The sequence below is a fragment of the Paraburkholderia sp. J94 genome (assembly GCF_905220285.1).
GTDB lineage: Bacteria > Pseudomonadota > Gammaproteobacteria > Burkholderiales > Burkholderiaceae > Paraburkholderia > Paraburkholderia tropica_A.
Map to the genome: position 1 here is coordinate 170,920 of NZ_CAJMZH010000005.1, position 57,671 is coordinate 228,590.

A 57,671-nucleotide genomic window follows, 5' to 3' on the forward strand; every position below is an offset into this window, starting at 1 on the left:
TCTCGAAAGTTCGTTCTTCGCGCCGTGGCTCAGCGCGCCGAGTCTGTTCTGGTCGATCGGGCCGCAACTCGTCGGTACGTTGTTCGATGGCGGCAAGCGCACGGCCACGTTGCATGGCGCGACCGCGCAATACGACGGCACGGTGGCCGATTATCGGCAAGCCGTGCTCGTCGCGTTCGAACAGGTGGAGAACAATCTCTCCGCGCTGCAAGCGCTCGCCGACGAATCGCTGACGCAGCAACGCGCCGCACAAGCCGCACAGCAGGCCTTGCAACTGACGACGAATCGCTTCAATGCGGGCGCGGTCAGTTATCTCGACGTGGTCACGTCCCAGACGATTGCACTCACGAACGAACGCGACGCGGTGGTGATCGAAGGACGAAGAATGGATGCCTGCGTGCGATTGATTCAGGCGCTGGGCGGCACGTGGAGCGCTGCGGAATAAAGCGCGGCTGTTCAGACAGCGTCGCGCGTGAAGCGGAGAATGAAGCGCGTGCTGCGCGCGTCGCTTTCCGCGCGCACGCTGCCGCCGTGCAACTCCATCACCGTGCGCACGATGGCGAGCCCGAGTCCGGCGGACGCGCCCGCGCCCATCGCTTCGGGCGCGCTCGTGCGCGAAGGATCGGCGCGATAGAAGCGCTCGAAAATACGTTCGAGATGTTCAGGCGGAATCGGCGTGCCGGGATTCTCGACCACGACTTCGAGCGCGTCCGCGGACGGCGTGGCCGTCAACGCGATTGTGCCGCCCGTCGGCGTATAGCGCAGCGCGTTCGCAATCAGATTGCTCAAGGCGCGGCGAAACAGTTCGACGTCGGCGTTCAAGGTGCCGCTGCCGTCGACGCGAATCGCCAGCCCCGCCTCTTCCGCCAGCCCTTCGAAATAGCCCGCAATACGTTCGAGTTCGTCGTACACGTCGAAAGTACGGCGGCGCGTTTCGAAGCGCGGATGCTCCGCGCGCGCGAGAAAAATCACGTTCTCGATCATGCGCGAAAGTCGTTCGCATTCCTCCAGATTCGAAGCGAGCACCGTTTGATACTCCTCTTCGGGACGCGGCCGCGCGAGCGCGATTTCCGTCGCGCCGCGAATATTGCTCAGCGGCGTGCGCATGTCGTGCGCGAGATCGGCGGTGAATTGCGAAAGACGCTGAAACCCCGCGTGCAAACGTTCGAGCATGGCGTTCAGCGACGCCACCAGCGTCGCCAGTTCACCAGGCAGGTGCTTCACGCGGATTGGCTGATCGAGCCGGTACGCGTTGACCTCGCGCGCCTGATCGGCGATCTGGCGCAGCGGCCGCAACGCGAGGCGAATCCACGCGTAGCTGCCGAGCAGCACGACGAGCGTGCCGACGCTGCCCGCGAAGCCGAGCGTGTCGCGATATGAATCGAGCAGGCTAAGCGGTCCGCGCATATCGCGCGCGATCGCCACGCGCACGGTCGCGCCGTCGCGCAACGTCACGTCGAAGGCGACGCTGCGCAGCGGCACGCCGCGCGCGCTGCGCCATTCGCGAATCGCGCTATCGGTGATGCGCGCGTCGGGCGCGAGCACGAGCGCGCCCGCATGGGCGGGCGACAGATCGACATCGGCGGCGGTGACGGCGTTGTGGAGCGGCGTGGGCGGTTCGTCGAAGGTCTCGCCTTCGTCGTGCGCGGCGAGTTGACGGCCTTGCGCATCGACGACCTGCATGGCGAGCGCGGGATTGCCGAGCACGGCGCTGGAGAGCCGCTGCGCGTGCGTGAGCGCGTCCTGCGCGGTGCCGAGTTCGACCGCGAGGCGGCGCACGTGGCGCGCGGCGAGCACCACGTCCTGATCGTCGTGTTTGCGCACCTGCTGCGCGAGCGCGAGATAGAGATACCAGCCCACGCAGACGAACACCGCGAGCGTGGTGGCGCTGAACGCCACTGCGAGCGTGACCGCGAGCGAGCGGCGCGCCATCAGTCGGCGTCCTTTTCTTCCATCACGTAGCCCACGCCGCGCACCGTGTGGATCAGCTTGTTCGGATACCCTTCGTCGATTTTCGCGCGCAAGCGGCGAATGGCGACTTCGACCACGTTGGTGTCGCTGTCGAAGTTCATGTCCCAGACGAACGAGGCAATTTGCGTGCGGCTCAGCACTTCGCCCTGGCGGCGTGCGAGCAGTTGCAGCAAGGAGAATTCGCGCGGCGTGAGATCGATGCGTGTGGTGCCGCGCTTCACGCGGCGGCGAATCACGTCGATTTCCAGGTCGGCGATGCGCATGCTTTCCGCTTCGCGTGGCGGCCCTCGGCGCGCCAGCGTGCGCACGCGCGCGAGCAATTCCACGAAGGCGAAGGGCTTGACGAGGTAATCGTCGCCGCCGAGTTCGAGGCCTTGCACGCGGTCGGCCACATCGTCGCGCGCGGTGAGAAACAGCACCGGCGTGGGCTTGCTCGCGCGCAGGCGCTTGAGCACGGCCCAGCCGTCGAGCACCGGCAGCATCACGTCGAGCACGATCACGTCGTACTCCTCCTCCTGCGCGAGCAGCAGCCCCTGAGCGCCGTCGGTCGCGAGGTCCACGCTGCAGCCCGATTCCTCCAGGCCTTTTTTGACGTAGGCGCCCGTCTTGGGCTCGTCTTCGATAACGAGGACTCGCATAGCTTTTCTCCGGCTTTATTCCGCCTCCCTGATGGCGCGATTCTACCGGGTTCGCGCGCGCATGGCGGTCAAGCGGATAACGGCCGCATTACATTTTCGACATATTCGCCCGCCCGCGGATAAAGACCGCGAATGGCGAATTATCGTGGCGCTTCAATGGTGTTCGTAAATCGCTTTGACGGCCATCGGCGCGGCGGAGGCGCCCGACTCCGAATAGCTCGCGGACGTCATGCCATATCCGCTGTCGTTTTGCGTAGGCGCCTGAGCGCGGATTGCCGGGTCGGGATAGCGCGTATTGGACGGATGCAGCGTGCCGTCATGTTCGGCCTGAACGATTTGCGCCTTGACCTCGGCACGCGAGACCGGGTCGTGGGATTGGGCGAACACCACGCTCGGCAGCATGGCGGCGGCAACGATCATCGAAACAAAGAATTTGGCTTTCATGGATTCATCCTCGAATAAGAGCAATCGAATTGACTGCGGGGTAATGACGAGTCCATTTTGTGATTGGCTGCCTTAAGAGAACATGAAAACGCGCAGAGATAACGAATTGGTAATCCAGCGGTTATGTGCGTGCAATTTCGCTTATTCCGCACTCAATGCCCATCCAACTCTCCAAATAAAGGGTCAGGTAAAGAGCCAATGCAAATCGAGTTTTCGAGAACAATTCTCATTTACTTTTGCGAAGCCGGCGTGTAAGCTACGCGACAGAATTGGTCACCCAAACCCTTACTCGCCCGCCACGCGAATCGCCCGTGTAAAGACGCATGAACGCCCTTCCGCCCACCGTGCACCTCGAAATCGAAGCGCTCTATCGGGCGCATCACGGGTGGCTGCACGGCTGGCTGCGGCGCAAGCTCGGTTGCGCGCATCGCGCGAGCGATCTCGCGCACGACACGTTCACGCGCCTGCTCGATCGCGAGGAGCCGATCGAGGCGCGCGAGCCGCGCGCGTTTCTCACCACCGTCGCGCAGCGTGTGCTTTATAACCACTGGCGTCGCGAGCAGGTCGAACGCGCGTATCTCGACGCGCTCGCGCACGTGCCCGAAGCGCTCGCGCCCTCGCCCGAAGAACAGGCGCTGCTGCTCGAAACGCTCTGCGAAATCGACAAGCTGCTCGACGGCCTGCCCGTCATCGTCAAGCGTGCGTTTTTGCTCGCGCAACTCGATGGCGCGACGCATGCGGAAATCGCCGAGTCGCTCGATATTTCGCTGGCCACCGTGAAGCGCTATCTGGCGAAGGCCGCCGCGCAGTGCTTTTTCGCGCTCTGAGCGGAGCGCGCCGTGAATGTCACTCCGCCCAATGTGGCGCCCGAAGTCGCGCATCGCGCCGTGGAATGGTGGCTCGATCTGAGCAGCGGCAGCGTGACGCCGTCACAGCGCGCCGACTTCGACGCGTGGCGCGCGGCGCATGCCGATCACGAACGCGCCTGGCAGCATATCGAAGCTGTCTCCCGACGCTTTCAATCGATCGGCGATAGCGGCTCCGCGAATGCCGCGCGCGCGGCGCTCACGCGCGCCAAGGCGACGACGCGCAATGGCGCCGGACCGGCCTCGCGTCATCGTCGTGCGGGCATCAAGGCGCTCGCCGTGCTGCTGTTCGCGGGCGGCGCGACGTGGAGCGCGCGCCATCGCTCGGCGTGGCCCGGCTGGACCGCCGATCTGCACACGGCCACCGGCGAAGTGCGCACGCTCACGCTCGCCGACGGCACCACACTCACGCTAGATACCGCCACGGCCGTCGACCTGCGCTTCACGCCGGACGAACGGCGCATCGTGCTTCGGCGCGGCGCGATCATGGTCGCGACCGGCCATCGCGATGGCCCCGCGCCCCGGCCCTTCGTGGTGGAAACCGCACAAGGCACGGCCACGCCCATCGGCACGCGCTTTTCGGTGCGCCAGGCGCGCGACGCCACGCAACTCGCCGTGTTCGAAGGCGCCGTGCGCGTGGTGCCGAACGCCGCGCCGTCGGCCGCGCAAACGCTCAACGCGGGCGAACGCGTGCAATTCACGGCCGATGCCGTGCTCGCGAAAGAAGCCGTTTCGAATGCGGCGGCCGCGTGGACGAAAGGCATGCTCGTCGCGAGCAATCAGCGTCTGGACGATCTGCTCGACGAACTCGCGCGTTATCGCGAAGGCATCGTGCGTTGCGATCCGCGCGTGGCATCGCTGCGTGTTTCCGGCACCTATCTGCTCGCCGACACCGACCTCGTCCTCGAAACGCTCACACGTGCGTTGCCGCTGCGCGTGGATTACCTGACGCGCTTCTGGGTCACCGTGGGCCCCGCTCGCGCGTGACGATGCGCACCGCGCGCTCATTTCCCCACGCTATTTCAGCACGATAAAAAATTTCGAAAAAAGCTGAGCTGTTTTCGAATCTCGCGGGACAAGCCCAATGAGAGCACTTCTTCATCGGACTTTTTCCAGGCTTCACGACCATGCATTCACCTCATCACGCCGAGGCGGCACCCGCCTTGCGTCAGCGCCACTGGATCGGCATCGCGGCGCTCGCCCTCTTTGCGATCAGCGCGACGACGCCCGCACTCGCCGCCGCGAATGCAAACGACACCGCACAACAGGCCTCGACGCGGCAAACCTATGACATCGCCGCGGGTCCGCTCGACGCGGCGTTGAATCAGTTCGGCCAGCAGGCCGGCGTGATGATTGCGTATCCGGGCGCACTCGCGGCGAATCGCACGAGCGCGGGACTGCATGGCGAATATGGCGTGGCGGAAGGCCTCGCGCGCATTCTGCGCAACACGGGTCTCTCGGCGAACGCGCAAGCGAACGGCAGCTTCACGCTGACCGAAGACCCCACGAATGCCGATCTCGACGATCGCGCGGTGCTGCCCGCAGTGAAAGTGGGCGCGTCGACGATCAAGGCCGGCAGTTATCGCGCGCCCGCCGAAGCGAATATCACGCGCTCGGACACGCCCGTGCTCGACACGGCGCAGGCGATCAACGTCGTGCCCGCGCAGGTGCTGCGCGATCAGCGTCCGCGCAATCTCGACGACGCGCTCGCGAACGTGAGCGGCATCGTGCAAGGCAACACGCTCGCGGGCACGCAGGACACGCTGCTCAAGCGCGGCTTCGGCGGCAATCGCGATGGCTCGATCATGGAAAACGGCATGCCGCTCGTGCAGGGCCGCGCGCTGAACGACGCCGTGGACAGCGTGGAAGTGCTCAAGGGGCCGACGTCGCTGCTCTACGGCATCATGGACCCGGGCGGCGTGGTCAACGTGGTCAGCAAGCAGCCCATGCTCACGCCGTATCACGCGATTTCGGTGCTCGGCTCCACGTATGGACATGGCCGCAACGGCGGCGGCGCGACGCTCGACACCACCGGTCCGATCGGCGATACGGGTCTCGCTTATCGCCTCGTGCTCGATCAGGTTAACGAACAATACTGGCGAAATTTCGGCGAGCATCGCGAGACGCTGGTCGCGCCTTCGGTCGCGTGGTATGGCCGCGATACGCAGGTCGTGCTTTCGTATCAGTACCGCAAATTCCTCTACCCGTTCGATCGCGGCACGGCGCTCGATCCGAAGACCAATGCGCCGCTGGCGATCTCCGCGCGCGAGCGTCTCGACGAACCGTTCAACGAAATGCGCGGCGAGTCGCATCTCGCGCAATTGCTCGTCGATCACCAGATCGATCCGAACTGGAAGGTTCATTTCGGCTATAGCTATAACCGCGAAACCTACGATGCAAACCAGTTGCGCGTGCAGGGCGTGAACAGCACGACGGGCGTGCTGTCGCGCAGCAACGACGCAACCCACGGCGCGGTCAGCACCGACAGTTACGGCATCGCTTACGTCGACGGCCACTTCGATATCGCGGGTCTGCGTAACGATCTTCAGGTCGGCGTCGACGACGAATATCGGCGTATTTATCGCGCGGATCTGCTGCGCCAGGCCACGCAATATACGTTCAATTATTTCAATCCGGTTTATGGGCGCGAGAGCCCGTCGAGCACGGTGTCGGCAAGTGACAGCGATCAGACCGACACGCTGCACGATACCTCCGTGTTTCTGCAAGACAGCCTGCATCTGACCAGCAAGTGGATACTCGTGGGCGGCGCGCGATTTATTTCGTATAACCAGGTAGCGGGCAAAGGTCGTCCGTTCAAGGCGAATACCGATCTGAGCGGCACCAAATGGCTGCCGCGCGCGGGCGTGATCTACAAGTGGACCGAGAATTTCTCGCTCTACGGCAGCTATACGCAGTCGCTCAAGCCGACTTCGACGATCGCGCCGCTGAGCACGGGCGTGGTGATCGATTCGTCGGTTCGGCCCGAGGAAGCCACGTCGTGGGAACTCGGCGCGAAGATCGCCATGCCAGCCGGTCTCACCGGCACGCTCGCGCTGTTCAACATCGACAAATCGAATGTGCTGGTCTCGCAGTACAACGACACGACCAAGGAAACCGACTGGCGCACCTCGGGCAAGGCGCGTTCGCGCGGCGTGGAGCTCGACGTGTCCGGGCAGATTGGCGAGCACTGGAGCGTGATCGCGAGCTACGCGTATATCGACGCGAAAACCACCGAAGACCCCGAATATGCGGGCAACCGGCTCTGGAACGTCGCGCAGAATACGGCGTCGCTCGCGGCGGTCTACGACTTTGGCGCGCTGTTCGGCGGCGACCAGTTGCGCGTGGGCGCAGGCGCGCATTACGTGGGCGCGCGCCCCGGCGACTCCGCCAACAGCTTCACGCTGCCTGCCTACACGGTCGCCGACGCGTTCGCGACCTACGACACGAAATGGGGCGGCCATCGCGTCTCGTTTCAGTTGAACGTGAAGAACCTCTTCAACAAGACCTATTACCCGTCGAGCGCGAACCGCTATTTCGTCGCGGTCGGCGACGCACGCCAGGTCTCGCTGCTCTCCACTTTCGAATTCTGATGCGCACACGAACCCTCATGAAATCGCGTCCTTCGTCATTCAAAACCGACACGCCCAACACACGTTCACGGCGCAACGCGCTGCTCACGCTCGGCGCCCTCGCCACTTCTTTAACCACAGCGTTCGCCTCGCCCGGCGCACGCGCACAACGGCCCGACACGTCCGGCACCGTGCTGATGGTGGTGCAGCTCAAGGGACCGAATCTCGCCGTCGATCAGGCGATCGCGGCGCGTCTGCAAGCGCGCGGCTATACGGTTCGGCTCGTCGATCAGGATGTCGATCCCGCACTCGCACACGACGCGCGGCTCGTCGTCATTTCGTCGACGGTCTCGGCCAAGGACGTGTCTGCGGGCTGGCGCAACGCACCCGTGCCGCTGCTCACGTGGGAAAACGACCTGCTCGACGATCTCGCGATGAGCGGCAAACGGCACGACACCGACTTCGGCGAAGTGGCGAAGGAGCGCTATCTGTGGCTCGTGAACGCGCCGCACGCCGCCTCGGGCGGCTTGAGCGCGGGCGTGTCCAACGTCTTCCGCAAGCAGGCGCCGATGAGTTGGGGCAAGCCGGGGCTCGGCGCGTCGATCATCGCGACGATTTACGGTCAGCCGGAGAAGGCCGCGATTTTCACCTACGAAAAAGGCGCGACGATGGACTACGAAGCGCTCGCGCCCGCGCGGCGCACGATGTTCTTCATGGACAACGATTCGTTTCCTAACCTCTCGGAAGCGGGCCTGCGCCTGTTCGACGCCGCCATTGACTGGACCGCGTCGCGCGAGCGCACATAAACCCAAGGCCCGATCCGGCACGCAAAAAAAGCGCTGCACGCGCCGCCGGATCGCTGGTCATGTCACGATGTGAAATACCTTCACTTCGTAAGAAACGTATAATGCACGCTGATTTCCCGCGCATGCGGGCGTTCGGCGTTGCACGCGCAACGGGGAACGCGCCGCGCCGAGCGCAGTCTTGATTCAGCAGAGGATGCCCATGAAGCGACTTTTTCTGGCCGCGTTGGCCGGCGTCTGGACCGCGAGTGCGTTCGCGCACACCTGCACCGAAGGTTCGCAAGTGCGAATCGAGGGCGATGCGCCGGGCGCGATCAGCTACGACATCTACACCCATCTCTACCCGCTCAGCGCGCACAAGCTCGCGCGGCTCGCGAACGCGCAGCAGGTCACGATGATCCCCGACGGCACCATTGCGTGCACCATCGCCGACGACGGCGTCGACGATCCGCACGCGGTGCTCATCAACGGTCCGCACGGCCAGATGAGCTACTGGCTTTCGGAAGATTACGTCAAGCCGCTGAGCTGACCGGGCAGGCAAGCTGTCATGGCATCGCCACGCCGCAAGGCCACGGAACCCATTTCTCGCGCCGATCTGGAGGAGCTTTCCGAGTTCCGCTATCGCCTGCGCCGCTTCCTGCGTTTTTCCGAAGAGATCGTGCACGCCGAAGGCGTGACGCCGCTGCAGTACATGCTGATGCTGCACACGCGCGCCTTTCCCGACCGCGACTGGGCCACGGTGGGCGAACTCGCGGAACGCCTGCAGGCGTCGTCGCATGGCACCGTGGCGCTGGTCACGCGCTGCGAGGCGGCCGGTCTGGTCGAGCGCGTGCCGAGCGCGCACGACCGGCGCCAGGTGCAGGTGCATCTCACGGCCGCTGGCGAAAGCTGTCTGATGAAGCTGGCCGCCCTGCACAAGTCGGAAGTGCAGTCGTTCGGCTGGGCGTTCCGTGAAGAAAACATCTAAGGCAGGCGGCGCAAGCGATCCGCGCCGTTTAAGTTTTTTTAAGTTTCCTTTAAGTATCCCGGCTTAAATTGGCACATATGTCATATCATGATCGTTTTTCGCGGCGCGCCTGCAGCGGGTGCGGCGCTCGATCGCGTGACATGGTGGTGTCCTCAGCTTGCCGGACTGCACGTCCAGTTGCCACCTGCGCCAACTGGTGGCGGCTTCCCCTGACCCAGCGTGATCGCTGGGTTTTTTTTCGATCGTCGAAAACGACGCTCGCGAAGGCGCCACCCATAGAATATTGTTCGACCACAGGAGAGACCGCACCGTGCGCATTTTTGGGCTGATCGACCGGCGCGCGCTGCAGCGCGCCAACCGGCTGTGGCTGCACTACGGCGTGTTCTGGCTCGGCGCGGTGGCCGTCGGTCTCGTCGCCGTGCTCTACGCGAAGCTCATCGATTTCGGCTACGCGCTCTTTCTGCGCTACGCCGCGGAACACTTCTGGCTGCCGCTTTTCGTTGCGCCCGCGATGGGCGCGTTGACGGTCTGGCTCACGCGGCGTTTCTTCAACGGCGCGGAAGGCAGCGGCATTCCGCAAGTGATCGCCATGCTGCACGGCCCCGATACGCTCGGCCCGAAGCTGCTCACGCTGCGCATTCTCGTCGGCAAGATCTTCGTGTCGTTTCTCGCGATTCTCGGCGGCTTCACGATCGGACGCGAAGGACCGACCATTCACGTGGGCGCGGCGCTCATGTTCAGCTTGCGCGGCTTTTATCCGCAGCGCTTTCGCGCGATCAGCCACGGCGTGCTCGAACGGCGGCTCGCACTCGCGGGCGCGGCGGCGGGCTTGTCGGCGGCGTTCAATGCGCCGCTCGCGGGCGTGGTGTTCGCCATCGAGGAACTCATGCGCAGTTTCTCGGAGCGCACCAGCGGCGTGCTCATCACGGCCATTATTTTCGCGGGTATCGTCTCGCTCGGCCTGCAAGGCAATTACGTGTATTTCGGCACCATCGACATCGGTTCGGGTTTGCCGAAGTGGCTCATGCTGGCCGTCGTGCTGATCGGCGTGATCGCGGGCGTGCTGGGCGGCTGCTTCTGCTGGCTGCTGCTCAACACGCAGCGCTGGATGCCCGCGAAACTGCTCGATATGCGCGCGAATCGGCCCGTGCTGTTCGGCGCCGTGTGCGGGCTGATCATCGCGATCATCGGCGTGATCTCGCACGGCCACGCGTTCGGCAGCGGTTATGCCGAGGCACGCAGCATGCTCGAAGGCAATGCGCAGGTGAGCGCGGCGTATCCGCTGTTCAAGATCGTGTCGATGGTCGGATCGTATCTGCCGGGCTCGCCGGGCGGCCTGTTCGCGCCGTCGCTCGCGATTGGCGCAGGCATCGGCAATACGCTGCACATGATGTTTTCGCAGATGCAGCTCTCGATGCTGATCGCGCTCGGCATGGTCGGTTATCTCGCGGCGGTCACGCAGAGTCCGATCACGGCGTTCGTGATCGTCATCGAAATGATCAACGGTCATGCGCTTGTGCTCTCGCTCATGGCGACCGCGCTGATCGCGAGCCGCGTCTCGCGCATCTTCGCGCCGCCGCTTTATGACGCGCTTTCGCAACGCTATTTGCGCGAGCCTTAACGTACGCTATCGCGCACAATCGCGCACAATCGTCGGGGATGAAATGAGGATCGCGGACAATATGGAACGGCGCCTGCTCGGCACGGCGCGTGTGTTGTGCATCGTGGCGCTGGTCGGCGCGGTGCTGGCGATGATGGCGGTGATCGCCGCGCTGGCCGCGTCCGGCAACGCCAACGTGAGCGCCGATCCGCCCGTGAGCGCGAGCGTCGTGCTCGCCTCGATTCCGGGCACGGAATCGGCCAACGACGCGATCTCCAGCAACGGTGCGAATGATACGAATGGCGCATACGGCGACGAAGCCGCGCTCGAGTTGCCCGCCGCCGCCGGACTCGTGCTGCCCGCGCCGTTGCGCGCCGTGCTCTATCAGCACAATGCGAGTCAGCCGATGCTCGACGCGTGGCTCGACAACGTGCCGCTCGCCGACCGCCAGCAATTCGTCGATGAACTCGGCCAGGTGATCGCGCACGCGACGCACCATGCATCGGCATGGGAATGGGACGATCGCGACCGTTATGTGGCGACGGCGATGAATCAATACGCGCGCTTCAAGATCGAACGCATCGCGTCGGCGCAATCGCTGATCGAGGCGGCGCAGGCGCGTAGCGCGCAATTCCGCTCGTCGCTCGGCACCCTGCTCGCTCTGGCGGGCTTTCTCACCGTGCTCCTGCTGCTCCTCGCGATCGAACGCAATACGCGCGCGCTGCGCGTGCAGAAGCCCGGCTGATGGCGATAACAAGGCGCTCGCCGGGCAAGCCCGCACGCGCGACGCGCCAACAGCACCAATTGCGCCCACCGCGCCCGCCACGTCGATCACGCTAACCAGGCAGTTCATCGCCACGAAACGTTCTTCGTCCCGTCCATGAACACGACCTCACTCGATCTTTCAGCGTTTCCCCGGTACGCGCTGCTCGAAGGCCCGACGCCCATTCAACATTTATCGCGGCTGAGCGCGCGGCTGGGCGGCGCGAACCTCTACGTGAAGCGCGACGATCTGAACGGACTCGGCGGCGGCGGCAACAAACTGCGCAAGCTCGAATTCCTGATGGGCGAAGCGCTCGCGCGCGGCGCCGATACCATCATCACCGTCGGCGCGCGCCAGTCGAATCATGCGCGGCTGACGGCGGCTGCCGCCGCGCGCGCGGGGCTTCAGTGCGAGCTGGTGCTCACCCGCGCGGTGCCGCGTTTCGACGCGGAGTACCTTGAAAACGGCAATATTCTGCTCGACGACCTGCTAGCGGCGCACGTGCACGATCTGCCCGCGGGTTCCGATTCGCTTCAATTCGCCGAAGCGCGCGCCGATACGCTGCGCGCGCAAGGCCGCAAGGTTTATGTGTGTCCGCTCGGCGGATCGAGTCCGGTCGGCTGCCTCGGTTATGCGGACTGCGCGGCGGAGATCGCCGCGCAGTCGCGCGCGAGCGGCGTCGCGTTCGACCATATCGTCATGCCCAACGGCAGCGGCGGCATGCACGCGGGCTTCGTGGCGGGCATGACGGCGCTCGGGCTGAATGCGGCCAGCGTGACGGCGTTCGCGGTGTACGCGAGCGCCGACAAAGCCCATGCCGCAACGTTCGAAAAAGCGAATCAGACCGCGCAAATCATTCACGCCGGTTTGCAGATTGACGCCAACGCGATCGTGATCGACGAATCGCAACTCGGCGACGGTTACGGCGTGCCCACCGACGCCATGCGCGACGCCGTGCGTCTGCTTGCGTCGACCGAAGGTCTGCTGATCGATCCGGTTTATGGCGGCAAGGCGTTCGCGGGCCTGCTGGCGAACGTCACGAGCGGGCGCTATCGCGCGAATGAAAACGTGCTGTTCGTGATGACGGGCGGCTTGCCCGGTTTGTACGCCTATCGCAGCGCGTTTCAGCGCGAATCGTGACGTCACGCGACGTGACGCGACATCACCCATCGTCGATAGCGGAAAGCGGCGTGGCCACGTGTTCGAGCGACTTGCGTTCGGCGTCCACGCCCCAGATTGCGGCGATCAGCGCCGCGCCCAGCATCAACGCGGAACCGACGAGATAGCCGGTGAACACCTCGCTGCGCTGATGCGTATCGATCAGTCGTCCGAAGAATGCGGGACCGACGATGCCGCCGAGGCCTGTTCCAAAGGCATAAAACACCGCAATCGCGAGCGCGCGAATTTCGAGCGGAAACGATTCGCTCACGGTCAGATACGCCGAACTCGCCGCCGCCGAGGCGAAAGAGAAAATCACCATCCACGCGATCGTCTGCTGCACGACAGTGAGCCAGCCCTGCGCGAACAGATAGCCGCTCACGCTTAGCAGCACGCCCGATAGCGCGTAGGTGGCCGCGATCATCTTGCGGCGGCCCAGCACGTCGAACAATCGTCCGAGCACGAGCGGCCCGAGGAAATTGCCGAGCGCGAACGGCAACAGATAAAGGCCGACCTCGCTGCCCGGCACGCGATAAAACTCGGTGAGCACCAGCGCGTAGGTGAAGAAAATCGCGTTATAGAAAAAGGCCTGCGCCGTCATCAGCGACAAACCGACGAACGCACGGCGGCGATGACGCACGAAGATCGCGTGCAGCACTTCGCGCAATGGCGTGTGTCGACGCGCGCGCAGGCGCAGCGGTTTTTGCGCGCTGTTATCGAGCGTGTGCCCGGCTTCGCGAAAGCGCGTTTCGATGCCTTCGACAATCGAGCGCGCATCGTCGTGATCGCCGTGCGTGAGCAGCCAGCGCGGGCTTTCGGGAATCCAGCGGCGCATCGGCAGAATGATGAGCGCGAGCACCGCGCCGATAAAAAAGCACGCGCGCCAGCCCCAATCCGGCGGCAGCCAATGCGGATCGAGCAGCGCGTAAGAGCCTAGCGCGCCGATGCCCGCGCCCACCCAGAAGGTGCCGTTGATGCTCAGGTCGGTCCAGCCGCGCACCCGCGCGGGCGTGAATTCCTGGATCGTCGAATTGATGGCCGCGTATTCGCCGCCGATGCCCGCGCCGGTCAGCGCGCGAAACACCACGAAGCTCGCGAAGCTCCACGAGCACGCCGTGGCGGCCGTCGCGAGCAGATAGACCGCGAGCGTGATGAAGAACAGCTTGCGGCGGCCGAGCCTATCGGTGAGCCAGCCGAACCCGAGCGCGCCCAGCACTGCGCCCGCAATATATGCGCTGCCCGCGAGCCCGACTTGCGCGTTGTCGACGTGCAGCACCGGGCTGGCCTTCAACGCGCTCGCGACCGCGCCCGCGAGCGTCACTTCGAGCCCGTCGAGCAGCCAGGTCACACCGAGCGCGACCACGATCAGCACGTGAAAGCGGCCCCACGGCAGGCGGTCGAGGCGTGCCGGTAGATCGGTTTCCACAACGGCGGGTTGATCGCCGATCTCGGCGGTGGCGCGGGTTGGGGTCTCGCTGGGCATGGGCGCGGCTCGCATTGCACGAAAAGGTGCTGGATCGCGACATCGGCAGCAGGTTGCGTACCTGGCGTGTGTTGCTCGCCGTGTTCGTTTAGCGCCTGTATATCGTGCGTGTATATCGCACGTGTTTAAACGTGTTTAAGTCGCTTGTTTAACTCGCGGCGCGCATGCGCGAGCGGTTCGCCTCTACGGCCTCCACGATTTCCGCGACCGTGGCCGCCGCAATCGGAAACGCCGAAGCACGCACCGCCAATTCGCCCGCGAGGTCCGACGTGCGCTCGATGATGCGCGCCGCGCTCGCCTCCTTCACGCCGCTATCCTTCGCGAGTTTCAGCAGATGGGCGCGCGCGGGCGCACGCGCCTCGCCGCCGATATCCATCTGATGCTGGCCCGCCGGCCCGCGATTGAACGTGATGTCGTACGCGGGCGCGATGCGCCAGTGATCGTCGCGATCGAGGCGGAAAGAAAAGTTCTTCGCGTGATCGTCGCGATTATTGAAGATCACGTTGAAGACGCAGCGCGCGTAGAGCGCCTCGACTTCGCGCACGTCGCGCGTGACGAAGCTCGCGAGGCGCAGCAGATTCGTGTAGTCCAGCGACGGCAGACGGAAATCGACGTGCGCGACGCCCGCCGCCGTATGCACGGGCACGCGCAGACCGTCCTCGCGATCGAAGCGCGCAATGCCGAACGCCGCGCCCTGCGCGCCAAGATCGAAATGCGCCGTAGGCGGCATCTCGATCCCGCACGCACGCGCGAGATCCGAATAGAGCATTTCGATCGCACAGACTTCCGGCGCTTCGTTTTGCGCCGGAAACTTCACGAGCCACGGCTCGCCGGGCGCGTCCTCCGAATTCCACATGCGATTGGCGTCGCGGTCCACGTTGACCAGCACCTTCGGACGCGCGCCATGCGGCGAGCCGCCCATCAGCACGAGTTCGCGCAGCACCGCTTCGCTCGCGCCCGCCATGGCCTGCTGCACTTCGTCGGCGATGGTGTGGAGATTCACATCGGCGACGACGATGGGCGCCTCGCTCTCGGGCGCGTAACTCAGCGCGCCCATGCCGCGACGGCCGACCACGGCGAGGCGGTCGAGCGGCGAAACCGCATACGGATCGATGCCGCGCACGCGGAACAGGCGGTCCATCAGCAGCATGCCCCAGCCGTCGGGCAGGCTGTCGGCGACGAGGCCGGGCAAGCGTTGCTGATGCGCGGGGAAATCGCCGAACGCGGCGCTTTGCAGGGGCAGTTTGAAACGCGACAGTTCGAGGCCGCGATCGCGTGCCGCCTGCGTGTATTCGAACAGAAGATGCTGGCCGTCGTCCGCGAGCACGCCGAGGTCGAAATGTTCGCCCCAGCCTTCGTAGATCACGCGCAGGCGTTTCATCGGCTGGATCTCCTGGACGCGGATTTGGCGGCGGATTTGGCGACTGGTTGGTTCGCCGATACGCGGCGCGGCGCACGCTGACGGGTCTCGCTCGCCTGCTCCATCGCGCGGATCGAACGGACCTTGAGTTCGAACAGCGCCTCCAGATCGGCCGCCCGCCCGAGCGCCTGCGCCACGCGCAGGAACGTCTCCAGCGTCGCCTGGCCGCTGCGCTCGAAATTGCGTAACGCGCGCTCGGACACGCCCGCGCGCGCCGCCAGTTCGGCCTGCGTGAGCGCCTGCTGAAGCCGCAAGGCGCGCAGTTTCTGCGCGAGCGCGCCCGCGATTTCCTCGACCGTCGCGAGATCGAACAGCACGGCCTGCTCCTCGGTGGATAACAGGCACAATTATACCGTTTATCGCGAAAATTCACTGATAATCGGTAGAAATATGCCGATTAATGTGGATCAATCGTCAGCGATCCTTAACCGGCGCAAATCTACCGTTTATCTGGAAAATCATGGCTTAATCGGCATCTTTCTTCCGATTACACACCACAAGCGCACACTCAATCCCGATCGGGCGCGCCCAGCGGAAATAAGGGCCGATACGGCCTCGCCTCCTCCACCGCGCGCGCAAACGAGGACCGCGCGAGCAGCCGCGCACGATACGCGCGCAGCACGGCGAAATGCTCGGGAATGCGGTGCGCCCAGTCGGCGTAAAAGAGCGACGGCGCGGCCGCGCAGTCCGCGAGCGTGAAGTCCTCGCCCGCCGCCCAGGTCCGCCCCGCGAGCCGCTCGTCGAGCCACGCGTAGGCCAGATCGAGCTTGCTCGCCGCATACGCGCGCGCGTCGTCACGCTGCGCGGGATCGCCCGTCAACGCGCCCTCGACGGCGCGCTGCACCGGCGTCATCACATGCAGATCGAAGAAGCGATCGAGAAAGCGCACATCGAGCGCGGCCATCGGGTCATGCGGCAAAAACCGCTGCGCGCCGCCATGCGCGAGCTGAAGATATTCGATGATGATGCTGGTCTCCGCCACGCTGCGCTCGCCGTCAACGAGCACCGGAAATTTGCGCAGCGGCCACAGCGTCAGCCACGCCTGCGTGTGCTGCGGCGTGTCGGGCCCGATCGCACGCAACTCGAACGGCGTGCCGTTCTCGTACAGCGCGATGAGCACCTTCTGCGTATAGGAAGAAAACGGATGACCATAAAGCGCGAGCGACATCGTGAGACCTCCCGGTTCGAAGCGGACAGCGCAGGCGGGTGGAAGATGCGTTGAACGACGGCTTGAACGATGCGCCAGGCGCGCGCGCATTGCAAGCGTTCGCGTGCGGCGATAGTCGTGCGGTTCGGCGTGGGAGGGAGGTTCGATCGTGACACGATCGAGAAGGAGTCCGCGATGGCGGAGCGCCACCGCGCTGGCGCAGGGGCAAGCACCAAGCCTGCCCCACGCCTTCTACACAACGCGCATCAGTCGAGCGATGCGCCGCCGCAATTGCATCCGCGTTCGAGCGACGAAGCCGCCGCCGAACGCGGCCGCTCCATCGCGGCCAGGCGCTGCAACGTGATGAGGCCCAGCACGGCGAGCCCGCAGCCGAGCACGAAATCGGCGCGCACGCCCGCATGATCGACGATCGTGCCGCCCACTGACGAACCCAGCGCAATCGCCACCTGAATCACGCTGACGAACATCGCCGAGCCGGCTTCAGGACGATCGGCCGTGCCGCGCTGAATCCACACGCTGAAGCACAGCGGCAGCGCGCCGAACGCGACACCCCACATCAGCATCGCAGCGATTTCGCCGATGCGCACGTGATCGAGCAACAGCATCGACGACAGCGCGCAGAGCAGCAGCGCTGTCATGGCCGCAACCGATGTTTTCAAACGATTCGCGATCACCATCGACAGCAGCGCATTCGAGAAAAAGCCGATCACGCCGAATGCGAGCAACAGCAGCGTAATGGCGTTCAAGGAAAAGTCCTGCTGCAACAGCGGCGCGATAAAGGTGTACGTCGAAAAATGCGCGCCGAAAACCAGCGCGACCATCAGCATGCTCAGGCGCGTATGCGGACGACGCATCAATTCGACGAAATCGGCGATACGCAGCGCGGTGGCCGACGGCAGCGACGGCACGAGCAACGCCTGCGCGATCAGCGCGACCGCGACGAGGCCGCCCGTCGCGAGAAACGACGCGCGCCACGATGCGAAGCCCGCAATAAAGGTGCCGAGCGGCACGCCGATCACGGTCGCGCAGGTGACGCCCGTGAGAATGATGGCGGTTGCACGCGCGGCGTCGCTGAGTTGCACGAGACGTCCGGCGGCGGCGGTCGCGAGCGTCCAGAAGCCGCCGAGCGCCGCGCCGAGCATCGCGCGACCGATCAGCATGACAACGAAATTCGACGACATCGCCGAAACGATATTCGACGCGAGCAGCATCGCGGTGAGCAGCAGAAACACGCGGCGCCGGTCCATGCGGCCCGCGAGAATCAGCATGCCGGGCGCGAAGATCGCGGCCAGCACGCCGGGCGTGGTGACCATCAGACCCGCTGTGCCCGGTGTTACGCCGAGGTCGCGCGCAATCTGGGGCAGGAGCCCGACCGGAAGAAATTCGGAGGTGACGAAAGCGAATGCGCTAATGGCGACGGCAAACACCGCGAGCCATTGGCGCAATGTCGTTTCGGCGCCGGGGCGTAGCGACGCCGCATCGACGGGTTGTTCGTTGATGTGCATGGAACTGTTTTAGAGAGGCGAATAATAAAAGCGATTGTTCGGTCAAACTGCGCTAAAACGCGGGAGAAAATGCGGATAACCGAATTCGCTGCGGGGTTCTTTCTAACTTAACATCGCAGAAAGAAAATTGTGTGAGTGTTTTAAAAAACGCGTTCGTCAGTAGGGTCTTGATGCGCGCAAAAAAACGTACGCGAAACGAATGCCGCGCCTGATATCTGCGTCAAAAGGACGCAAATGTCAGGCGCAAAGTGCGGCGATCGGTAAAAAAGATACGGCGAAAAAAATAAATACGTGGCGTGGCCGATCAGAAGGCATTCATCAGCCGGAAGCGGTATGCGCGTATTTTACCAACGGTAGCCCACGCCCGCAAAAATGATGTCGGTGTCGCGGTTATAGCGCGTGACCACGCGATTCCATTCGAGCCGTCCGTCCCAATGCCGGGCGAAGCGATACGAACCCGCAATCGTCACGAGCCCCGAGAATTTGCCCGCGCCCGGCCCTGGCGATTCGCTGTTCTCGTTTTCGTTGATGGCGTAATACGCACCCGCGCCCACGGCCAGCGTGACCTTGTCATTGAGAAAGGCGCGCGTGGCCCATAACTGGCTCGTGATGCCGTCGCGCCGCGCGGTTTTGCTGCTGCCTTCGTGCAGATAGCCGAGCGTGATGTCCATATACTTCATGAGTCCGCGCCGATATTCGATCGCGCCGCCCAACGCGTTCGGCGAACGAGTCGAATTCACGATGGTCTCGCCCAGATAAACCGCGACTTCGTTATTCGTGACCTTCGACGGTGAACCCGACGCCCACTCGCGCGGCCCAGGACTATCCGGCGCGTCGAGTTGATAACCGATACCCAGCATCACGCTCGTGGCGTCCGGGCCGCGCTGCACGTGAACGCGATTGAGTTGAAGCTGCGTGATCCAGCGGCTGGATGCGTAATACGCCGCGCGCACGCTATAGACGACGCCCCAGCCATGCACGTCGGAATAGCTGCCGCCCTGCTCCGCCGTCGTCGTGTCGAAATAGCGATACGGTCCGATACCCGCTTGCAGCACGAACTTCGGATTGCCGAGCGGCGCCCTGGCCCAAAGCTGAATTAACTGGCCGTCACGGTGATGATCGGGAATATGCCCTTCGTTGAGCCATGAAAAGCTCGCGGCGAAATATGGCCCAAGCCCCTCCTGATAATTGAACGCCCATGTGTAGGTATTGGTGCTTCCCGCGCGCGAACCGCCGCCAAACAGCGAAAACTCCTGTGCGTGCGCGGCGCTCGCGTGAAGCAGCACGAACGCAATCGACCACTGCAGATATCGCTTGATCGCCTTGAAGCGGACACATCGTTCTTTCATGCGGAAGCTCCTGGCGTGCGCAATGCACTCGACGGTCACCAGCTTGCGTCGGCGCAACCTGATCGACGCTAGATGAAATGAGCCGCCTCTTGACGCATAAACGGTAATTCCCGACAAAGAAGGGGGCAACGTGCAATGGCGCCTGCCCCGCATTCGCATCAATAAATGGGCAACGCGCCACGCTGTTGATCGCCTGTCACATGCGCAAGCGCAATCTGCCCCAAATAGTGCGTCCCGGCTCCATCACCGCTACGCCGCCTGGGTAGCCGAAACCCGCATTGCCCGCGAGATTCAGATGTTCGCTATAAGCCTTGTTAAACAGATTATCGACACCGATCGACAATTGCGTGCGCTTATCCAGATCGTATTGCGCATGCAACGACACTACGCCAAATCCCGCACTCGGACCGAAGTCCTGCCCCACGACATTGCCCTCGTGCATCGCATAGCGGCGCTGCGGCGCCACGATGCGCCAGAGCGCGCCGACCGACCAGGCACGCCACGCATAGTCGGCATTCAAACGCAGGTCGAGCGGCGGAATTTGCGGCAACGGTTCGCCGCTGCTCGCGTTGCGCCCCCACGCATAAGCCGCCGACATGCCGAATTTCCATCCCACGCTCATGCGCCATGTCGCGCCCAATTCGCCGCCCAGAATTTGCGCATTCACGTTAGTGGCTTGCGAAACATTTGCGTTGGCGCCCGTGCCGTAGGTGAACAAAATGAAATCGTCGACATAGCCCGCATAAGCCGAAATCCATGCATCGACAGCGTCATTCCGATAATGCGCGCCGATATCGAATTGCGTGGTTTTCTCCGGCTCGATGCCCGCGAATGCGTTGGCGGAATTCGCGGGTCCGTTTGACGGCGAAAACAGTTCCCAGTAATCGGGAAAACGTTCGGTATGGCCTACGCCTGCGTACCACGTCAGCGGCACGGCACGCGCGGTTTGCTCATAGCGGATGAAGCCGCCAGGCAGCACGCGCGTGCGGGTCTCGTTCGCGGTCGGGTTCGGCATCGACATCGCCGCCATGGCCGCACGCGTGGACGTGCGTTCGTCGGTGGCCGCCGCGCGATCGAGACGCAGGCCGGCAACGACGCGCTGCGTTTCGCTCGCATCCCACGTCAATTCGGAAAAGAGGCCGTAATTCGTCATGTGCGCCGAGGGCGTCCACGGCAAACCGGACGGACTTTGCAGCCCCATTGCCGAACGCGCATCGAGGCAGTTCGACTGCGCGTCGAAACCGGCGATCCCCTGCAGGTTGTCGCCCAGATCGAGCGTCGCCGCTACGCGCGCGCCTGCCGTGCGGCGGCGCACATCCGACGCCATCGCCATGCTGCCGGACGGCGTCTCGCGCAATGTGTAGTTATCCATACGATGTTCGAAGGCGTTGTAATAAACCTGTGCCTCGATCTTGCGGATCACACTGTTCAGATGCTGTTTTTCGAAGCGCAACGCGACGCTGTCGCGCTTGAAACGCACGCCATCCATGCTGCGCCCGGCGTAGCGCGCGTGACCGTCGCCAGTACCCGCATCGAGTTCGATTTTCGTATCGGCGTCGGGCGTCATGCCGAGCGCGATATCGGCATTCCATTTATCCCAGGCGGAGGGCACGGATTGACCGTTGCCGTCACGATAATCCTGCGCGTGCGATTTATTCGCGTTCACGCGCGCATAGACATCGGGATTGCCCGCTGCGAGTTCGAGATTCTCGTCGTTGCGGCCGTTCGTGGCGCCCATCACACTCGCGTCGACGTGTGCGCCGGCCGTATCGAAGCGCGGCGTCTCGCGCTCGAACAACACGGTGCCCGCCGACGCGCCGGGACCATACAACACGGTTTGCGGGCCTTTGATGACCGTGACCTTGTCGTAGCTCTCCGGCGCGACATACGACGAAGGCGCGTCCATGCGCCCCGGACACGCGCCCTGCGTGGGCGCGCCATTCGCAAGGAGGTTCAGACGCGAACCGAACATGCCGCGCAATACGGCATCGCCGTTGGTGCCGCCGCTGCGAATCGCCGTAAAGCCCGGCACGGTCTTCAGGTAATCCGCTCCGTCGCTTGCAGGCAGCGGCTGACGCGGTGTTTTCGGATCGGTGACGGAAACGAAGGGATTCTTGAGCGGATGCGCCACGACTTCGACACGCGGCAGCATGGCTTCGGTCTCCGATACCTGGCCGCCTGACGCATCGTCTGGAGACTCGGTGCGTGCATCAACCGATCGGCAAAAAATCGAAGCCGCGAGCAACGCCACTTTTGCGGCGACCTGAATTCTGGAAGCAGTAATTGAAATGAACATTCGATAAACCCGATTCGACAAACCTGATTCGACAAACGCAATAGCGCCCGCCGCGCGACGCAGGGCAATCGCACGGTGAAGCAAGGACTGGTTATGGAAATCGCGAAGCGCGATCAGGCGTCGAAGGGAGGTGCGCGCAATGGGCGGTGCAGATAGCGCACGCGCGGGAGATCGATACCGACATGTCCTGGCGCGGACAAACGCGCGCCGGGATCGGCCCCCACGATCGCTGTCGAAGCGGTATTTAAAGCGGGGGAATGTGCAAGCAGACTGCAATAGCCGCACGCGTCGAGATGCACGGCCAACTGCTTGCCGGAATGCGAAGCGGCGCTGCCCGGCGATTCATCGTGGCTGGCAGCGCTGCAAAGCACATCGGTGGGCACTTGCTCGCGCTCGATCAGTTGCGAGCCAAGCGGCGCGAGCACGGCGAGCAGGATCGCGAGGATCCCGAGCCAGGCAGTAACGCGAATCGATCGGCGGAACATCAGGAGCAAGAGGGCTTCGTGGCGCGGGCGGACGTTCAGGTGTGAACCGCAGCGCGATCAGCCATCGGCATTCGCGCTACGGGCGCGGCCATTTTGTTGTCCGCGGGCACGAAAAGAAACCCGATGCTCAGTGCGAATTGATGTGTATCACGGCGAGGAGCAATGTAGCGTGCAGCACCGCGACGTGTTGTCCGCGCTGACGTTCATGCGCGAATAGACGAGCGAATTCACGCACGACTAGCGGCAATCGCTGAAAGCGCAGCATCGCACCAACGAATATCGAAACCAATCGAGATGAAAATGAAAAAGCCGAAGCATCGTTTGCGCCGAAAAAAACGACGTGAATGCTGGCAGATCGAATAAGAAATGGAAAAGACCCACTGGGTCTTTTACCTTTTCGATCATCAGTATCCTTAGAGAAAAGGATACTCTCTGGTGCTCAGGGCGGGACTCGAACCCGCATGCCTCGCGGCGCTACCCCCTCAAGATAGTGCGTCTACCAATTTCGCCACCTGAGCAAGAGGGTCGCCATTGTATCGACAAATTTTCGATTTGCGAAGCCCTTTTTTCATCGCGTGTTTCAAGACGCGATAAACGCATCACGCGCGCGCCGCTTCGGGCACGCGCAACGACTTCGATTACGGCGTCCAGGGCCCAAACGGTGTGAACTGATAACGCGGACCGTCGTCGGCCGAGCCGCATAGATGGCCGCGAAAACGCGCCGTCAACGCGCCCTGTCCAATGCGAAGCCGCAAATAAGCAGGATCGATGCAATGCGTGTTGTCGAACACTTCGCCGGAAACCCAGCGCACACTGCCTCTCGCCGCGCCCTTCGCGGCGAGCGTGACGGGCCTCAGCGCCGGACCGGGATGCATGCCGGGCATCGATTGCATCGATGCGCGCAGCACGCGCTGACGTTTATCCAGAAACGAGAGCGGTACGCGCGCGGGCAGCAGACAGGCCGTGTTGCTGCGATTGCGCAGCACGATATACGTGCCGCTATGCGACATGCCGTTGAAATCGCCACCGCCGTCGTCCAGTTGCAATACGAGTTGATCCGCGCGGCACGCCGGAAGATTGGCAGAAGCCTGCGTGGAAGAATTGGCGGCGCCCGCGCCTCCTGCATAAGCCGCACCGCACGCGAATAGCAGCGCGAAACCGCCAGCCATCATCGCGCGTAAGTGAATGCATATGGTCATTGTGCCGCTCGCCTCCATGGAATTGGCCCCAGTAAATAAGGGGGCCAGGAAGCCAAAAAGTTCCAGCCGGATGCGCGCCGCGCGCGCGAGTCGCGGACGCCGTCGGCCATGGCCCGCGCCAACCCGGTAAAATCCCGCCTTTTCCTTTCCACCCGCCATTTCCGTCTCGCCGATGCAACCCGCTTCCTCCGCTCCGCGCGCCACTCAGGGCGCCGACGACGCCGATCCCACGCACGACCTCGTCTACGGCCCCGACGACCGCCCCGCCCCGACCATCGCTTTCGTGGCGGCGCTGCAGCATCTGCTGGCCATTCTCGTGCCCATCGTCACGCCCGGCCTGCTGATCTGCCAGGCGCTCAACGTGTCCAGCCGCGACACCACGCTGATCGTGTCGATGTCGCTCGTGATTTCCGGCATCGCCACCTTCCTGCAATGCAAACGCTTCGGCCCGCTGGGCGCGGGGCTGCTCATCGTGCAGGGCACCAGCTTCAATTTCGTCGGGCCGCTGATCGCGGGCGGCAGTCTGATGGTCAAGCAAGGCACGCCCGTCGAAACGGTCATGTCGGCCATTTTCGGCGTCGTGATCGCAGGATCGTTCGTGGAAATGGGCGTCTCGCGCATCCTGCCTTTCGTGAAGCGCCTCATCACGCCGCTCGTCACGGGCATCGTGGTGCTGCTTATCGGCCTCACGCTCATCAAGGTCGGCCTCATCAGCATGGGCGGCGGCTATAGCGCGATTGCGAAGGGCAATTTCGCGAGCCCGCAGAATCTCGCGCTGTCGTGCACCGTGCTCGGCACGATCATCCTGCTCAATCGCGTGCCCGTCGTGTGGGTGCGTAGCACGGCGCTCGTGATCGCGCTGGCGATCGGTTATCTCGTGGCGGGCGCGCTCGGCCGTCTCGACTTCACTGGCGCGCGTGAAGCCGCGCTGTTTCAGATTCCGACCCCGTTGCATTTCGGCATGGGTTTTTCGTGGTCGCTTTTCGTGCCGATGCTAATCATTTATCTCGTCACCTCGCTCGAAGCGATTGGCGACGTCACAGCCACCAGCAAGATTTCGAAGCAGCCCGTCGAAGGTCCGGTCTGGATGCAGCGCATCAAGGGCGGCGTGCTCGTCAACGGTTTCAATTCGCTGCTGGCCGGCGTGTTCAACACGTTCCCGAGTTCGGTGTTCGCGCAGAACAATGGCGTGATTCAACTCACGGGTATTGCGAGCCGCCATGTGGGCCTCTGGATCGCGGGCATGCTCGTGGTGCTCGGTCTGTTTCCGCCGGTCGCGGGCGTGCTGCAAGCGGTGCCGGAACCGGTGCTGGGCGGCGCGGCCATGGTGATGTTCGGCGCGGTGGCCGCATCGGGCATCAACATTCTCTCGGGCATCACGCTCGATCGCCGCGCGCTGCTGATCATCGCGGTGTCGCTGGCGCTGGGACTCGGCGTCTCGCAGGTGCCGGAAATTCTCACGAGCCTGCCGCACGCGCTCAAGAACGTGCTGGAGTCGGGTGTCGCCACGGGCGGCATTTGCGCGCTCGTGATGAACTGGTTCCTGCCCGAGCGGAAATAAGCGACGGCAATAAGGCAAAAGCAATAAGCCTCAGCGGAAGGCGGCGCATCCATCACGCCGCTTTCCGGCAACGACGTTAGCGTTCGTCCGCAGCGTCGTTACAAATACGCGGGAATAGCGTGCGGCCCGCGACGGTATAACCGGTGCAGTCTCCTTTGCACCGGCCGGACATCTTCTTCCTGCCGAATTCCCCATCATCCTCAGGAGTTCGAAATGAAGCCCTACCGCACACTCATCGTTTCGCTGTCCGCGCTCGCCTGTGTCGGCGTATCGGCCAGCGCCTCCGCTCAAGCCCTCACGCGCGAACAGGTTCGCGAACAACTGATCGAAGCGCAGGCCAACGGCTCGCGCTTCGTCACCGACGCTTCGTATCCCGATGTGAGCCCGGTCTTCGCTCAACAGGTCGCACATAGCCCGACCGCGAGCCCGGCCGCGCAACCGAGCGGCATGGGCGCGCCCATGCAAGGCACAAGCGACACCGGCGCGCCGCAGACCGTCTGCGTCGGGCCGATGAGCTTCTGCAATCTCTATACGGGCGGTTGATTGCCGATCAGGGCGGCGCGCTTATTGCGCAATCGGCACGGTCACATCGCTGCCGAACCAATGCATCGAGATTTTCTTGAGCGTGCCGTCCTGCTTCAATTGCGTCAGCGCGTCGTTAATTGCTTTCTCGAACTTCGGATTGTTCTTGCGGAACGGAATGCCCATTTCCTGATTCGCGCCCTTGAGCACCGCGCCGGGACGCAGCGGCAAATGCGAAGTCTTGATCATGTACGGCAACATCAAACGGTCGTCGATCGTAGCGTCGATCCGTTTGGCCGCCAGATCGCGCAATTTCTCCGGCGCGCCGGGATAAGTCTGCACGTTGATGCCGGGCACGGCGCGCGCCATCTGATCGTAATTCGTGCCGAGCGTCACGCCGAGTTTCTTGTCGCCCTTGAATTCGTCGAGCGCTTTGAAGTCGCGTTTATCGTCGGCGCGTTGAATCAATTGCGCCGCCGAATAGGTATAGGGCTGACTGAAATCCACCGCCTGCTGACGTTGCGGCGTGATGGTCACCTGATTGACGATCACGTCGAATTTACCCGCCTGCAGCGCCGCGATAATGCCGCTCCATTCGGTGGGAACGAATTCCGGTTTGACGCCGAGTTTCGCCGCCACCGCCTTTGCGATATCGACGTCGAAGCCTTCGAGCTGCCCTTCGCTGTTACGCGAATCGAATGGCGGATAGGTGCCTTCGAGCCCGACCTTGAGCACGCCCGACTGCTTCACGCTATCGAGCAGATCTTCCGCATGCGCGGACACCGACACCGCGCCCCATGCCGAGGCGGCCAGCACACCCGTGAACAGCAGCTTCGCGATCTTCATTCGACGTCTCCTCGTTACCGGCTGATTCGTTATACGAAAATCGAATGCACCATGATTCACGACGAACATCTACGACTCAAATCAGGCACGCGATGGCGATGCGGCCCGGTTTCGCCCAAGCATACTACGAACCCGAACACGCGTCGGCGCGATTGAGCGAAGCGCGATTTTTTAGTATTCGCCGTATGCGGCCATCACGATCCACATGGCGCGGTCGTCGTTGCAGACTTCGACGGCCAATGCATACGGATCCTCCGGGCTGCACGCGACCTGAAGCGCCTTGCGCGCCTTCTCCGCGTTGTCGTAACACTGATCCGACAACGCGCGGACTTCGTCACGGCCCTCAAACATCTTCTGATTCATGCGATAGACAAGCGGTTCGCTTTTCCATGCAACGAAGCATTCGCGCACGTGACGAAAATCGCCGCGGCAAATATTGACCTGGTAATGCGGGCGGTTGGAATGGGCGTTCATGATTCACTTCCTCCTTGCAACTGGCGCTGTGCCTGCATGAATTCCCTGACGCTTCGACGCACGCCTGCACAGTTCGATCAATACGATGCATACACCATGCCCGCTCCTGCGAACGCGCAAAACGTCGAAAAGAACGGGCGCAGCAAGGCACCGGAATTGCGCGCACTGTGCGCAATCCCCCCAAGTTCATGGTGATTCTCTATGGCAACCCGCCCTCATTCCTCGACGCGCCGCAAAGGCAACCGCCCGGCCCGCCAACGCCACGCGCGCGCCGCCAATCGCACTGGCAATGCTACGCAGCGCTGGTCGAAACACGTCAACGAAACCAGCGACGCCATGGATATCGAATCGGGCGTGTTTAAAAGCGGCAATGCCGAAGAAATCGCCCAGTCGCTCAAGGCGTCGTCACTGCATAGCCGCCGGCGCAAAGGAACGCCTTATCAATCCGCGATGTCGATGCTGAACTTCTACATCAATCGCGCAGGCCGCAATTTGCCGAAAACGCGCAAGGAAACGCTGCAAAAAGCGAAGGGTAAATTGCGCGAGGCTTTTGGGCGCAAACCGTAATCGGCAACGGGGAATTGCCGCGTCTGCACCCAGATATCAATCAGCAAGATTAAACGCGATTCAAACCGCAAACACCCCAACCGCGCCCTGCAAGCGCACCGCCTGCTCATCGAGCGCGTGCGCGGCGGCGGCCGCCTCTTCCACGAGCGCGGCGTTTTGCTGCGTGACCTGATCCATCTGCGCGATGGCCTGATTGACCTGTTCGAGTCCGCGGCTTTGTTCGTTCGATGCCTGCGCGATGGTCTCGAACACGTCTTTCGCGGTCGCGATATCGGCGCGCAAACGCGTCATCGTCGCGCCGACATCATGCGCGCGCGTCACGCCGCCCGAGATCGACGTCGTCGATTGCTCGATCAACTCCTTGATCTCTTTCGCGGCCGTCGACGAGCGCTGCGCGAGCGAGCGCACTTCCGATGCAACCACCGCGAAGCCGCGCCCTTCCGTGCCCGCGCGCGCCGCCTCGACTGCCGCGTTGAGCGCGAGAATATTGGTCTGGAATGCAATGCCTTCGATGATCGCGGTAATCGACGCGATCTTTTCCGCGCTGCCCGACGCCTCGTTCATCGTCTCGATCATTTGCAACGACATCGCATTGCCCGCATTCACGGCGTCCATCGCGCGCACGATCACTTCGCACGCGTGGCGCGCGTTGTCGGCGTTCTGGCGCACGGCCTCGGTGAGTTCATGCGTGGTCGCCGAGGTTTCTTCGAGCGCCGCCGCCTGCTGCTCGGTGCGCGACGACAAATCCGTGTTGCCCGCCGCGATCTGCGAGGCGCCCACCTTCACGGCTTCCACGCCTTGCGTGACCGAACCGACGATCGTCTGCAACGATGTCTGCATCGCATCCATCGCCGCGAGCAGTCGGCCGGTTTCGTCGGTGCGATCGCGTTCGATGCGGCTGTCGAGACGGCCGGCGGCAATCGCCTGTGCAGTGTCGACCGCGCGCGCGAGCGGATCGCGAATCGCCTTGACGAGCCAGCGCCCCGCGAGGCCCGCGCACAACACCGCGAGCGCGGCGGCCAGCGCAACGCTCACATAGATCGTGTGGCGCAGCGCCGCGAGTTCCGCGGTGCGCGTGTCGATGCGCTGGCTCTCGGCCTTGTCGAGCGCATCGACGGCGGCAATCATGTCGCCCGTGCCCAGATAGCTGCCGAAGCTTTCGGTCAGCGCGCTCAGTTGCGCGAGCGTGGCGCTGCCCTCGTTCACGTGCGTGCGCATCGCGAGCATCGGATCGACGACCTTCGTTTCCCACGCGTCGTACTGCGCGACGGCCGTATCGATGAGCTGATTGCGCTCCGTGTCCGCCGGATCGAGCGCCTTGATCGCGGCCATGCGCGTGCGGAAATCGCCGATGTGATCGACCTTCCACTTCATATGGCCGGGCTGGCCGTCGAGGTTATAGGCGAGCAGCGCCCAGATGATGTTCAGATAATCGGCGTTCGCATCTTTCACGAGCCGCTGCGCCTGCACCGACACGGCGTTTTGCTGCTGCTTCTGATCGATGGCGTTGAGGCCGTACCAGCACACGGCCGAGCTCACGAGAAACACGGCGATAACGACGCAGAACGCCGAGGTCAACTTCTTGCCGATCGAAAGGTTCTGCATCTTCATGTTCAGGTTGGAATCGAAACCGGCCGCGAGCCTTGGCTCACGGGCAATCAAAATCGTAATACGGTATACCAACCAGAATTCGCCGACAAGCGCTTTCGTGACGAGCGCGCGAAGGTGTGGCGTGGAAATTGGGGCGGAATATCGCCGGGGCTTCGAGTGTTGTCGTCGGATCAGCCAGGAGATTGCCATGCACGCTGCCATCCGCCACAGCACGGTCACAACGTCACACGGTTCGATTGCGTTTCAGGAAAGCGGCGCGGGCGCGCGCGCCGTGTTGTTTATCCACGGCAATTCGTCGTGCAGCGAGGTTTTCAGGCAGCAGTTACGCGGACGGCTCGCACACGGGCGACGCCTGATCGCGCTCGACCTGCCCGGACACGGTCTATCGAGCAACGCGCCCGATCCGTCGCGCACCTACACGCGCGGCGGTTTCGCGGATGCCGCGGTCGAACTGCTGCAAACACTCGATATCGCCGAAGCGGTGGTGGTCGGCTGGTCGCTCGGCGGGCATATCGGCATCGACATGCTCACGCGCTATACGGGCATGCGCGGGCTGATGATCGTCGGGACGCCGCCGGTCGGCCGCGACACGATGCGCGAAGGCTTCATGGGATTGCCGCAAGCGGGCGCAGCGGGCCGTAAAACGCTGTCCGATGCCGATATCGACGGCTTCATGCAGGCGATATTCGGCGAGTCACCCGAGCCTTTCCTGAGAGATGCCATGATTCGCTCGGATGGCCGCTTTCGCGAACATCTTTTTCAGGCCATGCGCGCCGACGATTACGCCGATCAACGCGTGCTGGTCAAAAACAGCGCCGTGCCCATTGCGGTGCTGAACGGCGCCGACGACAAGATCATCAATCTCGACTACCTCGATCGCGTGGCATTTCGCAATCTCTGGGAGGCGCGCTGCCATCGGCTGCCCGACGCGGGACACGCGCCGTTCTGGCAGCAAGCGGCGCATTTCGATAGCGTGCTCGAACGCTTTCTCGACGATGTGGAATCGGGACGCGCGGCGCGCCCGATTTGAGCGCCCGCTCTCAATGTCCACGATAATTCGGCAACCTAACTTATTTGCCGGTCCGCATTCTCACCGCAACCCCGACGCCGTTTCCACCTTGAAAATCGAAACCGCCGCGCGCAGCGTTTCGGCCTGATCGGCCATCGCCTGCGCGGCGGCGCTCGCCTGTTCGACGAGCGCGGCGTTCTGTTGCGTGACTTCGTCCATCTGGGTCACGGCGGTGTTGACCTGCTCGATGCCCGTCGTTTGCTCGACCGAAGCGGACGTGATCTCGCCCATGATGTCGGTCACGCGCTGCACCGAGCGCACGACCTCGTGCATGGTTTGCCCCGCGTCCTGCACGAGCGCCGACCCGGTCCGCACATGAGAGACCGACGTTTCGATCAGCTCCTTGATCTCTTTCGCCGCGCCGGCGCTGCGCTGCGCGAGCGCGCGCACTTCGCCCGCCACGACCGCGAATCCGCGCCCTTCCTCGCCCGCGCGCGCCGCTTCGACGGCGGCATTGAGCGCGAGAATATTGGTCTGAAATGCAATCCCTTCGATGACCGAAATAATCTCGACGACCCTCGAAGAACTCGACGAAATATCCTCCATCGTGCTGACGACGCGGCGCACCACATCGCCGCCCGACGTCGCCGTCTGCGAGGCGGTGCCCGCCAGCGTGCTGCCCTGGCGCGCGTTGTCGGTGTTCGCTTTCACGGTCGACGTCAACTCTTCCATGCTCGCGGCGGTCTGTTCGAGCGAGGCGGCCTGTTCTTCCGTGCGCTGCGAGAGATCGAGATTGCCCTGCGCGATCTCCCCCGCCGCCGACGCAATCGATTCCGCCGAAGCCTTGATGTCGGTGACGATGCGGGTCAGCTGCGCGCGCATCGCTTCGAGCGAGGCCATCAGGCTGCGGTCGTCGCCCTGCGTCAACGTAATCGGCACGAGCAGATTGCCCGCCGCGATCTGCCCGGCGATGTGCTGCGCCTCGCTGGGCTCGCCGCCCAACTGACGCAGCACGCTGCGCGTCAGTACCACCGCCGTGACGATCGCCACGAGGACTGCCAGCGCGACCAGCGCGCCGACCAGCATGCGGATGCTCGCATAAGTCGCAATCGCTTCCTTGTGCGACCTGGCGTTCTGCTCGTCCGCCTGCTCCGCGAGCGCGACGGCCTTGGCGAGCCACACGCGCTGAGGCGGCCGCGCTTCGTGCATGATCGTGCGGGTCGCGCCCGCGATATCGCTGGCGAGCGCGAGGTCGATCGCCTTGTTCATCGGCGGGACGGCTTGCGCTTCGAGTTGATCGACTTCGGCCAGCAGCTTGCGCTCGGTGTCGCCCGTGGCGGGTTCCTGCTGGAACATCTCGCGCAGCTGCCGCGACGCATCGGCGTAAATGCGATCCTGTTTGCGGATGCGCTCGACTTCGGCGAGCAGATCCTGGTGGCTCTCCAGGAATGCGAGGTTGCGCACCGCGATCGCACGGTCCTGAATCGACGACTTCAATACATTGGCGAGGCGCGATTCGGTATTGTTGACGCGCGCGATCTCGTCGAGCCGGCTATTCAGTTGCGAAAGGCCGTAGAACGCCACGCCGGCCACGCCGAGCAGCAGGAAGGTCAGCAAGGAAAAACCCGCAATCAAACGCGTCGACAACTTCGTATTCTTCATAGGCCTCCCTGGGCAGATGCGCGTCACGCAGATGTGCTGAATACGTCTGTGGTTACGGCATGGCGTCGGGCTTCTGAAGGGTTTTCGAAAGCTCTTTTTCTAATATGATTCGCGCAAAGGTTTGCGCGCTGCTTCAGCCCGCGCTTAAGATTCAGACAGCCAATAAAATAGTGCCGGAATCGGCGGTAAGACATCGGATGGGTGTCCGCGCTTTTGCGAGGAGAAATCGACTTTCATGAGTGCCCAACATGAATCGGCAAAACGGTCTTTTGCGCGGATCCAGTTCGGCTGGCTGGGCTACATGATTTACTCGGCGGCGTGCGCTTACGCGCTGATGCTGGCGTTCGATCCGCTGGTCACACAAACGTTGGCGGTCAACTTTCGCGGCGACCATGCCGCCCCGCCGATGACGCGCGTTCATTGGATCGGAGCGGGGCTCGCGGTGTGTGTCTATTTCGCGGGCGCGGTCTACGCCGGTTGTATCGAGCGCACCGGCGCATGGCGGTTGAAGCGCGAGGCAATCGTCGCGGCGCTGAGCGTCACGACGGTGTTGCGCGGAATCGCTCTGTTCCTGCTTCCGATCGTCGCGACGATCGCCACCGGCGCGGCACTCATCGCGGCGGGTCTGCATGGCGCTACGCTATTCATCGTGCCAATCGGCGCCCTACTCGCGAACTGGTTGTGCTTTATCGCCGTGGCATGGTTTCGCCCGTCGCGACTCACATCACACGAACGCCGCAATCGCCGATCAACATGACCGCCTGATCGACAGAAAGAATCGTGCCTTTCAGATGCTGCTGGACGTCCGACAAACGCAGACCGCTGAGGTCGACCTGGCGCAGATCGGCACCGTCGAAACGCGTATTCAGCAGACGCACGTTGCCAAGACTGCCGCCGTCGAACACGGCGTCGCGGAAGTCGCAATCCGCCAGATCGGCATCGGAGAAATTCAGTTTCTCGAGTGTTTGTTTGCGAAACGACAGTCCCCGGAGCGTAGCGCCCACGAGCAGCGATTCATGGAAACTCAGGCCCAATGCGCGAGTATCGATGAAACGCGCGCCCGTCAATTTCACTTCGGTGAACAGGGTCGAGCCGAGTTTGGCGCCGGTCCAATCGGTATTATTCAAATCGCTGCGGATGAATCGCGCATCGCCCGCATTCGAATAACGGAAGCTCGCCGACGCGCCTTTGCAGCCGACCCATCGCGTTCGCGACAAATCGCTGTGTTCGAAACGGGTCTGGCCGATATGGCATTGAGCGAATCGCGCCGCGCGAAAATCCAGATTGGAAAGATCCTCGCCTTCGAAATCGCAGCGCTCGAAAGTCGGTTCGTCGCCGGCCGCTCGCAGTGCGCGAGCCAACTCGTCGCGCGTGAAGCTCATTTCGGTGAACACCTCGCCGTTGCCGGCCGACGGGTCGTTTGCGTGATTGCGCATCGGTACACATCCCATTCGCGAGGAGCGCGCATGGAAACCACGGTGCGCCCCCTCGACTTGTGAAAGTAAGGTTGACGCCGCGGCATGCATAGAACCCCTCATGGGGCGCAGGAGATACCAACCTGCCACTCTATTTTCGGCGAGACGAATTCTACCGCCCGCGCGATCCGCTTCGCAACGGCAAGCGCACGAATTGCATGCGAATCACGCGGGCGTGGCGACTAGAATTCCTGACGCGTCGGCCGAATCACGATCTCGTTGATATCGACGTCCGCCGGTTGTTCGATGGCGAACGCGATCGCACGCGCCACCGATTCGGCGGGCACGGCCTGCTTGTAAAAGTCGAGCACGGTTTGCTGCGCGGTGCCCGTTGTGCTGTGTTTCAGCTCGCTATCGACGGCGCCGGGTTCAATCGACGTCACGCGAATATTCTCGCCCACTTCCTGGCGCAGCCCTTCGGAAATCGCGCGCACCGCGAACTTGGTGCCCGAATACACCGTGCCGCCCGGCGCAAAAACCTTGATGCCCGCCACCGAACTGAGATTGATGAAATGGCCGCTTTGCTGTTGCAGGAAACGCGGCAGCGCGGCGGCAATACCGTATAGCGTGCCTTTGATGTTCACGTCGATCATCGCGTCCCATTCGTCGGTGTTCACCTCCGCCATCGGACGGATCGGCATCAGCCCCGCATTGTTGATCAGCACGTCGAGACGCCCGAAGTCGGTCACGACCGCCGCCACCACGCGCTCCACCTGTGCCTTGTCGGTGACGTCGAGCGCATAGGCTTTCGCGCGTCCGCCTGCGGATTCGATTTCCGCGACCAGTTCGTCGAGCCGATCCGTGCGGCGCGCGGCGACGGCCACGTGCGCGCCCTGCGCCGCGAGATGACGCGCGGTCACCGCGCCGATGCCACTGCTCGCGCCGGTAATCAGCACGACCTTGCTTTCAATGTTCTTGCTCATCACAGAACCTCTTCGGTAGCGATACGTTGGGATTCACTGTAGGTCGGATAATCGGTCAAGCCTTTTTCTGTGCCGCCATACAGCGTGGCGGCGTCGACTGCGTTCAGCGGCCAGCCGTTTGCAATGCGCGCGGGCAAATCGGGGTTCGCAATAAAAGGACGGCCGAATGCAATCAGATCCGCGAGGCCGCTTGCCAACAGCCGCGCACCACGTTCAGCCGTATAGCGCCCCGCATAGAGAATGCGGCCGCGGAATGTCTCGCGCACGGCGCGGCGGAAATCTTCCGGCAGCTCGGGCGCGTTGTCCCAATCGGCTTCCGCAATCGAGAGATACGCCACGCCGACTTCATCGAGAATCTTGATGGCTTCGATATAGGTGCGATGCGGATCGTCCTCGACGAGACCGATATACACGCGGTCCTCATCGGTACCGGCGAACAGCGGCGCGAAGCGCACGCCCAATCGGCCCGGACCGACGACTTTCGCCACCGCCTCGACGACTTCACGCAGAAAGCGTAGACGGTTTTGCAGCGAGCCGCCGTATTCGTCGTCGCGCTGATTCGAATGCGCCGAAATAAACTGATTGACGAGATAACCGTTGGCCGCGTGAATTTCCACGCCGTCGAAACCGGCGGCGAGCGCGTTGCGCGCGGCCTGCGCATAAAACTCGAAGATTTCGCCGATCTCTGCCGTGGTCAGCGCACGCGGCACCGGGGGCGCGACCAGCGTGCCCGTGTCGGGGCCGGTTGCAATGAAAGCCTTCGCTTGCTTCGCCTGAATCGCCGAGGGCGCGACCGGCGCCGTGCCGTCCGGCTGGAGCGCGTTGTGCGACACGCGGCCCACGTGCCAGAGTTGCGCGAACATGATGCCGTCCGCTTCGTGCACGGCGTCGGTAACCTTGCGCCAGCCCGCGATCTGCGCCTCGCTGTAGATGCCCGGCGTCCACGCATAGCCCTGCCCGCGCGGCTCGATCTGCGTGCCTTCGCTCACGATCAGCCCGGCGCTCGCACGCTGACGATAGTAGTCGGCCATCAGGTCGGTCGCGACGTCGCCATCGCGCGCGCTGCGCTGACGCGTGAGCGGCGGCAGCACGATGCGATTCTTGAGTCGATACGGTCCGAGCGTTGCGGATTCAAACAATTCGGAGTGCTGCATAACTAGTCCTTGAAACGTGTTGCGAGAGGGAGCGGGCGACATCGCCCGCACCGCGTAATATTCATGTTGTCGATGACATCGACCGAGCCCTGTGCCGGGCTCTTGTTTTTAGCGCAGGCTTTTAGTGCCTGTTTTTAGCGCTTACCAGCAAGCGCCGGATGCGCGAGCAACTCGACGGCAGCCGGACCCGAAGACGCCGGATTCTGGCCAGTGATCAACACGCCGTCGGTCACGACATAGACAGCCCAATCGTCGAGCTTCGAATAGATACCGCCCTTCGCCTTCAGTTCGTCCTCGACGAGGAACGGCACGACGTCGGTCAGGCCCACGGCCTCTTCCTCGGTATTCGTGAAGCCGGTCACCTTGCGGCCTTCGACGAGCGGACGGCCATCCGGCGTCTTCGCGTGACGCAGCACGCCCGGCGCGTGGCACACGAGCGCCGTGGGCTTGCCGGCCGCGTGGAAAGACTGGATCAGCGCGATCGAAACCGGGTCTTCGGCCAGATCCCAGAGCGGGCCGTGGCCGCCCGGATAAAAGACCGCGTCGAAGTCGTCGTGCGAGACGCTGTCGAGACGCACGGTGGCGGCGAGCTGCGCCTTCGCGACGGCATCGGCCTGGAAGCGATGCGTCAGTTCGGTCTGGAACGCCGGCTCGTCGCTTTTCGGGTCGAGCGGCGGCTGGCCGCCCTGCGGCGACGCGAGGACGATTTGCGCGCCCGCGTCCTGGAACGCGTAATAAGGCGCCGCGAGTTCTTCGAGCCAGAAGCCCGTCTTGCGGCCGGTGTTGCCCAGTTGATCGTGCGAGGTCAGAACCATCAGGACTTTCATGTTGCTTCTCCGTCGAGCGAGGCAATGCGCCCCATATAGTAGACCGGTCGTCTAGTAACCGGGCCTAAAAAAGGCACTTCCACCGAAGTGCCTGGAAAAAATCCGTTGCTACGCGTTCAGGACGGCAAATGCAGCGTCCGCCGCGTGGTGTCGAGCGCGACCTCGAAAGGCTGCAGATTGCGCACGATCTTGACCATCACGCTGGAGCCGAGCCAAAGCTGATACAGGCTTTGCGCGACGACGCGCGGTTCCGCGTCGACCGCGAGCGAGCCTTCAGCGACGCCCGCCTCGATGGCGCCCGCCAGCCGCGCGACGACACCGGCCGTGCCGCGATTGAGCGTCGCCCGCATGGGCTCGGACATATCGGCCACCTCCGCGCCCAGCTTCACGGCGAGGCATTTGCCCTGGCAGTCGAAAAACGACTGCGTTTCGCGCCAGGTTTGCCAGTACTGCATCAGCCGTGCGGCCATGGTCATGCCGGGCAGGCTCAAGGTTGTGTCGAGTTCGGCGAGATAATCCTCGAAATAGCTGTCGAGCAAGGCCACGCCGAACGCGTCTTTCGACGCAAAGTAATAGTAGAACGACCCCTTCGGCACGCCCGCCGCGGCGAGAATCTCGCTCAGGCCCACCGCCGCAAAGCCTTTCGCGCCGATGATGCTCTGCCCGATCGCGATGATTTTCTCGCGAACGTCAGCGGTTTCCGGGGTGAGGGTCGTTTCCATGGGTCGAACTATGGCACATAGTCGACCGGTCGTCTAGTAAATTTTTCGACGCGAAAATTGAGCGCAGCGTTCACCGCCCAGGCGACGAACGCTTCGCTAAGCACACTCAAAGCGGATGCCAACCGTCATCACCCGCCACGAGCATCTGCTTCAACTCCAGCGAACCGCTCCCGTTGACGACACGCGCGAGCACGGGAAACGCGCCCTGCACCGCCGCATCGCGCGCCCACGGCGCCGGGTCGAGCGTGTAGGTGTAACGCACCGTGGTGACGAGATGCGCCGGGTCCTCCTCGCTCTTGTGCGGCGCGTCCCAGCCAGCGACTTTCGCCAGACGCACATGGCCGTAGCAGAGATCGGGCTGCGCCGCGTCCGCGCCGCGAGCGGCCGTGTGCGGATGCGCGTTGAACAGCGCCTTGCCCTTCGCGGTCAGATCGTATCGACGCGCTTTCACGGTTTCATCGGCGCCATCGCGTCGATGCAGCTTCATCTCCGCGTCGACATGCTCGACGAGTCCCGCATGTTCGAGCGCGGGCATCTGGATGCCGTCGCGCAGACGCCCGGCGGCGGGCACATCGGGCACATCGACCGGCCAGCTATGACGGCCGATGCACAAATCGCCGTGCGCTTCGAAATGCTGCTCCAGCGCGGCGCTGAAATTCGCTTGATTGGCGGCGTCGCGCGAATGGCAGCCGCCGAGCGCGAGTGTTGCCGCCGCGATCATCGTGGTGAGAAAAACAGTTTTCATCGCTATTTTCAAGGGGTTTTATCCGATCACTGCACTTGCGGCTTATGAGCCGCGGGATCGTTGATCGCGTTCGCCACGCTATGCATATGCGCGCCATCGGCATCGGCATGCGCGGGCGGCACGTAGCCATCGTTGAGCGTCTTGAGGAACACGATCAGATCGCGCATTTCGTCGTCGGTCATCGGCGGACGGCTGCCGGCGCGGCGCAGATCCAGCGGCATCTGCTTGTCGATATTCGCGCGGTATTTCGCGGGCAGATCGTCGAATTTATTCACCCGTCCATGCGAATCACGCGGATACCACTTCTCCGGTTCGGTGTCGCGCGTGTTGTAGAAACGCACGACGTCTTCCAGCGAAGTGAATACGCCGTTATGCATGAACACGTGGCGCGTGGCGACGTTGCGCAGCACCGGCGTCTTGAACATGCCGCACGTCGCGCTCGCGCCTTTGTCCTTGCCCGGACGATGATCGGTGCGCAACGGGCCGCACAGGCCGAGATCGACATACTTCGGATCGGCGTTCGCGGGAATCGCCTTGTTGCGCGGCACGCCAATCGCGTTGAACGAGTAATCGCTGGTGATGTCCTGACTGCCGTCGTTGCCGCCGCCGATCAAATGACACGCCACGCAATTGCCCTTGTTCGGATCGAGGAACACGCGCAGGCCGTGCATTTCGGCATCGGTCAGCGCGCCGCCGACCTTGTTGTTGCGATAGCGGTCGAACTTGCTGCTATACGGATGGAAGCTGCGGTCCTCGACCTGATACGCCTGCAAGGCCGCGCCGACCAGCGCGAACGCTCGGTCCGTGTCGTCGAAGACGTTCGCGCCATAGGCCGCGCGGAACTGATCCGCGTAAGCGCCCTCGCGCACGGCGTCCACCACCGCCGCCTTGCTCGGCGCGGCCATTTCGTTCGGCGCGAGCAGCGGAATGGCCGCCTGCTCGGCGATCGTATTGGCGCGGCCGTCCCAGGTCAGGCCGCCGCCGGGTCCAGGATCGCTGATCATGTCGGGATTCTGGAACGTGTCCGAATACGGGTTCGTATAGTCCTTGTACATCAGCGTCGGCACGGCGCGCGTGCCGGGCTGCAGGCCGTCGCGGCCGCCCAGTTGCACGGCCAGATCGTTGGCGGGCGCATACGCGTGCTGGGGATCGTGACAGGTCGCGCAGGACATTTTCCGCGAGCCCGACAACGCCGGATCGAAGAACAGTTTCGCGCCGACTTGCGCGGCGGGCGACAGCGGCGAAGCGGGCGCGAGCGGCACTTCGGCCTTGACCGGCACGATGGTCCTGGTTGCCGTGGCCGCTGTGGCGGTGGCGGTGGCGGAACCGGATGGCGCTGCGGGCTTGCAGGCGGCAAGAGCAACAGCGAGCGCGGCTGCCGTGAAGCCGGCAGCGAGCAGGGTTTGGCGCATGATGATGACGGTGATCGCCAATCATTCGGATTCCAGATCAATCGCAGATGGCGAGGATCGGAGTCGCCGATGACCGGCATGACATTCTGAAAGCACGGACAAAACCGAAGCGCCCCGCTTTCGCGCGGGCGCTTCGGCTGCCGTGGACGGACCGTGTGTCCGGCCTTAGGACTTGATCGCCCAGATGCTGGTCTGCGTGGCGTCCGGTCCGGTGGCCGTGTTGTTGCCGCTGCCGACCGAGCCGCTGCCGCTGACACCCTTCGTGTTGCCGCCCGACTGGAGATCGCCGGCCTGCGTCACGTACTTGTGGTTCATCGGCCGCACCGAGTCGAAGTGCGTGTTGGCGCTGCCCGAGTACTCGGCCAGATTCGCGAGGTTATCGGCGATGAACTTCTCGGTGTACTTCGAGCGGTTCATATACGACGTCGCCACGCCCGGATCGGCCAGTGCGAACATGTCCTGCATCGTGCGCACGAACGAGAAGTGGCTATACGAATCGGAATCGACGATCTGCTTCGGTGCCTTGGGCTGATTCGTCAGCAGCGAGAAAATCGTCGGGCCGTCGCCCTTGTTGCCGCCGCTGTACTTCGGAATCGCCGTGGTGATGCCCTCGCCCAGCGGCGCGCCGCTGGTGGTGCCGCCGCCCACGTTCCAGCCGCAGCACGACGAGCTGCCGTAGAAGCTCGTGCCTTCGTCGAACAGCATGACGATGGCCGCGCGCCGGTTGGTGTTCTTCCAGATCGGCGAGGCCTCGATCTTGTCCACGAGGTACTTGGCGTAGGCGTCGCCGCGCGAGATTTCCGTCGACTTGCAGGTGCTCACGCCGTGAATATCGTCGCACTGGTCGGGCACGATGTAGTTCAGCGCGCCGATGTCGCCACTCTGAAGATCGTCCTCGAACTGATGCGTGTTCCAGGTGATCTTGTTGGCCGTCGCGTAAGCCGCGATCGACGTATCCCACTGGCCGCCGCCCACCGAGCGCGACAGGTTCTTGAAGAAGTCCGGGCGGTTGCGCACGTCGTCGAAGTTCACAGCCGGATGATGCTTGGTCTTGTAGAGACCGGCGGGCATCGTCTCGGTCGCGCCCGAGACCGAGTTCGTGCCCGAGATGGAAGCGTTGGCGACGCCATCCACGCGCGGATCCTGGCCGGGGTTCATCGACTCGCTGTACACGCGCGTGCCGAGGCCCGCGTTATACATCGCGCTGAACATGTTGCGGCGGCCCTTGATGTTGTGGACCTTCGTGTCGGCGTTACACGCCGTCACCGGCACGTAGACATCGCTCGGCTGATTCGCCGTGTCGCCTGCGGGCAGACAGTTCCAAGCGTTGTCGTCGGCCACGCCCCAGTCGTCGGCGCTCGCGAGCGAGATGTAGTTCGGCTCGCTCGGATTGCCGGTCGAGAAGTAATTCGCGGCCTTGTTGCCTTCCGTGTGCAGATACTTGTAGAAGTTCGGATATGACGGATCGTCGATCGTCTGGTTGCTGTGATTCTCGAAGATCACGACGAACAGGTGGTCGTAGCGCGGAATGCCTTCGGGATTGAACGCGGCGTCCTGCGCGGCCTTCACCGTCGTGACCGGATCGGTCGTGACGTCGCTCACATAGCCGCGATCGAGGATCTTCGAAGCGAGCGTGTAGCGGCTCGCCAGCGCGTTCGCTTCGGCCAGCAGCGCGGTGCTGCCGCTGCCGGTGCTGGACAGCGCGCCCACCACGTCGTCGGCCTTGACGGTCACGTCCGTCGTGCCGCCCGTGAAGCTCAGGCGGCCCGCGATGGCGCTGCGCGCGTCGTCGTAGCTCAGTTGCTCGGCTTCGGTCAGGCGCACGACTTCGGTCGTCAGCGGGCTGATGACCACGTCGCCGCCCGCGCTGGCCTGATCGGCCGCGCTGCGCAGCACCATCCTGCTCGCGACGTTTTTGGTGCCGGCGCTCGGGTCGGTGTAGGTCGCGTCGGTGTCGATCACGGCCACGAGTTTCGTGCTCGACGCGGCGAGCGTGAAGCGGCCGCTGCTGTCGGTGCGCGTGGAGACTTCACCCTGGTCGCAGACGCCGTTGTTGTTCGTGTCGGCGCAGACCGTCGCGTTCGCATACGTGATGGGCACGAAGGTCTGGTCGACGCCATCGCCCGTGCTGCTTTTCGCGTAGTCGACGCCCGATGCGGACGAATTGGCGACGCCGCCCGGATTCTTGATCGTCGCGCCGCTGACCACGCCGCTGAGCGTTTGCTGCGCGCCGCTCTGGTCGTTGCCCGACGCGTTGTTGGCGTTGTTGTTGCCGTTGCCGCCGCAGGCCGCGAGCATGGCGGCCGTGGCGAAAGCGGTGAGCAGCGGGACGAAAGTCGGGGGATTGCCTCGGATTCTCTGGTGCATTCTCATTGTTCTGTATCGCCGGCGCGTCGCGGCGTTTCAATGGTTGTCGTTGTGCGCCGCGCCGACAGGCATACTCCGCGCCCGCGAGGCGGCGCAAGCCACCACACGGAATGTCTCCCGGCCGACGGCACCCGTGGGTCGCTGTCGATCATTTGCAGCAGCCGGGATGCTAGGCAGGAGATGTGACTATTTAATTACTAAATAACAAAAACATTCGATATAGCTTTCGCGTACCGAAAAAGATGAAATGACATCGAAACTGGTTGCGAATACAACTGCAAGGAAGCGATACTTGCAGCCCCGTTGCAGCCCCGTTGCGACCCCGCGCGCTGAGTGCAGCGTCACATGCATCGGCAAACCACGCGCATTCGCCCATTCACCATGAACGTTATTTCGCCGACCGCTTCCGCCCGTTCGTCGTCGCATTCATCGCCCGAACCTACCGCATCGCCACGGCAGCTCGCCACGCTGCACTTCTCCGCCGAGTTGCGCGACTGGATTCTCGATGCCTTGCGTCGCGGCGCCGATCCCGATGCGCTCGTGCAGGCGCTCGCCTCGCGTCAGTTCGATCCGCAGATGGCGCGCGAACTCGTGCTCGCATTCGCGCGCGTGCTGCGCGAAGGCTTGCCGATTCCCGAAGGGCAAATCACGGTTGAACGCGAAGCGCCCGCTCAGGCCGTTCGCGCAGTTCACGACGCGGGACGCCTGCCGCGCGCATCGGTGCTATCGGGCGGCGACCGCGAGATCCGCGTGTTGTCGCGTATCGAGCAACCGCTCATTGCCGTGCTCGAAGGCGTGCTGAGCCACGCCGAATGCGATGCGCTGATCGATGCCGCGCGGCCGCGTCTCACGCCATCGACGATCGTCGATCCGCGCACGGGCGAGGCCATTACATCGGCGGATCGCAGCAGCCTCGGCATGTTTTTCCGTCTGGCGGAAACGCCCTGGCTCGCGATGATCGACAAGCGCGTATCGGCGCTCATGCAGATGCCGATGGAAAATGGCGAAGGGCTGCAAGTCCTGAATTACGCGCCCGGTGCGCAAAGCCGTCCGCATTTCGATTTTCTGATTCCGTCGAATGCGGCCAATCAGGCGTCGATTGCGCGCAGCGGCCAGCGCGTCAGCACGCTCGTGATCTATTTGAACGATGTCGAATCGGGCGGCGAAACCATATTCCCGGAAATCGGTTTATCGGTCGTGCCGCGCAAGGGCAATGCCGTCTATTTCGAGTATTGCGACGGCAACGGCCAACTCGATGGCAAAACGCGCCACGCCGCCGCGCAAGTGCTGCGCGGAGAAAAATGGGTCGCCACGAAATGGATGCGCGAGCGGCGGTTTATTGCGGCGGGTGAAATCTGATGCGAACACGCGACACACGGTCTGTTTCCGCGATGGACGTTGTCCAACTCTTCAGAAGAATCGGAATGCAAGCACGACCAGTTTGAAGCCGTGTATTTCGCGCAGTCATTTCGCACCCCAGATCCCGCGGCACGCTTTCTGCTGACCGGTCAGCGACACGCGCGGTGCCGGGTACCTCGCCCGGCGCCACGCTCCAACCGGACAGGGGAGGCGTCATGGACGAAACAGGCCGACTGGATGCGCGATTCGCCGCCGAGCGCGCCGTGCAAGCCACCGAAGTGCGCGACGAACTCGCAACACGCGACGGCATACGCGGACGCTCCGCCGTTTCGTGGTCCGCCGTCGTGGCGGGCGCCGTCGCGATGGCCGCGTTCGCGCTGATCCTGCTCATGCTCGGCACCGGGCTCGGGTTGTCGTCGCTGTCGCCGTGGCCGGGCAGCGGCGCGCACGCGAAAGCCTTCGGCTTCGCCGCCATCGTGTGGATCTGCGTCACGCAGATCCTGTCGGCGGGTCTGGGCGGCTATCTCGCGGGACGCCTGCGGCGGCATTGGCCCGGCGTTGGCGTCGACGAAACCCACTTTCGCGATACCGCGCACGGCTTCCTCGCCTGGGCGCTCGCCACCTTGCTGACCGCGTTCGCGCTCACATCGGCGCTCTCGGGCCTCGCGCGCGAAGGCGTGAGCGTGGCGGCGGCGCACGAAAGCGCATCGGGCGGCGCGCCGCTCGCGAGCGGATTGTCGACGCTCGATCGCGGCAATGCACTCGCCGCGTATCGAAGCTGGCCGATGGGTTACATGATCGACGGCTTGCTTCGTCCTGTTGCGGGTGCGCCTTCATCGTCCACACAAAACCCCGCGCAAAGCGCCGATGCCGCGCTCACTAACGTCGAGCAAAAACAGGAAATCGCGCGCATTTTCCTCAACAGCCTGCCCGCGAAGGGCGCGCTCTCGCCCGAGGACAGCGACTACGTCGCGGCCATCGTCGCGCAACGCACGGGCCTCGCGCCCGCCGATGCGCGCGCCCGCGTGACGACGACCTGGGCGCGCTTGCAGGACAAGGCGAGCCAGCTCGACAACGCCGCGCGCGCGGCCGCCGATGCGGCGCGCAAGGCCACCATCCACGTCACGCTGTGGCTGTTCGTTTCGCTGCTGCTGGGCGCGTTCGTCGCCAGTCTGATGGCGACGGTCGGCGCCCGCCTGCGTGAATGGTGACGACCGGCAACGGCATCGCGACGACCTACTTTTTCGAAACGCCAGGAGACTGACATGCGCTCGATTCTTCTTTATCTGCTCGGTGTGCCGATTCCGATCATCATTCTGATTGCGCTGTTCTGGCATTGAATGACGACTGGCGCGTCGCGGCGCCGCCGCTATCGACGTCGAGCCGCAGCGCGTCGTACATCACCTGGCCCGGCGTCGTGTTGGCAGGCACGCGCTGATCGCTGCCCGCGAGCGTGAACCGCGCATACGGCACGCCATCGGCGTGAAAGAGGCTCACCGTGTTCTCGCCCGCCTTCAGCAGCGCCGCGTCGAACACGATCGCGCGCACGTTATACGGCGAATCCTGCGCGCTGCCGCGATAGCCCGCCGTCCCCGTCTTGGGCAGCCGGATTTGCGCGACTTCGGTGCCGTTGACGGCCACGCGCAGATCGGTGAGCGTTTTGCCCTGAGCGGGCTGCGCCGAGGCAAAGCCGATCGTCAGCGTGGCCTTGCCCGTGCGCGCGCGATCGAGCGCGAAGTGAATGCGCCAGTCGGGACGCGCGGCGTAGACGGTCCATTGCGCGTAATTCCAGTCGCGCGCCGCGTCGCTCTTGCCGATCGTGAAATCGACGTCGTGCGGAAATTGCTGCGCATAGCGGCGGAACATCTGATAGTTGCGCGCGTCGTCGCCGTTGCGGAATTCGGCGGCCGAGCGGTCGAAGCGGCCGATCTGCCATAGACGCTCGCCCTTTTCTTCGGCCGGCCACGCGATCGCGCCCAGATCGAGACGCTGGTCCGCGCTCACGCGCACGCGGCGCACCACGAGATCTTCGGGCTGATCCGTGCCGCTCACGTGCAGGTCGTAGACGCCCGGAATCACGTGGCGCAGATCGAAGCGGCCCGCGTCGTCGAGCGCGCTCCAGAATGCGTAGCCCTTGTTCTGCGCGCTCCACGGCACATCCGGGTCGGAGAGAATCGCCCACGCGTGCGTGGCGGGCGTCGGTTTTTCGCCCGCCAGATTCACGCTGCCGCTCACCTCGCCGCGCGCCTGCTGATAGGCGGGTGAATCGACCCACGTGTATGGCCAGGCCGCCACTTCCTGGGCGTGCGCGCGTTCGGCGTCGGCCCAGAGCGCGGCGGGACCGTCGGCGCGATTGGTGTAGACGAGGAACGGCCCGTAGACCTTGCGCCAGTCCTCGCCGTCCTTGAGCACGACCGGCGACGCGCCGAAATGCACCGACTGCAATACGCGCAGCAGCACGTTGTCGTGCAGCGTCTGCCCCTGCTTGACCGGGCCGCCGTTGTGATACTCGGGACTCGCCTCGATCATCCACAGACCGCGCTGCGCGCCCACATAGCCGTACACCGGCACCTGCGACCAGAACACGGAATTCATGTACTTGGTCTTGATGGTGCCGTCGTCGAGCTGGAAGGTCGCGTCGCTGAGTTCGCGGCTGATCGAGCCCTGCGGAATCGGCACGAATTTGCCGTCGCCCACGGCCCAGTGATCGAAGGTGCCGTCCATCACCGTCTTCACGACGAAGCGGTTCTGATAGAACGTCGCCGCCGGTTGATCCGCGCCGTGATGCACTTCGGCCTGTGCGTAAAAGCCGCTGTGACCGCGCAGCAGCGTGTAGCGCACGTCGATATCGAACGGGAACACAGGCGTCGGGCGCGAACGCACGCTGATTTCGGCACGCTCGGGCGTATCGGCGACCACGCTCACGCGTGCCTCGCCCGGCCGCATGCGGAAGTAGCCCTTCTTCTCTTCCTTGTAACCGGGCGGCACGACCGCGACATCGGCGTTCGCGTCCCAGTACATCGCCTTCTCGGGATCGTTCTCGAAGTCGTCGCCATGCGCCTCGTAGGCCGCGCGCTGCGCGGTCACGCCGAGGTCGTGCCAGCCCGTGGCGTCATGTTGACGGATCGAGGCGAGGTAGCCGTCGTCGCGTTCGACGCGGATCTGCACGATGCCGTTGTCGAGCGTGAACGTGCTGGCGTCCTCGCTCACGGTGACGGGCGCGTCGGCGGCGTGCGCCGTCGCGGCGCACAGCGCGAGCGCGGCGAACAGCGGGGAAAAGCGCAGGCTTGCGCTACGTGGGCGGAAAGAAAGCGGGAATCTCGTCATCGGCTTCGAAGAGTGAAGTTCAGTGGCTGGGCGCGGCGCGCTCAAGGCGTCAAGGCGTCAAGGCAGCGCGCGGATGGTGAAATCGCGGATGGTCTGGCGCGAGGCCGTCGAGCGAAAGCCGAACCAGCCCGCTTCGGGCAGCGGCGGCGAGGCCGCGAAATACGGCTTGCCGTCGAGATAGAAACGCGTGCCGCGCCCGTCGACCACGATGCGCACGCGGTACGCGTGATTCGCGCGCAGCAGCCGCGACGGCGACGTGTATTGCGCGAGCAAGGGACGCGCGCTCGTGCCGTCGTAATGGCGAAAACGCGTCGTGGTATTGCCGTTGCCGCCGACGCCCGCGTAGAACAGATCGAGCGCGTCGTAATCCTCGAAGCGTCCCGAGCCGCCGAACGGCGCGATGCGCCCGTTCGAGCCACGCGCGCTCGCCAGCCAGAACTGGTTCAGGTCGGAGACGCGGTCGTGCGGGCCGCCCGCATCGAGCACGGTGCGCGTGTAGGCGATCTCGTAGTGGCCCGTGAGCCAGCGGTCGAGCCACACGGTCAGGCCGCGCGCGCTGTCGAGCACGAGCGCGTGTTTGTCGGTGTAAACGGGCGGCGGATGCAAATGCGAGCGAACGCTCGCTTTCGCCGATGGCGCGGAATCCGACGCAGGCTCGGCCTCGACGATCCAGCGCCGCGCGTCGAACGACGCGAAGTCGTCGCGAAAGATCGTGCGCGGCGCGGCATGAAGCGGCAGGGCCGCAAGCAGTGTCAGCGCGGCTGGCAGCACGCGCATGGCGAAGAGAGATCGGCGCACGTCGAGGGTTCCGTCACGTTGCATCGGTTGTCGGGACAGCCGCGCGAGCGGCTCCTGCCCACCTTGTGCAACGAAACGCGCGAAGCGTCAGCGCGCGCGACAAAAAATCGCTAGCTGAACACGCTCACATAGCGGCCCACGCGCGTGAGATCGACCGGCGCGCTCTCCGCGACCTGCGTGAGCGCACGCGGAATGTCGTCGAGCAGGAACACGCCGCTCACGCGCACCTCGCGCGCCCCGCCCGTCACGCGGATCACGCCCGGTTCATAACGGTTGAAGACATCGACGAGCGCATCGAGCGAGAGATTGTCGGCGACGAAGATGCCGCGCGTCCACGCGCTCACCAGATCGAAGGGCTGCGCGAGACGGCGCGCGCCGTCCGCCGAAAACGCGAAGCTCTCGCCCGCCGCCACACGCAGCGCCGCGCGGCCCGGCTGCACGATAACGGCCTCGCCCTTGCCGACCGACACCACGCTATGCCGATAGATGCGCCCGACGTTGAGCACGCCGCCCTCGCTGCGCACCGCGCCATGCTCGGTTTCGATGCTGCGCACGAGGCCCGCGTGCGAGGGCCGCATGCTCACGAGCACCTGCCCCGCCGAGACGCGCAGCACGCGGTCGCCGCCCGCCGCGCCGCGATCGGCACGATAGACGCGGCTGCCCGCGTCGATCGTCATGCGCGAGCCGTCCGCGAGACTCACGGTGCGCCGCTCGCCGATGGCGCTCTGCCAGTCGGCGTCGAGCCCGAGCCGGTGCACGCCCTCGCGCAACGCAACGCCCGCGAACGCCAGCGCGAGGCCGCCGAAGCCCGCGCGCAGCAGCTTGCGGCGCTGCGCCGACGGCACCCGCAGCGCCTCGGCCGCCGCCGCGCGTTCAGCCGCGCCGCCGGGCCGCATGCGCGTGAGCCGCGCCTGCAATGCCGCCCACGCGCGGCCATTCGCCTCCTCGCGATGCCAGGCTTCGAACGCGGCGAGTTCGCGTGCATCGAGTTCGCCTTCGCGCAGGCGCACTTCCCATTCGATGGCGCTGCGTGCACTGCCCGCCTCGCGACCCTGCATCACGCGCGCCGCCGTCATGCCGCCTCGCAACAGAGCACGAGCGCCTGCGCCACGTACTTGCGCACCATGCTCACGGAAACCCCGAGCCGCGCGGCGATATCCGCGTATTTCATGTCTTCGAACTGGCTCAGGATGAACGCCTCGCGCGCCCGCGCGGACAACTGCTGCAAGGCCGCGTCGATCAGCAGGATTTCCTGCACGGCTTCGAGCGCCACCTCGGGCGCGGGCGCGACCGGCTCCGGTGCGAGCGCGAGGCGCGCGAGATACGCGCGTTCGATATCGCGTCGGCGCCAATGCTCGAACGTCAGGCGGCGCGCGATGGTCGTGAGCAAGGCGCGCGGCTGGCGAATCGCGCTCACGTCGGGATGCGCGGCGAGTTCGGTAAAGGCGCTCGCGGCCAGATCCTCGGCGTCGCTGCTCGAACCGACGAGACGATGCATGCAGCCCGTGAGCCAGCCGTAGCTATGGCGAAACTCGTCGGACAGGAAGCGTTGGCGCGCCGGATTCGTGAGCGCCTCGGCGTCGGCGGCGCGGCCGGCGGACAGGCTTTGGGATTGGATCGCCATGACGGTCGGGCTGAACGCGTTGCGCGCAACGCGTGAGCAGGCAAGATGGGCTGAGGCTGGAGCGGCGATTCTAAAGTTGCCGGCGCGGCCGTCCAAAGCACGGTTTCTCGAATCGATATGACGCGCGCGCTGCTGCGCATTGCATAAATGATTCGGAGCGCCACACAAAAAAATCGCTGCAAACGGCGCACGCCCGCTGACGCTTTTCGATGCTCGTTGCACATGCCCACCGTTCCCCCGCGCATCGGCATGCCGCGCAGCCCGAACGCTTCGATCATCGACATAACGACAGGCATAACGTGAAACGACCCCGTACCCCGGCGCCGCAGTCCGCCGCGCGCCGCCCGGCGAGCGCCATCAGCGCGCTTTCGGCCACGCTTTCGGCCGCGCTTTTTCTCGCGACGGGCGCAGCCCTCGCACAAGACGCCGCCACGCACAGCTTCCATCTCGCGGCGCAGCCGCTCAACCGCACGCTGCTTTCGATCGCCGCGCAAAGCGGTGTGCCGCTCAGCTACGATCCGCAACTCGTCGCACACGTGCAGGCCGCGCCCGTGAGCGGCGACCTCACCGCGCAAGGCGCGATCGCCCAGGCGCTCAAGGGCACCGGGCTCGAAGTCGTGACGACGGACAGCCACGCGCTCGCCGTGCGCCGCGCGGCGGCCGCCGCCACCGCCACGGAGGACGCGCGCCCAAAAGCTGACCGGCCGAAGCGGCCGGTTCCCCCGCCCGCCGCCGCCGAGACGACCACCACGCAACTGGGCACCGTGACCGTGAGCGCCACACGCACGCGCCGCGACGATCCGCAGCGCGTGCCCACGTCGAGCTACCGCGTGACGGGCCGCGAGCTGGACCAGCAGCACATCACCTCGCTCGCCGATCTTCAGCAACTCGTGCCCGGCCTGAACGTGCAGACGACCGATCCGTCCGACACGCAGATCACGATACGAGGCGTGGGCGACGGCGGCGGCCAGACCAGCGGCGAGCAGAACATCGGCATGCCGAGCAGCGTGGCCGTCTATCTCGACAACGTGTATCTGCCGCGCCCCGGCATGCTCGCGGGCGCGCTCGCCGACGTCGACTACGTCGACGTGCTGAGCGGCGCGCAAGGCACGCTGTTCGGCGCGAATTCGACGGGCGGCGTGATCGACATCCACACGCCGCTGCCGAGCTTCAAGCTGACCGGCTCCGAAAGCCTCTCGGTCGCCTCGCGCGGCACGGTGCTCAATCACACCATGCTGTCGGGTCCGATCTCGGACATGCTCGCGGGCCGCATCGACTTCGTGCACAACAACAGCAACGGCGACGTCAACAACATCGCAAACGGCCACACGCTCAACGGCACATCGGTCAACAGCGTGCGCGGCCAGTTGCTGTTCAAGCCGAACAACCAGTTCAGCCTGCGCCTGAGCGCCGACTACAGCAACGAAAACGACTCGCCCACGCCCGTGACCTATTCGTCGAATTCGGTCAACGGCGTGAACAGCTTCCTCACGCATTCGTCGCTGATCGGCAATCGCGTGGTCTACGGCGGCGACGATCACAACGTCGCGCTCGACGACGAAAACAGCATGCACCTCGTGCAGGGCGGCGGATCGGCCGAGGCGAACTATCGCTTCGACAACGGCTACAACCTGCGTTCCGTGAGTTCGTATCGCTACTTCAGCTACATTCCCTCGGTCGCGGACAGCCTGAGCGTGCCGGTCTACGCCAACAGCGGCACGCAGTTTCTCGACCGCTCGTGGTCGCAGGATTTCCGCCTCGATTCGCCGCACGGCCAATATTTCGACTGGGCCGTGGGCGCGACCTACATGGGCGAGAACGAAGCGACGCAAGCCTTCACGCGTTACGCCGACAGCAAGCTGCCCGGCCTCTACTACGGCAGCACGGCCTACGACGGACTCGACATCATCCGCTACGGCACGCTGCACGACGAAGTGTGGTCGGGCTTCGGGCAAGGCACCTTCCATGTGACGCCGCGCTTCGACATCACCGCGGGCGTGCGTCTCACCTACGACAAGAAAGGCGGCCAGTTCATCCGCTATAACAAGGCGCCGTTCAACTCCGGCTATCTGGTCCAGTACAACACGCTGCCCTCGGCCACGCTCGCGTTCAAATACCTGCTCACGAACGATCTGAGCAGCTACCTCGCGCTCTCTTACGGCGAGAAGGCGGGCGGCCTGAACGTCTCGGCGGGCGCGGCTTCGAAGGCCGGCACCGACTCGCTCGTGATCGCGCCCGAACGCACCAAGAGCGCGGAACTGGGCATCAAGGGCACGCTGGCCGGCGGCACGCTCAACGCGAAAGCCGACGTGTTCCTCACCTACGTGAACGCGTTCCAGACGCAGAGCTACGATCCCAGCACGCAGTCGACCTATCTCGTCAACGCGGGCACGTTCCGTTCGCGCGGCGCGGAATTCTCGCTGCAATACACGCCCGACGATCATCTGCTGCTGCAAACATCCGCGGTCTATAACGACGCGCGCTACCTCAACTATCACCACGCGATCTGCCCGCCCGAGGTCACGCTCGGACCGGCAGGCTCGACGGCGATCTGCGATCTCACGGGCAACCAGGTCTTCAACGCGCCGAAGCTCACGTTCAACGCGACGGCGCGCTACACGTGGCACACGCTCAACGGTCTCACGTCGTTCGTGAGCGCACGCTATTCGTACCGCACGTGGATGTACGGCACCGTCGACGACTCGGCGTTCACGCGCATTCCGGGCTATGGCCTCGTGGCGCTCTCGGCGGGCACGGGCGGCAAGTTCAGCCGCGGCAGCTGGACCGCCTCGGTCTGGGTGAACAATCTGTTCAACAAGACCTACTATCAGCGCCTCGTCGAAAGCGATTACGGTTCGGTGCTCGGCTGGATCGGCGAACCGCGCACGATCGGCGGCACGCTCACTTATCAGTTCTGAGGCGCGCATGAGCAACGGATTCGATCGGCGCACCTTTTTCAAGCTCGCCTCGCTCGCGGTCGGCGCGCTCGCCGCGCCCGGCGCGCAAGCGGGCGACATCACACCCGCGCCACGCGGCGCACATTCCGATGAGGCCGCGGACACGGGCGGCGAAGCGCGCGTGCACTGGCTCGACGGCTCGCCACCCGCCGCCTTCACCGGCGCAACCTGGGGCGTGCCGTGGCCGCGCGGCGCCGTCGACGCACGCAGCGCATTCGACTTGCGTCTCGCGTCACGCGGATCGCCCGATGCGTCTTCGCGCGATCGCGTCGCGCTGCACTCCTGGCCGCTCGCCTACTGGCCCGACGGTTCGCTCAAATGGTCGGCGCATGCGCTCGCGCCGCAAGCGCTCGCGGACCTGACTCACGGCGACGCGTCGCGAGCGGGCTTCGTGGTCGAGCCTCGCGCAAACCACCCAGACGCCAACACGCACGACGACGACAACGCGCCCGACGCCACCGCCCTCGCCCGCATCGACGGCGACGTCATCCTGATCGATACCGGCACGCTGCAGGCGACCGTGCCGCTCGCGGGCGAGCGCGTGTTCGCAAGCCTGAGCCGCAACGGTCAGGCCAGCGTGCGCGACGGCCGGCTGATCGTGCTCGCCGACGATGCGCCCACCGCGCAACACGACGAGGAGTCGCATGCCCCCGCGCGAAAGCGCTACACGAGCCGCATCGCGCACGCGACGCTCGAACAGCGCGGTCCCGCGCGCGCCGTCGTCAAGCTCACGGGCACCCATGCACGCGATGGCGATGACGATGGCGATAACAACGCCACGGACACCGTGCTGCCCTTCGTGCTGCGCCTCTACTTCTATCGCGGCTCGGACGCGCTGCGCATCGTCCACAGTCTCGTCTACGACGCCGATCCGCAGCGCACCTTCATTCGCGGCGTGGGCCTGCGTTTCGACACGCCGCTCGACGGCGAGCCGCACGAACGATTCGTGCGCTTCGCGGGCGACAACGGCGGCGTCTTCGCCGAAGCCGTGCGCACGCTCACCGGCCTGCGCCGCAGCCCCGGCGCCGCCGTGGAAGCCGCGCAGTTCGCGGGCGAGGCCACGCCGCCCGCCGATGCGCTCGGCCCCGTGTTCGCCAACGATCTGCGCTTCGTGCCCGCGTGGGGCGACTACACGCTGCTCCAGCCGAACGCCGACGGCTTCACGATCGACAAGCGCACGCAAGGCGGCTGTGGCTGGATCCGCGCGGCAAGCGGCACGCGCGCGGGAGGCACGGGCTATCTCGGCGGACTCGCGGGCGGCGTCGCGTTCGGCATCCGTCACTTCTGGCAGAGCTATCCCGCGCAACTCGACATTCGCGGCGCACACACGAACGCCGCCTCGGTTACGTTGTGGCTCTGGGCACCCCGTGCGCCCGGCATGGATCTGCGGCCCTATCACGACGGCATGGGCGAAACGAGCTACGCGTTGCAGCGCGATGCGCTCGACATCACTTATGAGGATTACGAACCACAATTCATGACGCCGTATGGCGTCGCGCGGACGAGCGAAATCGAATTGCAACTGCTGCCGCGCACGCCCACGCATGCCGAGCTTGCCGCCATCGCGCAACGCATCGAAACGCCGCCGCGCCTGATGACGTCGCGCGCCTGGATGCATCGCGCCGGCGCATTCGATCCGTACTGGCGACCCGTCGCGCCGCGTGCCGACGACACGCCGCTGATCGCGCGCACGCAGCACGCGCTCGACTGGCTCTACGACTTCTATCGCGGCCAGATCGAGCAGCGCAAGTGGTACGGCTTCTGGGATTTCGGCGATGTCATGCACACCTACGACACCACGCGCCACGTCTGGCGTTACGACGTCGGCGGCTTCGCGTGGGACAACGGCGAGCTGAGCAGCGGCATCTGGCTCTGGCATTACTGGCTGCATTCGGGCCGCGCGGACGCCTTCCGCACCGCCGAGGCGATGACGCGCCACGGCAGCGAAGTCGACGTCCACCATATCGGCCCGTTCAGCCCGCTGGGCTCGCGTCACGACGTCCAGCACTGGGGCGACAGCGCGAAGCAGTTGCGTGTGTCGACGGTCGCGAATCATCGCTTCTACTACTATCTGAGCGCGGACGAACGCGTCGGCGACCTCATGCGCGCGCAGGTGAACGCCGTCGAGCGTCTGCGCGACGTGCTGCCGGGACGCAAGATCGGCGAACCGTTTCCGCAGACCGACCGCGAACATCACGCGACCGTCTCGTTCGGCACCGACTGGGGCGCGGTCGCCGCCGCATGGCTCACCGAATGGGAGCGCACCGGCGACACTGCGTATCGCGACAAACTCACGGCCAGCATGACGACGATCGCCGCGCAGCCGCACGGCTTTTTCACGGGCTATGGCGTGATGGATCTGCGCACCGGCGCGTTCGCGCGCGACACCGGCGGCGCGTTGTCGGTCTCGCATCTGAGCGCCGTGTTCGGGCTGCCCGAGATCTGCGGAGAACTTCTGCGCGTGCTCGACGTCCCCGCGTTTCGCGCGGCCTGGCTCCAGTACTGCACGCTCTATTCGGCGAGCGCCGCCGCGCAGCGCGCCGCGCTCGGCGAGGCGCTCGGCAAGCTGAATCTGAGCCAGGGTCACGCGCGCCTGCTCGCTTACGCGGCCAGCGAAACCGGCGACCGCGCGCTCGCGCATCGCGCGTGGACCCAGTTCCTCGCGGGGCGAGCGGGCAGCACGTTCGAGGACTTCGTCGTCGAGCGCGTACGCGTGCCCAACGTGCTTTACGACGTCGATGAAGCGCCGGGCGTGTCGACCAATTCGACGGCGCAATGGGGACTCGGCGCGATCGGGCTGCTGGCGCTCGTGCCGGACGACGCTTGAGCGTCGATGTGACTGACACAGCGGAATCGGCGAAAACGTGCTGGACGCGCCGACTCCGCCCTCATATTCTGCGCGGGCATATGGATAGCGCATCATCGCTTTTGTGGTCGAACGCGCGGTCAGTAGAATCGGGCGGCTCAGTCATCGAGCCCATGATTCAGGACCTCTTACACGCGAGTCACCACCATGAAAGCCCTCCGCTCCCTCTTGCTCGCCGCACTCATCCCGGCGTTCGCCGCCGCCCCCGCGCTCGCCGCCGACGATCTCGCCCAGGTGAAGACGTCCGGCGTGTTCCGCGTCGGCACCGAAGGCACCTACGCGCCGTTCACGTACCACGACGAAACGGGCAAGCTGACGGGCTTCGACGTCGACATCGCGAGCGCCATCGCGCAACGTCTGGGCGTCAAGCCGCAGTTCGTCGAAGGCAAATGGGACGGCCTCATCGCCGGGCTCGACGTCAATCGCTACGACGCCGTGATCAACGAAGTGTCGATCACCGACGCGCGCAAGGCCAAATACGACTTCTCGTCGCCGTATATCGCCACGCACGCCGTGCTGATCGTGCGCGCGGATAACGCCACGATCCACTCGTTCGACGACCTGAAAGGCAAGAAGTCGGCCAATACGCTGACCAGCAATTTCGGCAAGCTCGCCGCCGCGCATGGCGCCGATGTCGTGCCCGTGCAGGGCTTCAACGAGTCGATCGATCTGCTGACTTCGGGCCGCGTCGACGCCACGGTCAACGACTCGCTTTCGTACCTCGATTTCCAGAAGCACAAGCCCGACGCGAAACTCAAGATCGCCGCGATCGACACGTCGAGCGCCGGCGATCAGTCGGGCGTGCTGCTGCGCAAGGGCAACCCGGCGCTGGTCGCGGCCGTCGACAAGGCGCTCGCCGACATCAAGGCCGACGGGACCTACGCGAAGATCTCGCAGAAGTACTTCGGCAAAGACGTTTCGCAATAAGGCGGGCTGAACGATGCCGGCATGGCTGCACCTGATGGGGCAATCGCTCTGGCCGCTGCTTCACGCAGGGCTCGTTTTCACCGTGCCGCTCACGCTGGCGTCGTTCGCGCTCGGCATCGCGCTCGCGTTCTGCGCGGCGCTCGTGCGGCTGTTCGGCCCGCGCTGGGCCGTCGCCGCCGTGCGCTTCTATATCTGGCTGTTTCGCGGCTCGCCGCTGCTGGTGCAGCTATTCGTGATCTTCTACGGCTTGCCGAATGTCGGCATCGTGCTCGATCCGTTGACGGCGGCCGTCGTCGGCTTTTCGTTGAACGTGGGCGCGTACAACGCCGAAGTGATACGCGGCGTGATCGAATCGATTCCGCGCGGACAGTGGGAAGCCGCCTATTCGATGAACATGACGCGCGCGCAGGCGCTGCGCCGCGTGGTGCTGCCGCAGGCGCTGCGCGTCGCGCTGCCCGCACTGTCGAACTCGTTCATCTCGCTCGTGAAGGACACGTCGCTCGCCGCCGTGTTGACGGTGCCCGAGATTTTTCAGGCCGCGCAGCGCATTGCCGCCGTCACCTACGAACCGCTGATTCTCTATAGCGAGGCCGCGTTGATCTATCTGGCGTTCAGTTCCGTGCTGTCGCGCGCGCAGTTCCGGCTCGAAGCGCGCTTCGGCCGTCACGCCTTGTTTGTGCCGGGGCGCTGATGATCCGGCTCGAACAGATCGGCAAATCGTTCGGCGAACACCGCGTGCTGAACGCCATCGACCTCACGCTGAAGGCGGGCAGCGTCACCGCGCTGATCGGCCCGTCCGGCAGCGGCAAGAGCACCTTGCTCCGTTGCGTGAATCTGCTCGAAGTGCCCGATAGCGGCGCGCTGAGCGTGGGCGAGGCGCGCATCGACTTCGCGCCCGGCCAGCGCATCGCGCAGGCGCGGATCGCAGCGGTGCGCAGACAGACCGGCATGGTGTTTCAGAACTTCCAGTTGTTCCCGCACATGAGCGCGATCGAGAACGTGATGGAAGGACTCGTGACCGTGCTCGGCTGGGAACGCGCGCGCGCCCGCGAACGCGCGGCGTCGCTGCTGGAGAAAGTCGGCCTCGCCGCGAAAGCCGATGCGTGGCCGGGCACGCTCTCGGGCGGACAGCAGCAGCGTGTCGCCATTGCGCGTGCGCTCGCGCCTTCGCCGCAAGTGCTGCTCTGCGACGAACCGACTTCGGCGCTCGACCCCGAACTGTCCGCCGAAGTCGTGGACGTGCTCAAGCGGCTCGCCGACGAAGGCACGACCATGCTGATGGCGACGCACGATTTGCGGCTCGCCGCGTCCATCGCGCACGATGCCGTGTTTCTCAAGGACGGCGCGGTGGTGGAAAGCGGTGCGTCGCGCGAACTGTTCTCGCGTCCGCGCGATGCACGCACCGCGCGTTTCATTTCGACGCTGACGCAGGCCGCACCGGTTTTTTAGGTCTCGGCACGCGTTATCGGCTGCAACGTTCGGCAGGCGCGAGTTCCGTTTCGCGGGTTTCCATCCGCGCCGGGAAACCCTTGCTTCGCGCCGACCACACCACCACGAACGTGACGCCCAGCAACACCAGCAGCACCGGAAAAAACGCGCCGATGCCGATACGATCGAGCAACACGCCGCCGACAACGCCGCCGCCCGCGATGGCCAGATTCCAGACCGTCACGAGCACGGCTTGCGCGGCGTCCATGGCCTCGCCTGCCGCATCGGCGAGCGCTGTCTGGAACAAGGTCGCCGCACCGCCGAACGCGAGACCCCACACGCCGACCGACGCATAAACCGCAATCGCTCCATCGGCGAAATCGAGCATCCATACGGCGATCGCGAACAGGAACGTGCTCGCGAGCGTCAGCACACGCAGATACCGGTCGATCAACACGCCAACAATCAGGATGCCGAACAATGAAGCCAGACCGAACATCAGCAAGACGCGATCGATCGACTCGCTCATGCCTGCCGTCGCGAGAAACGACGCGATATACGTGTACAGCAGATTGTGCGCAAGCACGAACGTCAGCACGACGAGCAGCACGGGGCGCACGCCCGGCAGCCTGAGCACGGCGCGCAACGCGGGCCGCCGCGTGCGCGCCTGCCCCGCAAAATCCGGCACGATCGCGCGCACCCAGACGAGCAGCATGACCGCCAGCACGCTCATCACGCCGAAGGCCACGCGCCAGCCGGTCCACGTGCCGAGCAGCGTTCCGGCGGGCACGCCCAGCGACAGCGCGAGCGGCGTGCCCGCCATC

At 64.4% G+C, this 57,671-nt stretch carries 51 protein-coding genes and 1 tRNA gene (2 of these 52 only partly in view); 22 read left to right on the forward strand and 30 right to left on the reverse strand.

Annotation, left to right across the window (positions count from 1 at the left end; genetic code table 11):
* Positions 1–445: the end of an efflux transporter outer membrane subunit gene (locus U4Y88_RS12000; protein WP_321784110.1), read on the forward strand. 1,019 nt of this gene lie to the left of the window's left edge; 445 of the gene's 1,464 nt are visible here — the last part of the coding sequence; the start codon falls outside the window, past its left edge; it ends in the stop codon at positions 443–445.
* Positions 446–456: 11 nt separating this feature from the next.
* Here U4Y88_RS12000 and U4Y88_RS12005 read toward each other — a convergent pair whose 3' ends face one another.
* From U4Y88_RS12005 to U4Y88_RS12015, 3 genes are all read right to left on the reverse strand, one after another.
* Positions 457–1,932, reverse strand: coding sequence for a heavy metal sensor histidine kinase (locus tag U4Y88_RS12005; protein ID WP_321784112.1), 1,476 nt, complete (start codon positions 1,930–1,932; stop codon positions 457–459).
* Complete coding sequence (locus tag U4Y88_RS12010) at positions 1,932–2,609, reverse strand: heavy metal response regulator transcription factor (RefSeq protein ID WP_224013417.1); 678 nt, start codon at positions 2,607–2,609, stop codon at positions 1,932–1,934. Before U4Y88_RS12010 ends, U4Y88_RS12005 begins: the two co-directional genes overlap by 1 nt.
* Positions 2,610–2,762: 153 nt before the next feature.
* Positions 2,763–3,053, reverse strand: a complete 291-nt coding sequence (locus U4Y88_RS12015; protein WP_321784114.1) for a DUF4148 domain-containing protein — start codon at positions 3,051–3,053, stop codon at positions 2,763–2,765.
* A gap of 323 nt (positions 3,054–3,376) precedes the next feature.
* Between U4Y88_RS12015 and U4Y88_RS12020 the strand changes: the two genes are divergently transcribed.
* The 9 genes from U4Y88_RS12020 to U4Y88_RS12060 all read left to right on the forward strand — a co-directional run bounded on the left by U4Y88_RS12020 (position 3,377) and on the right by U4Y88_RS12060 (position 12,761).
* Positions 3,377–3,880: a sigma-70 family RNA polymerase sigma factor gene (locus U4Y88_RS12020; RefSeq protein WP_205991344.1), complete on the forward strand. Its 504-nt coding sequence runs from the start codon at positions 3,377–3,379 to the stop codon at positions 3,878–3,880.
* Between the two features lie 12 nt (positions 3,881–3,892).
* A complete protein-coding gene (locus U4Y88_RS12025) occupies positions 3,893–4,906 on the forward strand; it encodes a FecR domain-containing protein (RefSeq protein WP_321784115.1) in 1,014 nt (337 codons plus the stop codon).
* 140 nt (positions 4,907–5,046) lie between these two features.
* Positions 5,047–7,509 carry a TonB-dependent receptor gene (locus U4Y88_RS12030; RefSeq protein ID WP_321784116.1) on the forward strand — a complete coding sequence of 821 codons (2,463 nt, stop codon included), beginning with the start codon at positions 5,047–5,049 and terminating at the stop codon, positions 7,507–7,509.
* A 17-nt stretch (positions 7,510–7,526) separates the two neighbouring features.
* Entirely contained in the window at positions 7,527–8,294 is a 768-nt protein-coding gene (locus tag U4Y88_RS12035) for a hypothetical protein (protein ID WP_321784118.1), read from the forward strand.
* A 199-nt stretch (positions 8,295–8,493) separates the two neighbouring features.
* Positions 8,494–8,820 carry a hypothetical protein gene (locus tag U4Y88_RS12040; protein ID WP_224013423.1) on the forward strand — a complete coding sequence of 109 codons (327 nt, stop codon included), beginning with the start codon at positions 8,494–8,496 and terminating at the stop codon, positions 8,818–8,820.
* 18 nt (positions 8,821–8,838) lie between these two features.
* Complete coding sequence (locus U4Y88_RS12045) at positions 8,839–9,258, forward strand: MarR family winged helix-turn-helix transcriptional regulator (protein WP_224013424.1); 420 nt, start codon at positions 8,839–8,841, stop codon at positions 9,256–9,258.
* A gap of 310 nt (positions 9,259–9,568) precedes the next feature.
* Positions 9,569–10,879, forward strand: a complete 1,311-nt coding sequence (locus U4Y88_RS12050; protein ID WP_224013425.1) for a chloride channel protein — start codon at positions 9,569–9,571, stop codon at positions 10,877–10,879.
* Between the two features lie 61 nt (positions 10,880–10,940).
* Entirely contained in the window at positions 10,941–11,603 is a 663-nt protein-coding gene (locus U4Y88_RS12055) for a hypothetical protein (protein ID WP_321784120.1), read from the forward strand.
* 135 nt (positions 11,604–11,738) lie between these two features.
* On the forward strand, positions 11,739–12,761 hold the full coding sequence (locus tag U4Y88_RS12060; protein ID WP_321784122.1) for a D-cysteine desulfhydrase family protein: 1,023 nt from the start codon (positions 11,739–11,741) through the stop codon (positions 12,759–12,761).
* A 22-nt stretch (positions 12,762–12,783) separates the two neighbouring features.
* Here U4Y88_RS12060 and U4Y88_RS12065 read toward each other — a convergent pair whose 3' ends face one another.
* From U4Y88_RS12065 to U4Y88_RS12110, 10 genes are all read right to left on the reverse strand, one after another.
* Entirely contained in the window at positions 12,784–14,262 is a 1,479-nt protein-coding gene (locus U4Y88_RS12065; protein WP_321784124.1) for an MFS transporter, read from the reverse strand.
* A 148-nt stretch (positions 14,263–14,410) separates the two neighbouring features.
* Positions 14,411–15,643: a type II toxin-antitoxin system HipA family toxin gene (locus U4Y88_RS12070; protein WP_321784126.1), complete on the reverse strand. Its 1,233-nt coding sequence runs from the start codon at positions 15,641–15,643 to the stop codon at positions 14,411–14,413.
* Positions 15,640–15,999 (reverse strand): helix-turn-helix transcriptional regulator, encoded by a 360-nt coding sequence (locus tag U4Y88_RS12075; protein WP_321784128.1) that lies wholly within the window; start codon positions 15,997–15,999, stop codon positions 15,640–15,642. The genes U4Y88_RS12070 and U4Y88_RS12075 overlap by 4 nt, the downstream gene beginning before the upstream one ends.
* A gap of 191 nt (positions 16,000–16,190) precedes the next feature.
* A complete protein-coding gene (locus tag U4Y88_RS12080; protein WP_321784130.1) occupies positions 16,191–16,850 on the reverse strand; it encodes a glutathione S-transferase family protein in 660 nt (219 codons plus the stop codon).
* A 245-nt stretch (positions 16,851–17,095) separates the two neighbouring features.
* Positions 17,096–18,355: an MFS transporter gene (locus U4Y88_RS12085; RefSeq protein WP_310633901.1), complete on the reverse strand. Its 1,260-nt coding sequence runs from the start codon at positions 18,353–18,355 to the stop codon at positions 17,096–17,098.
* A 344-nt stretch (positions 18,356–18,699) separates the two neighbouring features.
* Complete coding sequence (locus U4Y88_RS12090) at positions 18,700–19,704, reverse strand: hypothetical protein (protein ID WP_321784132.1); 1,005 nt, start codon at positions 19,702–19,704, stop codon at positions 18,700–18,702.
* A gap of 196 nt (positions 19,705–19,900) precedes the next feature.
* The gene (locus U4Y88_RS12095; RefSeq protein ID WP_415774435.1) at positions 19,901–22,141 is read right to left on the reverse strand and encodes a TonB-dependent copper receptor; all 2,241 of its coding nucleotides are present in this window, start codon (positions 22,139–22,141) and stop codon (positions 19,901–19,903) included.
* Positions 22,114–22,485, reverse strand: a complete 372-nt coding sequence (locus tag U4Y88_RS12100; protein WP_321784513.1) for a DUF2946 domain-containing protein — start codon at positions 22,483–22,485, stop codon at positions 22,114–22,116. The genes U4Y88_RS12095 and U4Y88_RS12100 overlap by 28 nt, the downstream gene beginning before the upstream one ends.
* 433 nt (positions 22,486–22,918) lie before the next feature.
* Positions 22,919–23,003 (reverse strand) — tRNA-Leu (locus U4Y88_RS12105).
* Between the two features lie 120 nt (positions 23,004–23,123).
* On the reverse strand, positions 23,124–23,843 hold the full coding sequence (locus U4Y88_RS12110) for a DUF4232 domain-containing protein (protein ID WP_321784136.1): 720 nt from the start codon (positions 23,841–23,843) through the stop codon (positions 23,124–23,126).
* 13 nt (positions 23,844–23,856) lie between these two features.
* On the opposite strand from U4Y88_RS12110, the gene U4Y88_RS12115 reads away from it, so the two are divergent.
* Together U4Y88_RS12115 and U4Y88_RS12120 are read left to right on the forward strand one after the other, a co-directional pair.
* A complete protein-coding gene (locus tag U4Y88_RS12115) occupies positions 23,857–25,245 on the forward strand; it encodes a uracil-xanthine permease family protein (protein ID WP_321784138.1) in 1,389 nt (462 codons plus the stop codon).
* Between the two features lie 213 nt (positions 25,246–25,458).
* On the forward strand, positions 25,459–25,788 hold the full coding sequence (locus U4Y88_RS12120) for a DUF4148 domain-containing protein (protein WP_224013436.1): 330 nt from the start codon (positions 25,459–25,461) through the stop codon (positions 25,786–25,788).
* A gap of 21 nt (positions 25,789–25,809) precedes the next feature.
* Here U4Y88_RS12120 and U4Y88_RS12125 read toward each other — a convergent pair whose 3' ends face one another.
* Both U4Y88_RS12125 and U4Y88_RS12130 read right to left on the reverse strand, forming a co-directional pair.
* On the reverse strand, positions 25,810–26,613 hold the full coding sequence (locus tag U4Y88_RS12125; RefSeq protein ID WP_224013437.1) for a transporter substrate-binding domain-containing protein: 804 nt from the start codon (positions 26,611–26,613) through the stop codon (positions 25,810–25,812).
* Positions 26,614–26,784: 171 nt separating this feature from the next.
* Positions 26,785–27,087, reverse strand: coding sequence for a hypothetical protein (locus U4Y88_RS12130; protein WP_224013438.1), 303 nt, complete (start codon positions 27,085–27,087; stop codon positions 26,785–26,787).
* Between the two features lie 201 nt (positions 27,088–27,288).
* Here U4Y88_RS12130 and U4Y88_RS12135 point away from each other — a divergent pair, with 201 nt between their 5' ends.
* Entirely contained in the window at positions 27,289–27,654 is a 366-nt protein-coding gene (locus U4Y88_RS12135; protein ID WP_224013439.1) for a DUF3175 domain-containing protein, read from the forward strand.
* 60 nt (positions 27,655–27,714) lie between these two features.
* Here the strand turns inward: U4Y88_RS12135 and U4Y88_RS12140 are convergent, their stop codons facing one another.
* Positions 27,715–29,259: a methyl-accepting chemotaxis protein gene (locus tag U4Y88_RS12140; RefSeq protein ID WP_321784139.1), complete on the reverse strand. Its 1,545-nt coding sequence runs from the start codon at positions 29,257–29,259 to the stop codon at positions 27,715–27,717.
* Here U4Y88_RS12140 and U4Y88_RS12145 point away from each other — a divergent pair.
* Positions 29,237–30,295 carry an alpha/beta hydrolase gene (locus U4Y88_RS12145; protein WP_321784141.1) on the forward strand — a complete coding sequence of 353 codons (1,059 nt, stop codon included), beginning with the start codon at positions 29,237–29,239 and terminating at the stop codon, positions 30,293–30,295. The genes U4Y88_RS12140 and U4Y88_RS12145 overlap by 23 nt on opposite strands.
* Positions 30,296–30,355: 60 nt before the next feature.
* Here U4Y88_RS12145 and U4Y88_RS12150 read toward each other — a convergent pair whose 3' ends face one another.
* The gene (locus U4Y88_RS12150; protein ID WP_321784143.1) at positions 30,356–31,936 is read right to left on the reverse strand and encodes a methyl-accepting chemotaxis protein; all 1,581 of its coding nucleotides are present in this window, start codon (positions 31,934–31,936) and stop codon (positions 30,356–30,358) included.
* A gap of 235 nt (positions 31,937–32,171) precedes the next feature.
* Here U4Y88_RS12150 and U4Y88_RS12155 point away from each other — a divergent pair, with 235 nt between their 5' ends.
* Positions 32,172–32,693 (forward strand): hypothetical protein, encoded by a 522-nt coding sequence (locus U4Y88_RS12155; RefSeq protein ID WP_321784145.1) that lies wholly within the window; start codon positions 32,172–32,174, stop codon positions 32,691–32,693.
* Here the strand turns inward: U4Y88_RS12155 and U4Y88_RS12160 are convergent.
* The 8 genes from U4Y88_RS12160 to U4Y88_RS12195 form a co-directional block, all read right to left on the reverse strand.
* Positions 32,656–33,462 carry a pentapeptide repeat-containing protein gene (locus tag U4Y88_RS12160; protein ID WP_321784147.1) on the reverse strand — a complete coding sequence of 269 codons (807 nt, stop codon included), beginning with the start codon at positions 33,460–33,462 and terminating at the stop codon, positions 32,656–32,658. The genes U4Y88_RS12155 and U4Y88_RS12160 overlap by 38 nt on opposite strands.
* Positions 33,463–33,593: 131 nt before the next feature.
* Positions 33,594–34,334: an SDR family oxidoreductase gene (locus U4Y88_RS12165; protein ID WP_224013445.1), complete on the reverse strand. Its 741-nt coding sequence runs from the start codon at positions 34,332–34,334 to the stop codon at positions 33,594–33,596.
* A complete protein-coding gene (locus U4Y88_RS12170; RefSeq protein WP_321784149.1) occupies positions 34,334–35,488 on the reverse strand; it encodes an alkene reductase in 1,155 nt (384 codons plus the stop codon). The genes U4Y88_RS12165 and U4Y88_RS12170 overlap by 1 nt, the downstream gene beginning before the upstream one ends.
* A 134-nt stretch (positions 35,489–35,622) precedes the next feature.
* Positions 35,623–36,315: a type 1 glutamine amidotransferase domain-containing protein gene (locus U4Y88_RS12175; RefSeq protein ID WP_310632222.1), complete on the reverse strand. Its 693-nt coding sequence runs from the start codon at positions 36,313–36,315 to the stop codon at positions 35,623–35,625.
* Between the two features lie 116 nt (positions 36,316–36,431).
* Entirely contained in the window at positions 36,432–37,037 is a 606-nt protein-coding gene (locus tag U4Y88_RS12180; protein ID WP_321784151.1) for a TetR/AcrR family transcriptional regulator, read from the reverse strand.
* 106 nt (positions 37,038–37,143) lie between these two features.
* Positions 37,144–37,782, reverse strand: a complete 639-nt coding sequence (locus U4Y88_RS12185) for a hypothetical protein (RefSeq protein ID WP_321784153.1) — start codon at positions 37,780–37,782, stop codon at positions 37,144–37,146.
* Between the two features lie 26 nt (positions 37,783–37,808).
* Positions 37,809–39,215 carry a cytochrome-c peroxidase gene (locus tag U4Y88_RS12190; RefSeq protein WP_321784155.1) on the reverse strand — a complete coding sequence of 469 codons (1,407 nt, stop codon included), beginning with the start codon at positions 39,213–39,215 and terminating at the stop codon, positions 37,809–37,811.
* A gap of 144 nt (positions 39,216–39,359) precedes the next feature.
* Positions 39,360–41,561, reverse strand: a complete 2,202-nt coding sequence (locus U4Y88_RS12195) for an alkaline phosphatase family protein (protein WP_310631311.1) — start codon at positions 41,559–41,561, stop codon at positions 39,360–39,362.
* Positions 41,562–41,942: 381 nt separating this feature from the next.
* On the opposite strand from U4Y88_RS12195, the gene U4Y88_RS12200 reads away from it, so the two are divergent.
* Entirely contained in the window at positions 41,943–42,920 is a 978-nt protein-coding gene (locus U4Y88_RS12200) for a 2OG-Fe(II) oxygenase (RefSeq protein WP_321784157.1), read from the forward strand.
* A gap of 215 nt (positions 42,921–43,135) precedes the next feature.
* Entirely contained in the window at positions 43,136–44,131 is a 996-nt protein-coding gene (locus tag U4Y88_RS12205; protein ID WP_321784159.1) for a hypothetical protein, read from the forward strand.
* A gap of 100 nt (positions 44,132–44,231) precedes the next feature.
* On the opposite strand, the gene U4Y88_RS12210 is transcribed toward U4Y88_RS12205, so the two are convergent.
* From U4Y88_RS12210 to U4Y88_RS12225, 4 genes are all read right to left on the reverse strand, one after another.
* A complete protein-coding gene (locus U4Y88_RS12210; protein WP_321784161.1) occupies positions 44,232–46,247 on the reverse strand; it encodes a polysaccharide lyase family protein in 2,016 nt (671 codons plus the stop codon).
* 57 nt (positions 46,248–46,304) lie between these two features.
* Positions 46,305–47,045 (reverse strand): DUF6250 domain-containing protein, encoded by a 741-nt coding sequence (locus U4Y88_RS12215; protein ID WP_321784163.1) that lies wholly within the window; start codon positions 47,043–47,045, stop codon positions 46,305–46,307.
* 110 nt (positions 47,046–47,155) lie between these two features.
* The gene (locus U4Y88_RS12220) at positions 47,156–48,103 is read right to left on the reverse strand and encodes a FecR family protein (RefSeq protein WP_321784515.1); all 948 of its coding nucleotides are present in this window, start codon (positions 48,101–48,103) and stop codon (positions 47,156–47,158) included.
* Positions 48,104–48,117: 14 nt separating this feature from the next.
* Complete coding sequence (locus U4Y88_RS12225) at positions 48,118–48,669, reverse strand: sigma-70 family RNA polymerase sigma factor (protein WP_224013457.1); 552 nt, start codon at positions 48,667–48,669, stop codon at positions 48,118–48,120.
* 299 nt (positions 48,670–48,968) lie between these two features.
* Here U4Y88_RS12225 and U4Y88_RS12230 point away from each other — a divergent pair, with 299 nt between their 5' ends.
* The 5 genes from U4Y88_RS12230 (at position 48,969) to U4Y88_RS12250 (ending at position 56,868) form a co-directional block, all read left to right on the forward strand.
* Positions 48,969–51,587: a TonB-dependent receptor gene (locus tag U4Y88_RS12230; RefSeq protein WP_321784165.1), complete on the forward strand. Its 2,619-nt coding sequence runs from the start codon at positions 48,969–48,971 to the stop codon at positions 51,585–51,587.
* A 7-nt stretch (positions 51,588–51,594) separates the two neighbouring features.
* On the forward strand, positions 51,595–54,453 hold the full coding sequence (locus U4Y88_RS12235) for a Tat pathway signal sequence domain protein (RefSeq protein ID WP_321784167.1): 2,859 nt from the start codon (positions 51,595–51,597) through the stop codon (positions 54,451–54,453).
* Positions 54,454–54,639: 186 nt separating this feature from the next.
* Positions 54,640–55,419, forward strand: a complete 780-nt coding sequence (locus U4Y88_RS12240) for an amino acid ABC transporter substrate-binding protein (RefSeq protein ID WP_310631657.1) — start codon at positions 54,640–54,642, stop codon at positions 55,417–55,419.
* A gap of 13 nt (positions 55,420–55,432) precedes the next feature.
* Positions 55,433–56,110 carry an amino acid ABC transporter permease gene (locus U4Y88_RS12245; RefSeq protein ID WP_224013461.1) on the forward strand — a complete coding sequence of 226 codons (678 nt, stop codon included), beginning with the start codon at positions 55,433–55,435 and terminating at the stop codon, positions 56,108–56,110.
* Complete coding sequence (locus U4Y88_RS12250) at positions 56,110–56,868, forward strand: amino acid ABC transporter ATP-binding protein (RefSeq protein WP_321784169.1); 759 nt, start codon at positions 56,110–56,112, stop codon at positions 56,866–56,868. Before U4Y88_RS12245 ends, U4Y88_RS12250 begins: the two co-directional genes overlap by 1 nt.
* A 13-nt stretch (positions 56,869–56,881) precedes the next feature.
* On the opposite strand, the gene U4Y88_RS12255 is transcribed toward U4Y88_RS12250, so the two are convergent.
* Positions 56,882–57,671, reverse strand: partial view of an MFS transporter gene (locus tag U4Y88_RS12255; protein WP_321784171.1) — the 3' portion only. Its footprint extends 449 nt past the window's final position; only the last 790 of its 1,239 coding nucleotides appear in the window; the start codon falls outside the window, past its right edge; it ends in the stop codon at positions 56,882–56,884.

Bases quoted from the DNA above. Each gene is read 5' to 3' on its own strand.
- U4Y88_RS12130 (WP_224013438.1), bottom strand. From the start codon at position 27,087: ATGAACGCCCATTCCAACCGCCCGCATTACCAGGTCAATATTTGCCGC.
- U4Y88_RS12135 (WP_224013439.1), top strand. From the start codon at position 27,289: ATGGCAACCCGCCCTCATTCCTCGACGCGCCGCAAAGGCAACCGCCCG.
- U4Y88_RS12040 (WP_224013423.1), top strand. From the start codon at position 8,494: ATGAAGCGACTTTTTCTGGCCGCGTTGGCCGGCGTCTGGACCGCGAGT.
- U4Y88_RS12155 (WP_321784145.1), top strand. From the start codon at position 32,172: ATGAGTGCCCAACATGAATCGGCAAAACGGTCTTTTGCGCGGATCCAG.
- U4Y88_RS12115 (WP_321784138.1), top strand. From the start codon at position 23,857: ATGCAACCCGCTTCCTCCGCTCCGCGCGCCACTCAGGGCGCCGACGAC.
- U4Y88_RS12125 (WP_224013437.1), bottom strand. From the start codon at position 26,613: ATGAAGATCGCGAAGCTGCTGTTCACGGGTGTGCTGGCCGCCTCGGCA.
- U4Y88_RS12080 (WP_321784130.1), bottom strand. From the start codon at position 16,850: ATGTCGCTCGCGCTTTATGGTCATCCGTTTTCTTCCTATACGCAGAAG.
- U4Y88_RS12200 (WP_321784157.1), top strand. From the start codon at position 41,943: ATGAACGTTATTTCGCCGACCGCTTCCGCCCGTTCGTCGTCGCATTCA.
- U4Y88_RS12195 (WP_310631311.1), bottom strand. From the start codon at position 41,561: ATGCACCAGAGAATCCGAGGCAATCCCCCGACTTTCGTCCCGCTGCTC.
- U4Y88_RS12220 (WP_321784515.1), bottom strand. From the start codon at position 48,103: ATGCAGGGTCGCGAGGCGGGCAGTGCACGCAGCGCCATCGAATGGGAA.
- U4Y88_RS12090 (WP_321784132.1), bottom strand. From the start codon at position 19,704: ATGAAAGAACGATGTGTCCGCTTCAAGGCGATCAAGCGATATCTGCAG.
- U4Y88_RS12140 (WP_321784139.1), bottom strand. From the start codon at position 29,259: ATGCAGAACCTTTCGATCGGCAAGAAGTTGACCTCGGCGTTCTGCGTC.
- U4Y88_RS12120 (WP_224013436.1), top strand. From the start codon at position 25,459: ATGAAGCCCTACCGCACACTCATCGTTTCGCTGTCCGCGCTCGCCTGT.
- U4Y88_RS12235 (WP_321784167.1), top strand. From the start codon at position 51,595: ATGAGCAACGGATTCGATCGGCGCACCTTTTTCAAGCTCGCCTCGCTC.
- U4Y88_RS12055 (WP_321784120.1), top strand. From the start codon at position 10,941: ATGGAACGGCGCCTGCTCGGCACGGCGCGTGTGTTGTGCATCGTGGCG.
- U4Y88_RS12060 (WP_321784122.1), top strand. From the start codon at position 11,739: ATGAACACGACCTCACTCGATCTTTCAGCGTTTCCCCGGTACGCGCTG.
- U4Y88_RS12240 (WP_310631657.1), top strand. From the start codon at position 54,640: ATGAAAGCCCTCCGCTCCCTCTTGCTCGCCGCACTCATCCCGGCGTTC.
- U4Y88_RS12010 (WP_224013417.1), bottom strand. From the start codon at position 2,609: ATGCGAGTCCTCGTTATCGAAGACGAGCCCAAGACGGGCGCCTACGTC.
- U4Y88_RS12070 (WP_321784126.1), bottom strand. From the start codon at position 15,643: ATGAAACGCCTGCGCGTGATCTACGAAGGCTGGGGCGAACATTTCGAC.
- U4Y88_RS12165 (WP_224013445.1), bottom strand. From the start codon at position 34,334: ATGAGCAAGAACATTGAAAGCAAGGTCGTGCTGATTACCGGCGCGAGC.
- U4Y88_RS12160 (WP_321784147.1), bottom strand. From the start codon at position 33,462: ATGCATGCCGCGGCGTCAACCTTACTTTCACAAGTCGAGGGGGCGCAC.
- U4Y88_RS12100 (WP_321784513.1), bottom strand. From the start codon at position 22,485: ATGTTCCGCCGATCGATTCGCGTTACTGCCTGGCTCGGGATCCTCGCG.
- U4Y88_RS12045 (WP_224013424.1), top strand. From the start codon at position 8,839: ATGGCATCGCCACGCCGCAAGGCCACGGAACCCATTTCTCGCGCCGAT.
- U4Y88_RS12150 (WP_321784143.1), bottom strand. From the start codon at position 31,936: ATGAAGAATACGAAGTTGTCGACGCGTTTGATTGCGGGTTTTTCCTTG.
- U4Y88_RS12005 (WP_321784112.1), bottom strand. From the start codon at position 1,932: ATGGCGCGCCGCTCGCTCGCGGTCACGCTCGCAGTGGCGTTCAGCGCC.
- U4Y88_RS12065 (WP_321784124.1), bottom strand. From the start codon at position 14,262: ATGCCCAGCGAGACCCCAACCCGCGCCACCGCCGAGATCGGCGATCAA.
- U4Y88_RS12015 (WP_321784114.1), bottom strand. From the start codon at position 3,053: ATGAAAGCCAAATTCTTTGTTTCGATGATCGTTGCCGCCGCCATGCTG.
- U4Y88_RS12250 (WP_321784169.1), top strand. From the start codon at position 56,110: ATGATCCGGCTCGAACAGATCGGCAAATCGTTCGGCGAACACCGCGTG.
- U4Y88_RS12030 (WP_321784116.1), top strand. From the start codon at position 5,047: ATGCATTCACCTCATCACGCCGAGGCGGCACCCGCCTTGCGTCAGCGC.
- U4Y88_RS12225 (WP_224013457.1), bottom strand. From the start codon at position 48,669: ATGGCGATCCAATCCCAAAGCCTGTCCGCCGGCCGCGCCGCCGACGCC.
- U4Y88_RS12175 (WP_310632222.1), bottom strand. From the start codon at position 36,315: ATGAAAGTCCTGATGGTTCTGACCTCGCACGATCAACTGGGCAACACC.
- U4Y88_RS12170 (WP_321784149.1), bottom strand. From the start codon at position 35,488: ATGCAGCACTCCGAATTGTTTGAATCCGCAACGCTCGGACCGTATCGA.
- U4Y88_RS12035 (WP_321784118.1), top strand. From the start codon at position 7,527: ATGAAATCGCGTCCTTCGTCATTCAAAACCGACACGCCCAACACACGT.
- U4Y88_RS12020 (WP_205991344.1), top strand. From the start codon at position 3,377: ATGAACGCCCTTCCGCCCACCGTGCACCTCGAAATCGAAGCGCTCTAT.
- U4Y88_RS12085 (WP_310633901.1), bottom strand. From the start codon at position 18,355: ATGCACATCAACGAACAACCCGTCGATGCGGCGTCGCTACGCCCCGGC.
- U4Y88_RS12210 (WP_321784161.1), bottom strand. From the start codon at position 46,247: ATGACGAGATTCCCGCTTTCTTTCCGCCCACGTAGCGCAAGCCTGCGC.
- U4Y88_RS12110 (WP_321784136.1), bottom strand. From the start codon at position 23,843: ATGGCGGGTGGAAAGGAAAAGGCGGGATTTTACCGGGTTGGCGCGGGC.
- U4Y88_RS12245 (WP_224013461.1), top strand. From the start codon at position 55,433: ATGCCGGCATGGCTGCACCTGATGGGGCAATCGCTCTGGCCGCTGCTT.
- U4Y88_RS12180 (WP_321784151.1), bottom strand. From the start codon at position 37,037: ATGGAAACGACCCTCACCCCGGAAACCGCTGACGTTCGCGAGAAAATC.
- U4Y88_RS12205 (WP_321784159.1), top strand. From the start codon at position 43,136: ATGGACGAAACAGGCCGACTGGATGCGCGATTCGCCGCCGAGCGCGCC.
- U4Y88_RS12185 (WP_321784153.1), bottom strand. From the start codon at position 37,782: ATGAAAACTGTTTTTCTCACCACGATGATCGCGGCGGCAACACTCGCG.